This window comes from Kocuria coralli, assembly GCF_008831305.1.
Lineage (GTDB): Bacteria > Actinomycetota > Actinomycetes > Actinomycetales > Micrococcaceae > Kocuria > Kocuria coralli.
In genome coordinates, this window is sequence record NZ_ML708614.1 from 1 (window position 1) to 57252 (window position 57252).

General features: G+C 69.7%; 51 protein-coding genes and 1 pseudogene (1 of these 52 only partly in view). 20 read left to right on the plus strand and 32 right to left on the minus strand.

Features of this window, described 5'->3' with window-relative positions; genetic code table 11:
• Nucleotides 1-651: pseudogene (locus FCK90_RS05285) on the plus strand (cytochrome bc1 complex cytochrome b subunit); the annotation flags it as partial.
• Nucleotides 652-733: 82 nt separating this feature from the next.
• Here FCK90_RS05285 and FCK90_RS05290 read toward each other — a convergent pair.
• The 5 genes from FCK90_RS05290 to rsmI all read right to left on the minus strand — a co-directional run bounded on the left by FCK90_RS05290 (nt 734) and on the right by rsmI (nt 5839).
• Nucleotides 734-1810, minus strand: a complete 1077-nt coding sequence (locus tag FCK90_RS05290) for an acyltransferase family protein (RefSeq protein ID WP_181954202.1) — start codon at nt 1808-1810, stop codon at nt 734-736.
• A gap of 150 nt (nt 1811-1960) precedes the next feature.
• The gene (locus FCK90_RS05295; protein WP_158033267.1) at nt 1961-2926 is read right to left on the minus strand and encodes a GHMP family kinase ATP-binding protein; all 966 of its coding nucleotides are present in this window, start codon (nt 2924-2926) and stop codon (nt 1961-1963) included.
• Nucleotides 2923-3885, minus strand: a complete 963-nt coding sequence (gene rsmA, locus FCK90_RS05300; RefSeq protein ID WP_158033268.1) for a 16S rRNA (adenine(1518)-N(6)/adenine(1519)-N(6))-dimethyltransferase RsmA — start codon at nt 3883-3885, stop codon at nt 2923-2925. Before rsmA ends, FCK90_RS05295 begins: the two co-directional genes overlap by 4 nt.
• 75 nt (nt 3886-3960) lie before the next feature.
• Nucleotides 3961-4965, minus strand: coding sequence for a TatD family hydrolase (locus FCK90_RS05305; RefSeq protein WP_158033269.1), 1005 nt, complete (start codon nt 4963-4965; stop codon nt 3961-3963).
• A gap of 10 nt (nt 4966-4975) precedes the next feature.
• Nucleotides 4976-5839, minus strand: coding sequence for a 16S rRNA (cytidine(1402)-2'-O)-methyltransferase (gene rsmI / locus FCK90_RS05310; protein ID WP_246180012.1), 864 nt, complete (start codon nt 5837-5839; stop codon nt 4976-4978).
• A gap of 52 nt (nt 5840-5891) precedes the next feature.
• Between rsmI and FCK90_RS05315 the strand changes: the two genes are divergently transcribed.
• Nucleotides 5892-7559: a dolichyl-phosphate-mannose--protein mannosyltransferase gene (locus tag FCK90_RS05315; protein WP_181954203.1), complete on the plus strand. Its 1668-nt coding sequence runs from the start codon at nt 5892-5894 to the stop codon at nt 7557-7559.
• A 74-nt stretch (nt 7560-7633) separates the two neighbouring features.
• On the opposite strand, the gene FCK90_RS15695 is transcribed toward FCK90_RS05315, so the two are convergent.
• The 4 genes from FCK90_RS15695 to FCK90_RS15705 all read right to left on the minus strand — a co-directional run bounded on the left by FCK90_RS15695 (nt 7634) and on the right by FCK90_RS15705 (nt 10303).
• Nucleotides 7634-8674: a lipoprotein intramolecular transacylase Lit gene (locus tag FCK90_RS15695; protein WP_246180013.1), complete on the minus strand. Its 1041-nt coding sequence runs from the start codon at nt 8672-8674 to the stop codon at nt 7634-7636.
• Between the two features lie 68 nt (nt 8675-8742).
• Entirely contained in the window at nt 8743-9027 is a 285-nt protein-coding gene (locus tag FCK90_RS05325) for a hypothetical protein (RefSeq protein WP_158033272.1), read from the minus strand.
• Nucleotides 9028-9140: 113 nt separating this feature from the next.
• Nucleotides 9141-9752, minus strand: coding sequence for a DUF3499 family protein (locus FCK90_RS15860; protein WP_425481687.1), 612 nt, complete (start codon nt 9750-9752; stop codon nt 9141-9143).
• A gap of 86 nt (nt 9753-9838) precedes the next feature.
• Nucleotides 9839-10303 (minus strand): WhiB family transcriptional regulator, encoded by a 465-nt coding sequence (locus tag FCK90_RS15705; RefSeq protein WP_158033273.1) that lies wholly within the window; start codon nt 10301-10303, stop codon nt 9839-9841.
• Between the two features lie 346 nt (nt 10304-10649).
• Between FCK90_RS15705 and FCK90_RS05340 the strand changes: the two genes are divergently transcribed.
• A complete protein-coding gene (locus FCK90_RS05340; protein WP_158033274.1) occupies nt 10650-11528 on the plus strand; it encodes a TIGR03089 family protein in 879 nt (292 codons plus the stop codon).
• On the opposite strand, the gene FCK90_RS05345 is transcribed toward FCK90_RS05340, so the two are convergent.
• Nucleotides 11515-12192 (minus strand): GtrA family protein, encoded by a 678-nt coding sequence (locus FCK90_RS05345; RefSeq protein ID WP_158033275.1) that lies wholly within the window; start codon nt 12190-12192, stop codon nt 11515-11517. The genes FCK90_RS05340 and FCK90_RS05345 overlap by 14 nt on opposite strands.
• Nucleotides 12193-12392: 200 nt before the next feature.
• Here FCK90_RS05345 and FCK90_RS05350 point away from each other — a divergent pair, with 200 nt between their 5' ends.
• The 4 genes from FCK90_RS05350 (at nt 12393) to FCK90_RS05365 (ending at nt 17197) form a co-directional block, all read left to right on the plus strand.
• Nucleotides 12393-13550, plus strand: coding sequence for a 5-(carboxyamino)imidazole ribonucleotide synthase (locus tag FCK90_RS05350; RefSeq protein ID WP_158033418.1), 1158 nt, complete (start codon nt 12393-12395; stop codon nt 13548-13550).
• 145 nt (nt 13551-13695) lie between these two features.
• Entirely contained in the window at nt 13696-14214 is a 519-nt protein-coding gene (purE, locus tag FCK90_RS05355) for a 5-(carboxyamino)imidazole ribonucleotide mutase (protein WP_158033276.1), read from the plus strand.
• Between the two features lie 111 nt (nt 14215-14325).
• On the plus strand, nt 14326-16122 hold the full coding sequence (locus FCK90_RS05360) for an LCP family protein (RefSeq protein WP_246180014.1): 1797 nt from the start codon (nt 14326-14328) through the stop codon (nt 16120-16122).
• Nucleotides 16123-16180: 58 nt separating this feature from the next.
• A complete protein-coding gene (locus tag FCK90_RS05365; RefSeq protein WP_158033277.1) occupies nt 16181-17197 on the plus strand; it encodes a lipid II:glycine glycyltransferase FemX in 1017 nt (338 codons plus the stop codon).
• 1 nt (nt 17198) lies between these two features.
• On the opposite strand, the gene FCK90_RS05370 is transcribed toward FCK90_RS05365, so the two are convergent.
• On the minus strand, nt 17199-18551 hold the full coding sequence (locus FCK90_RS05370) for a hypothetical protein (RefSeq protein ID WP_158033278.1): 1353 nt from the start codon (nt 18549-18551) through the stop codon (nt 17199-17201).
• 230 nt (nt 18552-18781) lie between these two features.
• The gene (gene glpX, locus FCK90_RS05375; protein ID WP_158033420.1) at nt 18782-19729 is read right to left on the minus strand and encodes a class II fructose-bisphosphatase; all 948 of its coding nucleotides are present in this window, start codon (nt 19727-19729) and stop codon (nt 18782-18784) included.
• A 222-nt stretch (nt 19730-19951) separates the two neighbouring features.
• Here glpX and FCK90_RS05380 point away from each other — a divergent pair, with 222 nt between their 5' ends.
• The 4 genes from FCK90_RS05380 to FCK90_RS05395 all read left to right on the plus strand — a co-directional run bounded on the left by FCK90_RS05380 (nt 19952) and on the right by FCK90_RS05395 (nt 24910).
• Nucleotides 19952-20665, plus strand: coding sequence for a DUF4245 domain-containing protein (locus tag FCK90_RS05380; protein ID WP_158033279.1), 714 nt, complete (start codon nt 19952-19954; stop codon nt 20663-20665).
• Nucleotides 20666-20815: 150 nt separating this feature from the next.
• Nucleotides 20816-21403, plus strand: coding sequence for a carbonic anhydrase (locus FCK90_RS05385; protein ID WP_425481688.1), 588 nt, complete (start codon nt 20816-20818; stop codon nt 21401-21403).
• 90 nt (nt 21404-21493) lie between these two features.
• Nucleotides 21494-22906 (plus strand): class II fumarate hydratase, encoded by a 1413-nt coding sequence (locus FCK90_RS05390; protein ID WP_158033281.1) that lies wholly within the window; start codon nt 21494-21496, stop codon nt 22904-22906.
• A gap of 258 nt (nt 22907-23164) precedes the next feature.
• A complete protein-coding gene (locus FCK90_RS05395) occupies nt 23165-24910 on the plus strand; it encodes a pyruvate dehydrogenase (RefSeq protein ID WP_158033282.1) in 1746 nt (581 codons plus the stop codon).
• Between the two features lie 74 nt (nt 24911-24984).
• Here the strand turns inward: FCK90_RS05395 and rraA are convergent, their stop codons facing one another.
• From rraA to FCK90_RS05410, 3 genes are read right to left on the minus strand one after another with little or no spacing between them, the layout of a single operon-like run.
• On the minus strand, nt 24985-25503 hold the full coding sequence (rraA, locus tag FCK90_RS05400) for a ribonuclease E activity regulator RraA (RefSeq protein WP_246180015.1): 519 nt from the start codon (nt 25501-25503) through the stop codon (nt 24985-24987).
• A gap of 47 nt (nt 25504-25550) precedes the next feature.
• Nucleotides 25551-26036 (minus strand): NUDIX hydrolase, encoded by a 486-nt coding sequence (locus FCK90_RS05405; RefSeq protein ID WP_158033284.1) that lies wholly within the window; start codon nt 26034-26036, stop codon nt 25551-25553.
• A 12-nt stretch (nt 26037-26048) separates the two neighbouring features.
• A complete protein-coding gene (locus tag FCK90_RS05410) occupies nt 26049-26564 on the minus strand; it encodes a prepilin peptidase (RefSeq protein WP_158033285.1) in 516 nt (171 codons plus the stop codon).
• A gap of 158 nt (nt 26565-26722) precedes the next feature.
• Here FCK90_RS05410 and FCK90_RS05415 point away from each other — a divergent pair, with 158 nt between their 5' ends.
• The 3 genes from FCK90_RS05415 (at nt 26723) to FCK90_RS05425 (ending at nt 30313) form a co-directional block, all read left to right on the plus strand.
• The gene (locus tag FCK90_RS05415; RefSeq protein ID WP_158033286.1) at nt 26723-27550 is read left to right on the plus strand and encodes a hypothetical protein; all 828 of its coding nucleotides are present in this window, start codon (nt 26723-26725) and stop codon (nt 27548-27550) included.
• 186 nt (nt 27551-27736) lie between these two features.
• Nucleotides 27737-29119, plus strand: a complete 1383-nt coding sequence (locus FCK90_RS05420; RefSeq protein WP_158033287.1) for a glycosyltransferase 87 family protein — start codon at nt 27737-27739, stop codon at nt 29117-29119.
• Nucleotides 29120-29290: 171 nt separating this feature from the next.
• The gene (locus FCK90_RS05425; protein ID WP_158033288.1) at nt 29291-30313 is read left to right on the plus strand and encodes a chitinase; all 1023 of its coding nucleotides are present in this window, start codon (nt 29291-29293) and stop codon (nt 30311-30313) included.
• Nucleotides 30314-30373: 60 nt separating this feature from the next.
• On the opposite strand, the gene FCK90_RS05430 is transcribed toward FCK90_RS05425, so the two are convergent.
• The 3 genes from FCK90_RS05430 to FCK90_RS05440 form a co-directional block, all read right to left on the minus strand.
• Nucleotides 30374-32770: a bifunctional polysaccharide deacetylase/glycosyltransferase family 2 protein gene (locus FCK90_RS05430; protein WP_158033289.1), complete on the minus strand. Its 2397-nt coding sequence runs from the start codon at nt 32768-32770 to the stop codon at nt 30374-30376.
• A gap of 433 nt (nt 32771-33203) precedes the next feature.
• Nucleotides 33204-34631 carry an RNA 5'-3' helicase PhoH2 gene (gene phoH2, locus FCK90_RS05435; protein WP_158033290.1) on the minus strand — a complete coding sequence of 476 codons (1428 nt, stop codon included), beginning with the start codon at nt 34629-34631 and terminating at the stop codon, nt 33204-33206.
• A gap of 75 nt (nt 34632-34706) precedes the next feature.
• On the minus strand, nt 34707-35468 hold the full coding sequence (locus tag FCK90_RS05440; RefSeq protein ID WP_158033291.1) for an isoprenyl transferase: 762 nt from the start codon (nt 35466-35468) through the stop codon (nt 34707-34709).
• A gap of 212 nt (nt 35469-35680) precedes the next feature.
• On the opposite strand from FCK90_RS05440, the gene trhA reads away from it, so the two are divergent.
• Nucleotides 35681-36436 carry a PAQR family membrane homeostasis protein TrhA gene (gene trhA, locus FCK90_RS05445; protein ID WP_246180017.1) on the plus strand — a complete coding sequence of 252 codons (756 nt, stop codon included), beginning with the start codon at nt 35681-35683 and terminating at the stop codon, nt 36434-36436.
• 69 nt (nt 36437-36505) lie between these two features.
• Here trhA and FCK90_RS05450 read toward each other — a convergent pair whose 3' ends face one another.
• Together FCK90_RS05450 and mca are read right to left on the minus strand one after the other, a co-directional pair.
• Nucleotides 36506-36772 (minus strand): hypothetical protein, encoded by a 267-nt coding sequence (locus FCK90_RS05450; RefSeq protein ID WP_158033292.1) that lies wholly within the window; start codon nt 36770-36772, stop codon nt 36506-36508.
• A gap of 86 nt (nt 36773-36858) precedes the next feature.
• Nucleotides 36859-37806 carry a mycothiol conjugate amidase Mca gene (gene mca, locus FCK90_RS05455; protein WP_246180018.1) on the minus strand — a complete coding sequence of 316 codons (948 nt, stop codon included), beginning with the start codon at nt 37804-37806 and terminating at the stop codon, nt 36859-36861.
• Between the two features lie 141 nt (nt 37807-37947).
• Here mca and FCK90_RS05460 point away from each other — a divergent pair, with 141 nt between their 5' ends.
• Nucleotides 37948-38442 (plus strand): DUF4307 domain-containing protein, encoded by a 495-nt coding sequence (locus FCK90_RS05460; RefSeq protein ID WP_158033293.1) that lies wholly within the window; start codon nt 37948-37950, stop codon nt 38440-38442.
• 203 nt (nt 38443-38645) lie between these two features.
• The gene (gene greA / locus FCK90_RS05465; RefSeq protein ID WP_158033294.1) at nt 38646-39152 is read left to right on the plus strand and encodes a transcription elongation factor GreA; all 507 of its coding nucleotides are present in this window, start codon (nt 38646-38648) and stop codon (nt 39150-39152) included.
• A 150-nt stretch (nt 39153-39302) separates the two neighbouring features.
• On the opposite strand, the gene ilvA is transcribed toward greA, so the two are convergent.
• On the minus strand, nt 39303-40550 hold the full coding sequence (gene ilvA, locus FCK90_RS05470; protein ID WP_158033295.1) for a threonine ammonia-lyase: 1248 nt from the start codon (nt 40548-40550) through the stop codon (nt 39303-39305).
• A 56-nt stretch (nt 40551-40606) separates the two neighbouring features.
• Entirely contained in the window at nt 40607-42247 is a 1641-nt protein-coding gene (locus FCK90_RS05475; RefSeq protein ID WP_158033296.1) for an AI-2E family transporter, read from the minus strand.
• Nucleotides 42248-42333: 86 nt separating this feature from the next.
• On the opposite strand from FCK90_RS05475, the gene FCK90_RS05480 reads away from it, so the two are divergent.
• Nucleotides 42334-42936 carry a nitroreductase family protein gene (locus FCK90_RS05480; protein WP_158033297.1) on the plus strand — a complete coding sequence of 201 codons (603 nt, stop codon included), beginning with the start codon at nt 42334-42336 and terminating at the stop codon, nt 42934-42936.
• A gap of 123 nt (nt 42937-43059) precedes the next feature.
• Here the strand turns inward: FCK90_RS05480 and FCK90_RS05485 are convergent, their stop codons facing one another.
• A complete protein-coding gene (locus tag FCK90_RS05485) occupies nt 43060-43866 on the minus strand; it encodes a Bax inhibitor-1/YccA family protein (RefSeq protein ID WP_158033298.1) in 807 nt (268 codons plus the stop codon).
• 305 nt (nt 43867-44171) lie between these two features.
• Here FCK90_RS05485 and FCK90_RS05490 point away from each other — a divergent pair, with 305 nt between their 5' ends.
• A complete protein-coding gene (locus FCK90_RS05490; RefSeq protein WP_158033299.1) occupies nt 44172-44549 on the plus strand; it encodes a metal-sensitive transcriptional regulator in 378 nt (125 codons plus the stop codon).
• Nucleotides 44550-44555: 6 nt separating this feature from the next.
• Here FCK90_RS05490 and FCK90_RS05495 read toward each other — a convergent pair whose 3' ends face one another.
• From FCK90_RS05495 to FCK90_RS05530, 8 genes are all read right to left on the minus strand, one after another.
• Nucleotides 44556-45170, minus strand: a complete 615-nt coding sequence (locus FCK90_RS05495; RefSeq protein WP_181954206.1) for a TetR/AcrR family transcriptional regulator — start codon at nt 45168-45170, stop codon at nt 44556-44558.
• Nucleotides 45167-45922 carry an ABC transporter permease gene (locus tag FCK90_RS05500; RefSeq protein WP_158033301.1) on the minus strand — a complete coding sequence of 252 codons (756 nt, stop codon included), beginning with the start codon at nt 45920-45922 and terminating at the stop codon, nt 45167-45169. Before FCK90_RS05500 ends, FCK90_RS05495 begins: the two co-directional genes overlap by 4 nt.
• On the minus strand, nt 45919-46767 hold the full coding sequence (locus FCK90_RS05505) for an ABC transporter ATP-binding protein (protein ID WP_246180020.1): 849 nt from the start codon (nt 46765-46767) through the stop codon (nt 45919-45921). The genes FCK90_RS05500 and FCK90_RS05505 overlap by 4 nt, the downstream gene beginning before the upstream one ends.
• 109 nt (nt 46768-46876) lie before the next feature.
• Nucleotides 46877-49243, minus strand: coding sequence for an AAA family ATPase (locus tag FCK90_RS05510; protein WP_158033302.1), 2367 nt, complete (start codon nt 49241-49243; stop codon nt 46877-46879).
• Nucleotides 49236-49895 (minus strand): HAD-IA family hydrolase, encoded by a 660-nt coding sequence (locus tag FCK90_RS05515; protein ID WP_158033303.1) that lies wholly within the window; start codon nt 49893-49895, stop codon nt 49236-49238. Before FCK90_RS05515 ends, FCK90_RS05510 begins: the two co-directional genes overlap by 8 nt.
• Nucleotides 49896-49963: 68 nt before the next feature.
• Nucleotides 49964-52489 carry an excinuclease ABC subunit UvrA gene (locus tag FCK90_RS05520; RefSeq protein WP_181954207.1) on the minus strand — a complete coding sequence of 842 codons (2526 nt, stop codon included), beginning with the start codon at nt 52487-52489 and terminating at the stop codon, nt 49964-49966.
• On the minus strand, nt 52486-53994 hold the full coding sequence (gene cls / locus FCK90_RS05525) for a cardiolipin synthase (RefSeq protein WP_246180021.1): 1509 nt from the start codon (nt 53992-53994) through the stop codon (nt 52486-52488). Before cls ends, FCK90_RS05520 begins: the two co-directional genes overlap by 4 nt.
• A gap of 309 nt (nt 53995-54303) precedes the next feature.
• Nucleotides 54304-55179 carry a helix-turn-helix domain-containing protein gene (locus FCK90_RS05530; RefSeq protein WP_158033304.1) on the minus strand — a complete coding sequence of 292 codons (876 nt, stop codon included), beginning with the start codon at nt 55177-55179 and terminating at the stop codon, nt 54304-54306.
• Nucleotides 55180-55298: 119 nt separating this feature from the next.
• Between FCK90_RS05530 and FCK90_RS05535 the strand changes: the two genes are divergently transcribed.
• Nucleotides 55299-55841 carry a VOC family protein gene (locus FCK90_RS05535; protein ID WP_158033426.1) on the plus strand — a complete coding sequence of 181 codons (543 nt, stop codon included), beginning with the start codon at nt 55299-55301 and terminating at the stop codon, nt 55839-55841.
• Between the two features lie 45 nt (nt 55842-55886).
• Here the strand turns inward: FCK90_RS05535 and FCK90_RS05540 are convergent, their stop codons facing one another.
• A protein-coding gene (locus FCK90_RS05540) for a class I adenylate-forming enzyme family protein (protein WP_158033305.1) crosses the window boundary here: on the minus strand, nt 55887-57252 show its 3' portion. The gene runs 263 nt beyond the window's last position; the window shows 1366 of its 1629 coding nt (coding positions 264-1629); its start codon lies beyond the right edge, outside the window; its stop codon occupies nt 55887-55889.

Below are 57252 nucleotides of genomic sequence, written 5' to 3' on the forward strand. Positions count from 1 at the left end.
CAAGCCGGCTCCCAACCCGACTGGTACATCGGGTTCGCCGATGGGGCACTGCGCCTCATGCCGGGCAACTGGCCCTTCGGCTGGGAACTCGATGCGCTGGGCATGAGCCTCCCGTTCAGCCTGCTCCTGCCCATGGCCGGTCTGGGATTGTTCGTCCTGGGGGTACTGGTCTGGCCGTGGGTGGAGCGGTGGATCACCAAGGACAACCGGGTGCACAACATCCTCGACCGCCCCCGCAACGCCCCCACCCGCACCGGTGCCGGCGTGGCCGCGATCGTGTTCTACGGCGTGCTGATGATCGCCGCCACCGGTGACTTGATCGCGACGCACTTCCACCTGGCCGTCAACGACGTGATCTACATGCTGCGGTTCCTCTTCTTCTTCGGACCCGCCATCGCCTTCATCATCACCCGACGCATCTGCCTCTCCCTACAACGCAAAGACCGCGAGATCGTGCTGCACGGCCGCGAAACCGGCCGCGTCCAGCAACTACCCCACGGCGAATTCATCGAAGTCCACGAACCCCTCGACGAATACCACCGCTACACCCTGGTCTCCTTCGAAGACCGCGTCGCACCCGTCACCCCCACCGAACTCCACAACGCCCACCACCAACACCAACACGATGTGGACGAACTGGAATCGTCGTAGTCGGGGAGCGAACCCTCGCGGATGTCCCGGATCAGGCGGTGAAGCGGGACATCTGCGAGGGTTCGCGACGACGAGGCGGCGCTCAGGCCGACGGGGCTCGTTCGCGTGTCGGCCGGGGCGCCGGGAGGCTCCACAGATACGGCACTCCAGCGGTCAGGCGGTGGATCGCCAGGCAGAGCAGGATCGCGACCACTGTGAACACGGGTACGCCGGCCCAGTAGACCGGTGCGGCCAGTGCGCTTCCCGACGGGTCCACGACGACGAGCGCGACCAGTGCGATCAACGCCTGCATCAGGAGCGGGTGCAGCACGTAGACGGCCAGGCTCCGCGTGCCGACGGTGCGAGCCCACCGCAGCCCGGGCCTGCCATCCAGGCGCGAGAGCAGCCACAGGCCCGCGGGCAGGGCCAGGAGGGGCGGGAGCGCGGCACCGAAGTGCTGCAGCACGGGAACGTCGCGGGTGGGCATCCAGACCACGATCGCGCCTGCGAACGCAAGGCACCACAACACGCCCTGCCATGGGCGCACGCGGGAGACCCATGACCGGATGTTCTCGCTCCACCATGCGCCCACCAGGAAGAACAGCCAGTTGGTTCCCAGTTCGTTGACGCCCCAGGTGACGTCGTCCACGATCCCCGGGACGAAGATCAGGAACAGCAGAGATGCCAGCACGACGGCCCACCGACGCGGGTCGACGCCGAGCAGCCCCTGAACGGCGTAGTAGATCGCCAGGGCGAGCAGGAACCACAGATAGGAGTGGAACATCGCGGTATCCCGTGCGATCGAGGTGAACATCTCCCCCGCTGTCTTCCCGGGGTCCACCGCTCCGATGACCGGATAGGCAACCCAGTACACCGCGGTCCAGAACGCGAAGAGCCACAGCATGTTCAGGGGTCTCAGGCGCCAGAACCGGGATCCGTACTTGGTGATGGAGCGCGTGACGAAGAATCCCGCCACCAGCATGAAGACCGGCATGCGCCACTGGCCGATGACCACGTTGAGCTGCTGCCAGGTGTTCGCCACCTCCCAGCCGTCACCGGTCAGGATCTTGATGCTGTGCCCGAATACCACCAGGGCGATCGCCACGCCCTTGACGGTGTCTATCCACCGGTCGCGGGAAGGCGCCTCGCCCGTCGGGCTGATGTCGTGATTCTGGGCCACGGAAGGCCTTCCCCCTCTGATGCTCCTGCCGACTTTGATCAAAGGTAGCCCGCGGCAGCCCGCCGACAGTGCTGCGCGGCTATGAAGTTCCCCACGTCATAGCCCTCTGACAAGCAGCGATCTCGATCCCGCCCCGGCCGGCGCCCCCGGTCACCCCAGGAGAACCGGGACGGCGTGAGCACCCACCTGCTGCAGCTGACCGGCCAGATCCCGGGCGAACTCCTGGTGGGGGACCAGCGCGATGAGGGTCGGCCCCGAACCCGAGACCATGGGAACGGCCCCCGTAGAACGCAGTTCCTCGAGCCGCGGGGCCAGGTGGGGCGCCAGGTCCAGTGCCGGTGCCTGCAGGTCGTTGCGCAGCGCCCGCAAGGCCTCGACTCCGAAGACGCACTCCCCGGCCAGGGCATCCAGCAGCTCGTCGGGAACCATCAGTTCGTCCTCTCCGGGGGCGGGCAGCACCCCGTCTGCGCGGAGGGCGTCCAGTCGGGCGAAGACCGCGGGGGTGGCCAGGGCGCCGTCGTCGGCGATCAGGACCGCCGGCCAGGAGGCTCCCACCGGCACCGGGGAGAGATCAGCTCCGGTGCCCGTGCCGACGGCGGCCCCTCCGGTCATGGCGAAGGGGACGTCCGCGCCGAGCTCGCGGGCGATCTCGAGGGAGCGGCTGACCGTGGTCTCGCGACCGGTCACCGCGAAGATCAGGGCGGTCGTGGCCTGAAGGGCGGCGGCGGCGTCGGCGGACCCGCCGCCCATGCCGCCGGCGACGGGCACGGCCTTCTCGATGTGCAGCCGGACGCCACCGGGCAGGCCGCCGGCGCGGTCGACCGCCTTCCTGGCCGCCCGGACGGCCAGGTTGGAGTCGCCCATGGGCACCTGCGCCAGGTCGAAGCCGCCCCGGCGATGCTGTTGGTCCACCAGGGAACCCGGCACCACCTCGAGGGTGCACTCGATCTGCCCCGGGGGCAGCAGGGGGTCGAAGGTGGCGGTGACCGCCTCCGCTACGTCGACGGCGATGTAGAGGCTGGCCACCCCGTGGTATCCGTCGGGACGCCGGGGGCCCACGGCGAAGAACAGGTTGACCTTGCCCGGAGCCTCGACCCGGAAGGAATGCTGGCTCACGCGCGATACCGCCCTTCCGCGGGCACGATGCCCCGCCGTACTCCCGCTGCGGCGACGGCAGCGAACTGGGTGACGTCCAATTTCTCGCCGCGCTCGGTGGGAGCCACGCCGGCCGCCACCAGCACGGCCTCCGCTTCCGCACCGGACCCGGCCCAGGCGGAGAGGGCGGCCCGCAGCGTCTTCCGGCGCTGGGCGAATGCGGCGTCCACCACCGTGAACACGGCGTCCCGGTCGACCGCAGCCGCGCGGTCTCCGCCCAGCCCGAGCGCCTCGCCCGCGCCGATATCCGCGACCGGCTCCCGCCTCCGGACGAACCGGACCAGTCCGGAGCTGATCCGCGGTGCCGGCCAGAAGACCTGCGTGCCGATCACCCCGGCCTTGGTCACCTCCGCGAACCAGGAGGCCTTGACCGAGGGCACGCCGTAGACCTTCGACCCCGGCGTCGCGGCGAGCCGGTCGGCCACCTCGTCCTGGACCATGACCAGCCCGTGCCCGATGGAGGGGAAGGTCCCCAGAAGGTGCAGGAGCACGGGCACGGCCACGTTGTACGGAAGATTGGCCACCAGGGCGTCGGGGACGCGCGGGAGCTCCGTGACCGCCATGGCATCCGAGGAGACGACGTCGATCGCCTGCCCGCTGCCGGGACGGAACCGGTCGACCGTGCGCGGCAGCTGCTCGGCCAGCCGGGGGTCGATCTCCACCGCGACCACGTGCCCGGCGGCGTCCAGCAGCCCCAGCGTCAGGGAGCCCAGTCCCGGTCCGACCTCCAGGACGGTCTCCGCACCCGGGGACAACCGGGCGGCAGCCACGATCCGGCGGATCGTATTGGGGTCGATCACGAAGTTCTGCCCCAGGGTCTTGGTGGGGCGGATCCCCAGAGATTCCGCCAGCTCGCGGATCTCGGCGGGTCCCAGCAGCGCTGGCGGGCCGGGGTCTTGGGGTTCATTCACGCCGACCATGCTACCGAGCAACCGGCCCCTTCCCGACCGCGGCTCCCGCCGTCGTTCGCGGTGAGGAGGGTGAAGCGACGGTCCTCAATGCTCGCCGTAGACCTCGCGGACGGTGGCGTCGACCCTGCGGCAGAACTCGTCGAGCGGCCTGCCCAGGAAATCGGCGACCCATCGGGTGGTCTGGGCCACCAGGTACGGGGCGTTGGGCCGCCCGCGGTACGGGTGCGGCGTCAGGAAGGGTGCGTCGGTCTCGACCATGATCAGCTCGGGCCGCGCGACGGAGAGCGCTTCCTGGAGGTCGCGGGAGTTCTTGAACGTCACGGTTCCCGAGAAGGACATGTACCACCCGTTCTCGTTGCAGATGCGGGCCAGCTCGGCGTCGCCGGAGAAGCAGTGGAAGACGGTGCGGTCGGGCGCGCCCTCCTCCCCGAGGATCCGGACGATGTCGGCGTGGGCGTCGCGATCGTGGATCTGCATGGCTTTGCCCGCGGACTTGGCCAGCCGGATGTGCTCGCGGAAGGCGTCGTGCTGGTGATGGCGGCGGGACTTGCGGGTCCGGAAGTAGTCCAGGCCGGTCTCCCCCAGCGCCCGTACGCGGTCGTGGGCGGCGAGCCCGGCGATCACCGCGAGCGCGTCGTCGAGGTCACCGGCCTCCGCCAGACCGGGCACCTCGTTGGGGTGCAGCGCCACGGCGGCCAGGACCCGCCGGTCGGCCTGCGCGGCTTCCACCGCCCAGCGGGCGGACTCGACGTCGTAGCCCACCTGGACCACGCCGCGCACCCCCAGGTCCTCAGCGGTGTCGAGGATGTCGCGCAAGCCGATGCGCACCCGACCGTCCTGGGTGTCCATGTGCGTGTGGTTGTCCACGACCGGTACCGGCAACGGCTCGGGCGCGGGCGGAAAGGTCAGGTCGCGGGTATGGCCCGATTCCGACGACTCGTCGCGCCGATCGGTCCCCTCACCGCTGGGCGTCGACTCCGGAAGAAGGTAGTGCTCGGGCCGGTACGGCTCCGGCGTCTCACCCGGCACGGTCGCGGGGCGATCGGCCGGATCCGGCCACAACGTTGCGGTGGTTCGAGGGTGGGTCATCCGCACAAGCCTAGCTTTCGCGGGCGGCCAGCACCGACTCGTAGAGCTCGCGCTTGGAGACTCCGCGGGCTGCGGCGACCGTGCCCGAGGCGTCCTTGAGCCGCACGCCGTCGGCCACCAGCGCCTCGACCTCCTCCACCAGGTCCTCGGGCCTCTCCGGTTCGGCCTCCGGGGCGCCCTGGACGACGACGACGATCTCCCCTCTCACCCCGTCGGCCTCCGCCCTCTCGTGAAGGGACCCGAGGTCACCGCGCAGCACCTCCTCGTGCAGCTTGGTCAGCTCCCGGGCGACCACCGCCGGGCGGTCCGCCCCGAAGGCTCCGGCGAGCGCCTGGAGCATCGCGGCGACCCGGTGGGGGGCCTCGTAGAAGACCATGGTCCGGCGTTCGTCGGCCAGCTCGGCCAGCCGGGCCTCGCGCTGCGTGGCCTTCCGTGGGAGGAAACCCTCGAAGACGAAGCGGTCGCTGGGCAGTCCCGAGACGGCCAGGGCGGTCAGCACGGCGGAGGGACCCGGAAGCGCGGTGACGGTCAGCCCCTCGGCCGCCGCTGCGGCAGCCACCCGGTACCCGGGGTCGGAGATCGTGGGCATCCCCGCATCCGAGACCACCAGGACGGTGCGGCCCGCGCGGACCTCGGCCAAGAGGTCGGCGGCTGAGGCGGCCTCGTTGTGCTCGTGGTGGGAGACCAGCCGGCCCCTCAGCGGAACGTCCAGTCCGGCGGCCAGCTTCCGGGTCCGGCGGGTGTCCTCGGCGGCGATCACATCGGCGGACGCCAGGGCCTCCCGGAGCCGGTCGGTGGCGTCACCCAGATTGCCGATGGGGGTGCCGGCCAGCACCAGGGCGCCGGTGGAGAAGGAGTCTGCGCGGGAAGTCACGCAGACCACTCTAGGCCTGTTGGCCGGGAGTTCTCGGCCCGGGTCCCCTACCATGACGCCCGTGACCCCTTCCCCCCGAGACAGCCCGCCCCCCGCGACACGGGCCGCCCTCTCCAGGTCATGGCGCCCTCTGCACGCCGACCGCCTCCCGCGGTCCGAGCTGCGCGAACGGCTGCTGCCCGCCTGGGCGCCGGTGGCGCCGTGGATGTGGCTCCTCCCCCTCCTGCCCGTCGTCCTGGGCGGGGTCATGCGCTTCTGGCAGCTGGCCCGCCCCCAGGAGATCGCCTTCGACGAGACGTACTACGTCAAGGACAGCTGGGCCCTGGTGCTCTCCGGCTACGAGCAGTCATGGCCCGAGGAGGCGGATGCCGGCTTCTCCGCGGGCCATCCGCCGGATCCCACCGGGGACGCGTCCTTCGTGGTGCATCCCCCCGTGGGCAAATGGCTCATCGGCCTGGGCATGCTGCTCTTCGGCCCCGGGGACGCCTTCGGGTGGCGTTTCTTCCCCGCGGTCGCGGGCACGGTCATGATCGCTCTGGTGGTGCTCGCCGCGCTGCTGATGTTCCGGTCACCGGTCGTGGCCGCCGTCGCCGGGACCCTGCTGGCCGTCGACGGCCTGCACCTGACGCATTCGCGGCTGGCGCTGCTGGACATCTTCCTGGCCCTGTTCGTGCTGCTGGCCTTCGTATTCCTGCTGCTGGACCGCTTCGACGGACGACGACGGCTGATCGACCGCCTGCCGGACCCAGGCCGGCCCCATGGGGGTCCCACCCCCATGGGGCCCTGGCTGGGGGTGCGCTGGTGGCGCATCGCCGCCGGGGTCTCCTGCGGCCTCGCGGTGGGGGTCAAGTGGAATGCCCTGTACTTCGTAGCGGCGCTGGGCATCATCACGGTGCTGTGGGATCTGGGGGCGCGCCGGGCCGCGGGCGTCAGGCACTGGTTTCCCGCCGGGGTCCTCAAGGACGGCCTCTTCGCCTTCGTCTGCATGATCCCCGTGGCCCTGGTGACCTATGTCGCCACCTGGGCCGGATGGCTGAGGACCTCGGGTGGATACGACCGGCAATGGGCTGCGGAGCACCCCGGGGAGGGCGTCCAGTGGCTGCCCGGGGCCCTGCGGTCCCTGTGGGAGTACCACCGGGCCGCCTACGAGTTCCACGTGCAGCTGGACTCCGGGCACACCTACATGGCCGGCCCGGCGCAGTGGCCGATCCTCGGACGACCGACCTCCTACTTCTACGAGTCGCTGCAGCAGGGGCAGAACGGCTGCGAGGTCCCCAACTGCTCCCAGGCGATCCTGAACCTGGGCAACCCGGTGATCTGGTGGACGGCCATCCCCGTCATGATCGCGCTGCTGATCCTGGCCCTCACATGGCGGAGATGGCGCATGGACTGGGGGATCCTCTCCCCCCTGGCCCTGGTGGCCGTGGGCTGGCTGCCGTGGTTCGCCTACCCCGAGCGCACCCAGTTCTTCTTCTACGCCCTGCCCTACCTGCCCTTCATGGTCCTGCTCCTGGCCGCGGGGCTCTGCATGATCCTCCCGGGGCGGGAGTCGCCCGGCCAGGCGTCGTCGAAGGCCTACCGGATCGCCAGCTGGTCGGTGGTCGGCGTGTGGCTGGCCCTGGTCCTGGCGGTGGCCTGGTACTTCTGGCCCATCTGGACCGCCCAGGTCATCCCGTACGAGGCCTGGCACCGGCGCATGTGGTTCCCCAGCTGGATCTGAGCCGTCGGGGGTGACCGGGGGTCACGAGGGGCCCGCTGGGAACTCCTGGAGGGCGTGGTGGAACCACGGGCCGCTCAGCGCCCCTGCCGGGCGGCCCGGCGTCGTAGCGCCCTGCGCCCGCAGAGCAGGACCAGGACCGCACCGAGGATCGTGAGCACCCCCACGGTGGCGGCAGCATCGATCCAGAACTGGGTGGGGTACAGGCGGATCAGGGTGTCGGAGAGGCTGAAGGTCCAGGTGCCGCTGGCGAAGAACAGGGAGTGGAACGTCGCGAAGAACCACTGCCACGCGAGAGCCGCGACCACGGCCAGCACCACGATGAGGACGAGCGTGACCCAGGCCCCGCGCATCGCCGAGCGGATCAGCCCCTCGGCATCGGAGCCGCGGCGCGCGAACCAGATCGCCACGGCCAGCAGCGCCACGACGAGTCCCAGGCCCAGTCCGATCTGCATGACGTACTTGACGTCCGTCATGTGCGAGATCTCCTCCGGGGAGAACCACGGGGACCCGTCGGGGGCGCGGACGTTCTCCAGGAAGGCCGCCGGAGCCCAGTTGAGGATGTAGTCCACCCCGTGCGAGCCCAGGGTCATCCGTGCCCCCGCACCGAATCCGAAGGGGTCGGCGGGGAAACCGGGACGGTGGTACTCGATCCAGAGGAACACCGGCGTGGCCACCAGGCGCACGGAGGCGGCCAGCAGTCCCAGGGGGACCGCCAATCCCACGAGCAGCCGGGTGAGCAGGCGCGACGCGCTGCGGGGTGCCGTGCCGGGCCGGGCGCCCGGACCCGGCGGGACCTGCTGCGGCGCCCCCGTGTCCGGCGACGCTCCCGCGCTCGCACCATCCCCGAAGCCGGCCGGCCCGGCGCCGGGGCCCGGCCGGGTTCCGCTCGCCCAAGGAGTGGGGCCACCGGGATCTCCGGCCGTTGCCGGGACCGGCTGCGAATCCCGCGGCTCGGCAGCCCGGGTGGCGCCGGCGTCGGAGGTGGCCTCCCCCAGCAGGTCGGCCCGGTCAGGGCGGGGTACGGCGGGATCCAGACGCGTCCAGTCCTCCGGAGCGCGGCGCTCCCCGGGACCCCTGTCGCGGGGGCCGCCGGTGCGGTTCTGTCCGTTGCTCACGGGTCACGTCCTTCGATCGGCGTCGCTGGGGGTGTTCGCGGGCTCCGGCGCAGCACCGGGCCGGGGACTCACGGAGTCAGAGGCAGGAAGTTCGGGATGCCGTCGACCACCTCGAAGACGGGATGCACGCCCTCGTTGAAAGGGCGCTCGCTCATCATGTGGTGCTCGTCCACGATCACCAGCTTGGCACGGGTCATGGGGCATCGCAGGACGGCGAGCAGGGCCGGGGACAACGACGAGACCCCGTCGCCGCGGTTCAGCCGGGCGGCCGAAGGCGTCTGAGACTGGGGGCTCTGGTGTTGAGGTCCCTGGGACTGAGGAGTCTGACCGGATGATGGGGCGGTGGCGTTCATGATGGTCTCCGGGGAGGTGCGTCACCCTCGCGCCGGGTGCCGGGAAGCGGGCCGCGCAAGGCGGGGAACCGGTGCTCCGGCGGGGAGTCGGCGGGGTGGATGGGGGGGGGCTGCTATTGACGGCGGGGCCGACGGCGCAGGTGCGGGATACGCATGGCCCTGGGCTGGTCGGAGGTGGACGACACCGGCTCCTGGCTGGCGGATCCGAAGATTTCATCGATCAGGGAGTTCTCGTCGTCCTCCGGCTCGAAGGCTTCCCCGGGGTCCTCCGGCTCGCCCGGCTCAGTGGCCTCCTCCGCCTCGCCGGCATCCTCACCGGGGGCCGGGGGCGCTTCGACCTCGGGGGACCCGGCGGGTTCCTGGCCGGCAGCGGATGCTGCCGGCGGCGGGGCCAGCTCCAGGCGGCGCACTGCGGCCATTGGGGCGACCACGGGAGCGGTCTCGGAATCGGGCTCGTGATCGGGGCCGTGCCCTTCGTTCTCGCCGGAAGGGGCGCCGACGGCGGAACCGGCGGAGCCGATCCTCGAGAGCGACCCGTGGGCCGCTGCCGGCAGGTCGGCCGGTTCCGGGGCGGGTGCCTCGACTCGCAGGATCTCCCAGCCTCGCGGGGCCGTCAGGCGCTGGGCATGAGGTGCGCAGAGGTCGTAGGCGTGGGGTTCGTTGTGCACGGACAGCGGCCCGATGACGGCGGTGGAGTCCGAGTACACGTAGGTCAGGGTGGCCACGGCCTCACGCTTGCACCCCTGACGGGAGCACAACCGTGCCAGCGGGGCTTCTGGGATCGTCGCTGCCAACGCGGGGCCTTCCGCTGTCAGCGGCCCGCGCGGCGCAGACGACGCCGTTCACGTTCGGACAGACCGCCCCAGATACCGAACTTCTCGTCGTGGGCCATGGCGTAGTCCAGGCACTCGGAGCGCACGGGACAGGCCTCGCACACGCGCTTGGCGTCGCGGGTGGACCCGCCCTTCTCGGGGAAGAACGCCTCGGGGTCGGTCTGGGCACACAGCGCGTCGGTCTGCCAGGCCAGTTCGCCTTCGTCGGCCTCGATGCCGTAGGCGCCTGCCACCGCCTGCCAGATCGACCCGGGAACCGCCGCGGCATCCGGGGCGTAGTCCACGGTGTCGGTGGCCGTCGCGGGGCCGCCCGTGCCGTTCAATCGCTGCGCGGCGTCCGGATCCACCGGGTCCAGAAACCAGTCCTGCGGAACGGAACGGCTTCCCCGCCGCCGCCGTGCGGTCTGCGCAACCTCGGCGTTGTCGTAGGCGGGTTCTCCCATGGCGTTCCTTCCGTCAGTCGGCGAGATCTCAGCAGTGTATATACCCTGCAATGCATATCTCCGGGGGCCGGGTGGACGTCTCGCCGGTTTCTCCCGGAGACGCACTGCCCTAAACTCGCTCAGACAGTGCTCTGGGGGGCTCCGAGGACCGGCGTAGAACTGCAAGGCACCCTGCCACAAGCACTAATTACACGCTTGTAAGCACCGGAACGTCAAGCGCGGGCCACACATTGCCGCTGGTTCCGGCTGGTCCTTGACTTTACCCCCAAGGTTCCGTCATAGCCACATCGCCGCAGGTCACAGGCCCTGCCAGGCCAGCCGGCCACTACGCTCACGGAGGTTTTCCTTGCCGTCCATCAGCTCTCCGGACAACGCGCGCCCGCAGGACTTCACGCGCCTGCTCGACCAGATGGCAGCCCGGCCCACACCCGCCGTGGTGTTCTACGGTCACGACGGCGGCAGGGTGGAGTTATCAGGACGTGTGCTCGAGAACTGGGTGGCCAAGACCGCCAACCTGCTCGTGGACGATCTGGGACTCATGCCCGGAGACCATGTGCTGGTGGATGCGAGCCTGCACTGGCGCACCGCCGTGGTGATCGCCGCGGCCTGGCGGCTGGGCGCCGTCGTGGTCCTCTCGGGTGCCGCAGACGCCCCGTCCGGGGCGGGAAATGGGGCGGCGGCCTCCCCGAGGACCTCTCATCCCGTGGAGCTCGCCGTGATCCAGGACCCCGGGGAGGCCGCCGCGACCTCCTCGGCCGCTGAGAAGGCCGGCACCCTGCCGGGCGTGCAGTCGGCGGCCGAGGTCATGGCACTGGCCTATCCCGGGCTCGCCATGTCGCTGGAGCCCGAGCGGCTGCCCGCCGGGGCCATCGACTACTGCGCGGAGATCCGAGTCCACGGCGACCAGTGGTCCGGTGCCTCCCGTCCCGGCCCCGAGGACGTCTGCCTGCTGACCCCCGCCGAACGGCTGACCCACGCCCGCTTCTTCAGCGCCGCGGCAGCCCTCGGAGACCAGGTGCAGGCGGAGGCGATCGGGGCGGTTCACCTGGACGCTGACAGCTGGAGCGCCGTGAGCCTGGAGCGACTGGTCGCCACGTGGCTGGCGGGCAGTACGGCCGTTCTCACGGACCTTTCCGCGGAGCGCCCGCACGGGGGCTCCCACGAGGGCGCAGAAGGCATCGGCGCCATCCTGGCGGCCGAGCGGGTCGGCCTCAGCTGGAGCTAGGGCTCGACGGCGACGGGTCCTGCGAGGGGCCGCGCCCGGACTCGCGGTCGTCGGCGGAGGTGTGCTCCCCGCCGTGGCTCCCGTCCGGGATCTCCCGGTGGTCGGCGCCGGTCTCTCGCTCCGCGGCGGCTCCCGCCGTCTCCGTCGGGTGCACCTTGATCACCGGGATACGCCCGGTGATGGCCGCCATCTCCGAGGCGGTGGACGGCGCGAAACCGGGCTCCTCGTCGAGCTTGACCGCGTAGACCCAGAACCGGTACGCGAAGTAGCGGAAGATCGTGCCCAGGGCCGTCCCCACGATGGTTCCGGAGATGAACGATGCCGTGGGACTGGTCAGGCCCAGGACGTAGTAGCTCACGCCCACGCAGGCCAGCTCGATGGCCATGCCGATCCCGTTGGCGATCAGGAACTGGATCAGCTCCCGTTTGGTGTCCGACTGCCGCTTGTCCCGGAACGTCCAGTAGCGATTGGCCACCCACGAGAACAACGTGGCCACGATCGTCGCGATGGCCTTGGCCTTGACGTGACCGTCCTCCTGGAAGACGGTGTGCATCAGGAGCCAGACGACGCCGGCGTTGACCAGGAAGGCCAAGCCGCCCACGGTGCCGAACTTCATGAGTTCCGCAACGAACAAGTGCCAGGCGGCTTTGAAACGATTGATCATAGGGTCCAGGCTCCGGGTGCTTCAGCTGAACGCTCCAGGCGGCCGTCGCAGTCGGGCCGTTTAGCGAGCGCGTGGCCCATCATATGCGCACACTTGAGCATTAACCTGGTGCGGTGACTCATGCGCCTCAGCCTTCCCAGGACCCCCGCACCTGCTCCCCGGCACCCGGCGGCAATCGCCGGATCCCCTCTCCGACGCCCGTGACAGGCCCCGTGGTGGGCGTGGTCGGTGGCGGGCAGCTCGCCCGGATGATGGGCCCGGCAGCCACCGAAATGGGGCTAGAACTACGCGTGTTGGCCGAGGAACCGGGCAGTTGCGCGATTCCGGCGGCAGCCGGCCACCAGGTGGGCGACTATCACGACCTCGAGACCCTGCTCGCCTTCGCGGAGGGCCTGGACGCGCTGACCTTCGATCATGAGCACGTGCCCAACGAGCATCTCCGGGCGCTCCTCTCGGCGGGAATCGCGGTGGAGCCCCGCCCGGAGGCCCTGGTGCACGCGCAGGACAAGATCGTGATGCGCCGCGCCGTGGAGCGCCTGGGGCTGCCCAACCCGCGCTGGGCCGAGGTGGCCAGCGCCGACGAGCTGATCGGCTTCGCCGACGGCCGGTGGCCCGTCGTGCTCAAGACCCCGCGCGGCGGCTACGACGGCAAGGGCGTGCTGCTGGTCCGTTCCGAGGAGGAGGCCCGGACGGGCACTGCCGCGGACTGGTTCGGCCAGGGCCGTTTCCCGGCGCTGCTGGCCGAGGAAGCCGTGCCGTTCAGCCGCGAGCTCTCCGCCCTCGTGGCCCGGACGCCGTCGGGAGAGGTCCGCTCGTGGCCCGTGGTGGAGTCCATCCAGGTCGACGGCGTGTGCGACGAGGTGCTCGCCCCGGCCCCCGGGCTGCCCGACGAGATCGCCGAGGCAGCGGCGGAGGCCGCGCGCACCCTCGCGACGGAGCTCGGGGTGACCGGGGTGATGGCCGCCGAGCTCTTCGAGGTCCCCGGCCGCGGGTTCCTGGTCAACGAACTGGCCATGCGACCCCACAACTCGGGGCACTGGACCATGGACGGATCGGTCACCGGGCAGTTCGAGCAGCATCTGCGGGCGGTGCTCGACCTGCCCCTCGGCGACACCGGGTTCATCGGCGGGGCCACCGTCATGAAGAACATCCTGGGCGGAAGCGCCGACGACCTCTTCGCGGACCTCACGAGCGCCATGAGCGCCGTACCGGCTGCCAAGGTGCACCTGTACGGCAAGGGGGTACGGGCCGGCCGCAAAGTCGGGCACATCAATGTCACCGGCCGGGACGCCGGGGAGATCCCCGAGATGCGGAACCGCGCTGCGACCGCAGCGGCGATCATCCGCGACGGCGCCTGAGCGCGAGGAGAGGCGGAAAAAGATCGTCCCGACCGGCGGAGACGGGCCCGTGCCACGCGAAGGGCCCGCCTACCGGCGGACTACCAGCCGGTGCGAGTACCGTGAGCTTGATTCACGTCCCCGGCCTGATCAGAAGGAGATTTCGATGGATGAGACCCAGCCCGTGGTCGGCGTCGTGATGGGCTCCGACTCCGACTGGCCCGTCATGGAAGACGCCGTGGAGATCCTGGGGGAACTCGGGGTCTCCTGCGAGGTGGACGTCGTCTCCGCGCACCGGATGCCGCACGAGATGGTGGACTACGGAACCTCCGCCGTCGAGCGCGGGCTGCGTGTCATCATCGCCGGGGCCGGAGGGGCGGCGCACCTGCCCGGCATGCTGGCCTCCACCACGGTCCTCCCGGTGATCGGGGTGCCCGTCGCCCTGAAGACCCTGGACGGCCTGGACTCGCTGCTGTCCATCGTGCAGATGCCGGCGGGAGTACCCGTAGCCACCGTGTCCATCGGCGGGGCCCGGAACGCCGGGCTGCTGGCCGCCCGGATCCTGGCGGCGGGCACCGACGAGGACGCCGCCGAGCTGCGTGCGTCCCTGCAGCGTTTCTCCGCCGAGCTCAACCAGATCGCCCACGCCAAGGGCGCCGCGCTGCGCGAGCGCCTGGCCGACTAGGGCCTCCGGTATCCGCGAGGTCATCCGCCCAGCACGACGAACCGGCCCGGAGGCTGGTCCCCCGTCGTCGACGGCACCTTCTTACTTCCCCGAGCAACAGGCGCGATTTACGTGACAGGACCCCAGGACCCCCCCTCCCGCAGGCGCGATCGCCGCTCCCGCGACGAAGCACACCGTGACTACGAGCTGTGGGTCGATCAGACCGGGCAGCATGCGGCGCAGCCCGGTGACACCTACGACGCCCCCCACCACGACGCGTACGCCGAGTCCGTGCGCGCGGATCCGTCCCCGTACGGGCCGGGGCCCGAGGAGCGGGACGACGACGTCGTGGGAGAGATTCCCGCCGAGAGCTCGATCCGTTCCCGCAACCGGGTCTCCTCGTGGGCCGAGGCGCTGTTCAATCCGCGGTTCGTCTCCGCTCAGGCGCGCAACAAGCGCGCCGCCCTGCTGCTGGGGGGCACCCTGCTGGTCCCCGGCTCCGCCCAGATCAGCGCGGGGAACCGGCGGATCGGGCGCATCGCGCTGTCGGTGACCATGGTGTGCTGGATCCTGCTGGCTCTCGCGATCCTCTCGGCCGTCTTCTGGCGCACCCCGTTGATCTTCCTGCTCACCAACGGGCTGACCACCCCCGTCATCTCGGTCGCCCTGGTGGCCCTGGCCATCGGATGGGGCGTGCTGTTCCTCGACGCCCTGCGGCTGGTACGTCCCGGGCTGCTGAGCACCAGGGCGCGCACCGTGGCGATCGTGGCGACGATCGTGGCCATGGTCGTCACCTCCGGAGGGCTGGGGTACACGGCCCATCTGATCAACGTCACGCGCTCCACGGTGGGGCAGATCTTCGGCGGCGGCCTGCCGTTCAGGCCCGTGGACGGCAGGTACAACATCCTGCTCATGGGCGCCGATGCCGGCGCCGACCGGGTCGGCCTCCGGCCGGACTCGATGACCGTGATCAGCATCGATGCCGACTCCGGCCAGACCGTCACCATCTCCCTGCCGCGGAACCTTCAGAACGCGCCCTTCCCGGCCGACTCCCCCATGCACGAGGTCTACCCGGAGGGCTACGACTGCGGCGACGAGTGCCTGCTCAACGCCGTCTACACCGATGTCACGGAGAACCATCCGGACGTCTACGGCGACGTCGACGACCCCGGTGCGGAGGCGATGATGGACGCGGCCTCCGGCGTGCTGGGCATCGACGTCCAGGGGTACGCCATGATCGACATGGCGGGGTTCGAGCAGCTCGTGGACGCCATGGGCGGGATCACCATCGATGTCGGCGGCGAGGTGCCGATCGGCGGCGGGACGAACGAGATCACCGGGCTCCCGAACCCGATCGACGGGTACATCGAACCCGGTGTGCAGCATCTGGACGGCTTCCACGCCCTCTGGTACGCCCGCTCCCGGGAAGGGGCCTCCGACTACGACCGGCAGGCCCGCCAGCGATGCGTCCAGACGGCCATGCTCAAGCAGCTGAACCCGGTCAACGTGGTCTCCAAGTTCGAGGAGATGGCTGCGGCCGGCACCCAGGTGGTCGTGACGGACATCCCGCAGTCCTCGATCGGGTCCTTCGTGGATCTCGCGCTGGAGGCCAAGAACTACGATCTGGTCGGCTACGCCGCAGGACCGCCGTACTACGACGCCATGTTCCCCACCTATCCGGACTACGACCAGCTGCACGCCGACGTGGCCGACCTGCTGGCCAGCGCCGACGGTTCGGGAGACGTTCAGCCCACGACGGCGGCCGCATCGTCCGGCCCTGCCTCCTCCGAATCCGCCGGCGCCGTCCTGGCCCAGGGCGCGGGCACCGGGGCGAGGTCGCTGACGATGCTCCCCGCCGAGACCCTCGACGGCGCCACCGAGCCGGGCCAGACCGAGCTGTCGGCCAACGGGACCTGCTCGGTCCCCTGATCCGGCGCGCGCCCCGGCGCAGGTGGAGCGCAGCGGCGACGCCGGTACAGTGGCGACCGTGACCAACATTCTGCAGAGCAAAGCATGGGCGGATTTCCAGGCCGAACTGGGCCACACGGTCGTCGACGACGAGGGGCCCGGGTTCTCCTGGCAGGCCACCGTCGAGGGCGGTTCGACGGGACGGTACCTGTACTGCCCCTACGGACCGCTGGCTGATTCCCCCCAGGCCTTCGACGCCGCTCTGGAGTCCCTGAAAACCGCGGCCAGGAACCACCGCTGCTGGTTCGTGCGGATCGAGCCGGCGTTCGCGAGGATCCAGGACGGGCTAGAGACCCCCGAGGCGGCACTGCGCCGGCGCGGGCTCAAGCGGGCTCCCCGCCAGGTCCAGCCCGGTCATACGCAGCTGATCGACCTCGCTCAGGACGAGGAGGCGATCCTCAAGGACATGAAGTCCACCAATCGCAACCTCCACCGCAACATCCACAAGAAGGGCGTGACCTTCACGGCGACGACGGATCCCGCGGCCATCTCGATCCTGCTGAAGTACCTGGCGCAGACGGCGCAGCGGAAGAACTTCAACCGTCAGCACGACGACTACCTGCAGACCGCGGCCGAGGTCCTCATGCCGCGCGGCGCGGCCGTTCTCTACGTGGCCCGCCTGGACGACGAGCCGATCGGGGCCTCGCTGGTCTACGACTCGGACGACACCCGCACCTACGCGCACGCCTCCATGGATGTGGAGCATCGCAAGCTCTCGGCCGGCATCCCCCTGGTGGTCCGGATGATCCTGGACGCCAAGGAGAAGGGCCTGAGCACCTTCGACCTCTTCGGGACGGCACCGGACGGCGCCGGACCGGAGCACGAGTGGTACGGGTTCACGAAGTTCAAGAAATCCTTCGGCGGGACCCCCGCCGAGTACCCGGGCACGTGGGACCTGCCGGTCTCCCCGGCCAAGTACACCGCGTACACCGGGATCCGGGCCGCACGCGAGATGGCCGGCTCGGCCAGGAAAGCAGCCGGGGAGAAGGCGCCCGGCGTGATCTCGGCCCTCAGGAGCAAGGTCTCCCGAGGGTGACTCAGCGGCCCGCGGCGTCCCTGAACGCCCTCATCCCCTCGGCGTAAAGACGCTTGACGGAGGAGATGGGACGGCCCGCTCTCGGCGGTCGTTCCTGCGGTGACGCTGTCCCGGTGTCGCCGTTCTTCTTCCGGGGCTCGCGCTGGTGTTCCGAGGACGCCCGGGGTGCGGCGTCTCCCCGGGACTCCCCCGGCGTGGCCGCGGCATCCCGCGCCGGCTCGATCTCCCGCTGGGCGGGCGTGACGCCCGTCATCTCGATCCCGAGATCCTGGCTGACCTGCCGCCGCACCTGGTCCACGCGCTGCGGCTCCGCCGCCGCGTCGGCCCCCTGGTGTGCCTGCGGCTCGACGCCCGGATCGTCCTTCCTCCGCCCGCGGACACGGCGCTTCCTGCCTCCGCCCGTACCGGCGGAGGGCTTCGCGCCGGTGGCTTCGACGAGGTCCTTGCGCCAGGTCCCGAGAACGGCCCGCTCCCGATCGGCGAGCTCGCGCACGACGGTGGGGACGTGCTTGTCCTTCGCATCTCCGCCGTCCATGCGCTGGACGCCGCGTTTCTGCAGCTCCACGACCCCGGTGAGCAGCAGGGCGTCGTCGATGCCCAGTTCCCGGGCCTTTCGGGTGAAGCCGATGCGGTAGAGCATGGCCAGGCCAACGGTGTGGACGAACCACAGATAGCCCAGTGCCTCCGGCTGCTCCCCGGGTCGCTCCTGGGTCGCCACGAGCAGCAGCGAGTCCTGCCCCAGGTCCTTCAGGAGATGATTGATCTGCCCGGTCTTCAGGCCGACCGCGCGCACCCCTCCGGAATCGGCGGTGATCTCCCGTACGGTGACATCCGATACGCGCAGCCCCGCCCGGCACCGGTCCAGGGTCTCGGCGGACAACCGGGCCGAGAGCGCCTTCTCGGTCTCGCCCAGCGGGACCCGCAGCCTGAGCGGGCCGGCCTCGGCCTCCCCCACCGGATCCAGCGGCGTCCAGCTCCGCTGGTCCAGGGCCTCCCTGAGATGCACCGCGCCGGGGACGTCGACCGTCAGGGTGATCCGCTCGGCACGGTAGCGGTCCGCCGCGTAGCGGGCCAGGGCGTCCATGAACGCCGGGACCGTGGCGGGCCTGTTCACGTGGACCTGCTGGCCTTCGGCCAGGATCCGGCCGTGGTGGGGGCGGATCTGAAGCTGCGCATAACCCACCATGCGTTCCTCGGAGTCCCGGACCAGCACCCGATCCACCGTGAGGTCCTCGCCCTCCGCGGCCTGCTGTACCGCCCCGATCCCCCACAGCTGGTCGGGGTGACCACCGGTCACGCGAACGGTCGCGTCCCAGGTCTTCTGGTTCAGACTGGAACTTACGGACAGAGCCACGGCAGGCGGATTCCTTTGTGCGCTGGGGGCGGTGCTCCCGGCTGGGGGCGCGGGGAGACCGTGGACGTACGGGGGTCGGGCATATTCTATGCGCCGCAGCGGGCGGAGACGTTCGTGGTCCGGGTGCGAGCGCACCCGGACCACGAACCTCATCCTCGCAGAGCCGCTCAGACAGACGCACGCCGCACCGGGCAGCAGCCTCGCTCAGGCGACGGAGGTGCAACCGGACGTCAGTGCCGGGCGTACTTCTCCCACTTGGAGGCGACATGCTCGGCCTCGACCACGCGGACGGTGCCCGACCGCGAGCGCATGACCAGCGACTGCGTGACGATCCGCTGACCGTGGTAGCGCACCCCGCGCAAGAGGTCGCCGTCGGTGATGCCGGAGGCCGCGAAGAAGCAGTTGTCGGAGGTGACCAGGTCGTTGGTGGTCAGCACCTGATCGACGTCGAGACCGGCCGCAGCCGCCTTCTCCTGTTCCGCCTCGTCCGTGGGCGCCAGGCGGCCCTGGATCACGCCACCGGTGGCCTTCACCGCGCACGCGGTCACGATGCCCTCGGGGGTGCCGCCCGTCCCCATCATCACGTCCACTCCGGTGCCTTCGCGGCACGCCGCGATCGAGCCGGCGACATCGCCGTCGAGGATCATGCGGGTGCGGGCCCCGGTCTTGCGGATCTCCTCGACCAGGTCGGCATGGCGGGGGCGGTCCAGGACGCAGACCGTCAGCTGGTTGACCGGCACCCCTTTGGCGCGGGCCACCAGATGCAGGTTCTGCTTGACCGGCAGGCGCAGATCCACGAAATCGGCGGCTTCCGGTCCCACCACGAGCTTCTCCATGTAGAACACGGCGGAGGGGTCGAACATGGAGCCGCCGTCGGCCACCGCGATCACGGACAGGGCGTTGTTCATGCCCAGGGCCGTGAGGCGGGTCCCGTCGATCGGATCGACGGCGATATCCGAGGCCGCTCCCGACCCCTCACCGACCTGCTCACCGTTGAACAGCATGGGGGCCTCGTCCTTCTCGCCCTCGCCGATCACCACGGTGCCGTTGAAGTCCACGGTGGACAGGAACGAGCGCATGGCGTCCACGGCCGCGCCGTCGGCACTGTTCTTGTCACCTGCACCCACCCAATGGCCTGCCGCAATCGCTGCGGCCTCGGTCACGCGGACCAGTTCCATCGCCAGGTTGCGATCGGGTGCGTTGGGGGGCCTTGTCTGCTCTACCACAGCGTTTCCTCACCTTCGGGTGCATGGGTGCCGACGTCGGCGTCGACCTCACCCCCAGGATAGTCAGGTCCGGCCGCTCGTGGACGGAACCACGGGCCGGAGACTTCCCGGAATCGTCGTCGATGAGGGACTCCCGGGGACGCCGGTCACCGCCACCTGCCGGTTGCAGGCACAATGGAGTCCGTGAGTCAGCAGCATCCCCAGGTCCATCACGACCGGCACGAGCCGGCGGCGCCCCGCGACGCCGAGGACGAACCGCAGGTCACCCCGCAGATCACGAGCAAGCAGGCCAAGCGGATCAACGCCCCCGCCCGGGGGATGATCATCTCCATGGCCGTCCTGGTCCTGCTCGCCCTGCCGTTCTTCCTGCTGCAACCGCGCCCCGACGGGCAGACCTACCGCCCGGACGTCGACGTGGCGCAGGAGGCCGGCTACGCCGCCGATGTCGCCGGCTTCGAGCCCCTGGCCCCCGAGCTCGGCGACGGCTACAGCCCCAACTACGCCCGGTGGCAGGGCAATACGGCCGATGGCGTGGACCGCTGGGAAGCCGGTTGGGTCACGCCGTCCTCCCGGTTCATCGGACTGGTGCAGACGGACCAGGCCAACCCCACCTGGCTGGTCGAACAGCTCGACCAGGCCCCCCAGACCGGAACCAGAGAGGCTCACGGGGTGGAATGGCGCACCTACCAGGCCGAGGACGACCAGGGGCGGCCCGCCCGCTCCTGGGTCGGGGAATCCGGCGGCAGCACCATCGTGCTGACGGGCACCGCGACCGACGAGGAATTCGACCATGTCGCGGCCGCCGTCGTGTCCGCGGCGTCCTCCTCCCCGGCCGCCGACGACGGCGCATCCGCCGCTCCCTCCGCCGCGTCGCCGTCGGGAAGCTGAGCCCGGCGCGAGAACCGCGGCCCCACGAGCCCCGTCCGTCCTCGGACGTTCCGTCCAGAATCCAACGGCGAGTGCCAGGAGAAACCCATGAATGCAGAGATCCGCCCCTCCGAGCCCCAGAACCTGAGCCCGCAGGAGGCCTGGGAGAAGCTGCGCGAGGGCAACGCCCGGTTCGTGCAGAACGGGGCCGAGCACCCCAACCAGGACGCCAGCCGCAGGCAGGCCCTGGCCGCAGCCCAGCATCCCTTCACCACGATCTTCGGTTGCTCGGACTCCCGGCTGGCCGCGGAGATCATCTTCGACCTCGGGCTGGGCGACGCCTTCGTGGTGCGCACCGCCGGGCAGGTCGTGGCCGACGCCGTGCTGGGCACCCTCGAGTACTCCGTCGAGGCCCTGAACGTCCCGCTCATCGTGATCCTCGGCCACGACTCATGCGGCGCGGTCACCGCCACCAAGGGAGCCGTCGAGAGCGGCAAGCTGCCCCGCGGCTTCCAGCGCTCGCTGGTCGAACGCATCACCCCGGCCGTGCTGGAGGGGCAGCGCACGGGCAGCACGACGGTCAACGACATGGTCGTCGAGAACGTCCGCCTGGTCGCCGAGCGCATCCTGGATCAGTCGCAGTGCATCGCCGCCGCCGTGGAACGGGGGGAGCTGGCCATCGTCGGGCTCTTCTACAACCTCTCCGACGGCAAGGCCGAGCTCATCTACCAGCACGGCGACGCCCTCGCCCAGGGCTGAGCACAGGACGTTCCCGGCTGCCTCGGGCCGGAGCACGACCGGCCCGGGGCGCCGTCGTCACGAATGTGGCACCGGCCATAGACTGAGGCCATGGCAGAAAACACCGCTGAATTCCGTATCGAACACGACACCATGGGCGAGGTGAAGGTCCCGGTCGACGCGCTGTACCGTGCCCAGACGCAGCGCGCCGTGGAGAACTTCCCGATCTCCGGCAAGACGCTGGAGCGCCAGCACATCAAGGCCCTGGCGCAGGTCAAGAAGGCCGCTGCACAGGCCAACCTGGAGCTGGAGGTGCTCGACGGCGAGCGCTCGCAGGCCATCCAGGACGCGGCCGACCTGGTGGCCTCCGGCGAATACGACGAGCACTTCCCGATCGACGTCTTCCAGACCGGTTCCGGGACCTCCTCGAACATGAACACCAACGAGGTGCTGGCCACCCTGGCGACCCGGGCTCTCGAGGGCTCGGGGACCGAGGTCCACCCCAACGACCACGTCAACGCCTCGCAGTCCTCCAACGACGTCTTCCCCACCTCCGTGCACGTCGCCGTGACCGCCGCCCTGTCCTTCGAGCTGATCCCCGCCATGGAGACGCTGGCCGGCTCCCTGGAGAAGAAGGCGGCGGAGTTCAAGGACGTGGTGAAGTCCGGCCGCACGCACCTGATGGACGCGACCCCCGTGACCCTGGGCCAGGAGTTCGGCGGCTACGCGGCACAGGTGCGCTACGGCATCGAGCGGATCAAGGCCTCCCTGCCCCGCGTCGCGGAGGTCCCCCTGGGCGGCACCGCCGTGGGCACCGGCATCAACACCCCCGCGGGCTTCTCCGCCCGCGTCATCGAGCTGCTGGCGGCGGAGACGGACCTGCCCATCACGGAGGCGCGCAACCACTTCGAGGCCCAGGCCAACCGCGACGGCCTGGTCGAGGCCTCCGGCCAGCTGCGCAACATCGCCTACTCCTACATGAAGATCAACAACGATCTCCGCTGGATGGGCTCCGGCCCCAACACCGGGCTCGGGGAGATCTCCATCCCGGACCTGCAGCCCGGCTCCTCGATCATGCCCGGCAAGGTCAACCCGGTGATCTGCGAGGCCGCCATCCAGGTGGCCGCCCAGGTGATCGGCAACGACACCACGGTGGCGCTGTCCTCGACCAACGGCGCTTTCGAGCTCAACGTGGGCATCCCCGTCATGGCGGCCAACCTCCTGGAGTCCATCCGCCTGCTGGCCAACACCTCCACAGTCATGGCGGAGAAGATGATCGACGGCCTGACGGCCAACGAGGAGCGCTGCCGGTTCCTCGCGGAGGCCTCGCCCTCGATCGTGACCCCCCTGAACAAGGCCATCGGCTACGAGGCCGCGGCCAAGATCGCCAAGCACGCCGTGGCCAACAAGGTCACCGTGCGCGAGGCCACCGTGGAGCTGGGTTACGTGGACGGCGAGAAGCTCACCGAGCAGCAGCTCGACGCGGCGCTGGACGTGACCACCATGACGGGGCCGAACACCTGAGCCGCGCCTCGGGCAGCCGGCTCTGAGCCGCACTCACCGGACCGCCACCCGACCATCGCACCTGCGCCGTGGTCGGGTGGCGGTTCTCACGTTCAGCGGCCGGAGAACGGCCGCGGGCCGCGTCTCCATGCCGAACGGACCCCGCCGGGCGCAGATCACACCGGCACTGGGGTAACAGCGCTGGACAGCAGGCATACGATCGACAGTGACATGCGGCCGGATCCGGCCGGCTGCGCTTCGAACGTCGATGGAGGACTCATGAAACTCGCCGAACAGATCGTCGCCCAGCTGCAGCAGGCCGGAGTGAAGCGCATCTACGGGATCGTGGGCGACAGCCTCAATCCCGTGGTGGACGCCGTCCGGCAGACCGGTGGAGCGGCCAAGGGCGGCATCGACTGGATCCACGTGCGGCACGAGGAGGCCGCCGCCTTCGCTGCAGCGGCCGAAGCCCAGCTGACCGGTGAGCTGGCCGTGTGCGCGGGTTCCTGCGGCCCCGGCAACCTGCACCTGATCAACGGCCTCTACGACGCCCAGCGTTCCGGCGCGCCCGTGCTGGCCATCGCCTCCCACATCCCGTCCGCCCAGATCGGCCAGTCGTTCTTCCAGGAGACCCACCCGGACCGGCTGTTCAACGAGTGCTCGGTCTACAGCGAGCTGATCTCGACGACCACGCAGTCCCCGCGCGTGCTCCGCTCCGCGATCCAGCACGCCACGAGCCTCAACGGTGTCGCCGTCGTGACCCTGCCCGGCGATGTCGCCGATCTCGAGGCCACGGAGCCCACCCCGGGGTGGACCCCGGTCATGGCCGCCTCCACGGTGCCGGATCCCGAATGCGTCCAGGAGATCGCCCGGGTGCTCAACGAGGCGAAGAAGGTCGCGATCTTCGCGGGCGACGGCGTGCGCGGAGCCCACGCCGAGGTGATCCAGCTGGCTGAGACGCTGGGGGCGCCCGTCGGACACTCCTTGCGCGGCAAGGACGCCATCCAGTTCGATAACCCCTACGACGTCGGCATGACCGGCCTGCTCGGCTACGGCGCGGCGGCGGAGGGGCTCAAGGACGCCGACGTGATGCTGATGCTCGGCACCGACTTCCCCTACGACCAGTTCCTGCCCGAGACCACCACCATCCAGGTGGACCGCAACCCGGCCGTCCTGGGCCGGCGCACGGAAGTCCAGTACCCGGTCCAGGGCGATGTGCTGCCGACCGTGCAGGCGCTGCTGCCCCTGCTCACGGCCAAGAAGGACACCAGCTTCCTCAAGAAGACCCTCAAGCGCCACGACAAGATCATGAACCATGCCGTGGGGGCCTACACCCGCAACGTCAAGCGCCTGAGCCCCATCCACCCCGAGTACGTGGCCGATGTCCTGGACCAGGTCGCCGCTGAGGACGCGATCTTCACCGCCGACACCGGGATGTGCAACGTCTGGTCGGCCCGGTACCTCCGCCCGCTGGGCACCCGCAGGATCATCGGCTCCTACCTGCACGGCTCCATGGCCAATGCCCTGCCCCACGCGATCGGCTCCCAGGTGGCCTACCCGGACCGCCAGGTGGTCGCCATGTCCGGCGACGGCGGCCTGTCCATGCTGATGGGCGAGCTGGTGACCGCGGCGATGTACCAGCTGCCGCTGACCGTCGTCGTGTTCAACAACTCCACCCTGGGCATGGTCAAGCTGGAGATGCTGGTCGACGGCCTCCCGGACTTCGGCGTGGACGTCCCGGACACCAACTACGCCAAGGTCGCCGAGGCCGTGGGTTTCCAGGCCCAGCGGGTGGTCAAGGCCAAGGACGTCGAAGGCGCCCTGAAATCGGCGCTGGCCCACCAGGGCCCGTCGCTGGTGGAGGTCATCACCGACCCCAACGCGCTGTCCATGCCGCCGGAGATCAAGGGCGGGCAGGTCTTCGGCTTCGCGACGGCCATCAGCAAGGTCGTGCTCAACCGTGGCGCCGGCGAGGCGGTCTCGATGGCCCGCTCGAACCTGCGCAACGCCAACGCCCTGCGCTGACCGCCGCTTGAGATGTGAGTTGAGCCGCCCATCGAAGCTGATGGGCGGCTCAACTCACATCTCAAGCGGAAAAGTCAGCGTTCGACCAGGATCCCGTCCTCGTCGCAGAAGACCATGGCGCCCGGCCGGAAGACCACGCCGTCGATGGTGACGACGGCGTCCACCTCGCCGGCGCCTTCCTTCGCGCTCTTCTTTGGGTTGCTGCCCAGCGCCTTGATGCCCAGGGGCAGCCGGGCCATCTCCGACCGGTCCCGGATCGCGCCGTGGACGATCACCCCCGCCCAGCCGTTGTCGGCAGCCGCCTGGGCGATGTTCCCGCCCATGAGCGCGGTCCGCAGCGAGCCTTCGCCGTCGATCACCAGCACCGCTCCGTCGCCGGGTTCCGCGGTGACGGCCTTGACCAGGGCGTTGTCCTCCACCGAGTGGATGGTGCGGACCGGGCCGTGGAAGCGGGTACGGCCGCCCACCGACTGGAACTGCACCGAGACGGACTGCAGCTGCTCTCCGCGTTCGTCGTAGAGGTCCGCGGTCAGGATCTCAGCGGTGCCGGCCGCATCTGCTGCGGGGCCGGCGTTGATGGCTTGCTCGGACATGGAGGTTCTCTCTTTCGGCGACGACGGGTTCACTGCTGACGACGTGCTCATCCGGCGGAGTCCTGACTCGCCACGAAACGGGTCCGTCCGTCGAAGTCGACGGCCATCCTGATCCGCAGCAGCAGTTCCTCCGCGATGGGAGGCAGATCGTCCAGGGGGAACCAGCCGACCTCGCTGGACTCGTCGTCGTTGACCACCGGTTCGCCGCTGACCCAGCGGCAGCGGAAGGTGTGATCCAGGAAGGTGCAGCGGTCCCCGTTCGGGAAGGCCTTCTCGGCACCGGCCTTGACCCAGGCCAGGCCCTCGACGGCGCAGATCACCCCGGTCTCCTCCTGGCACTCCCGGATGGCGGTGACGGCCGGCTCCTCGCCGGGGTCCACGATGCCCGTGATCGGGGTCCAGCGCCCGTTGTCGGCACGTCTGACCAGGAGCACCTGCTCATCGCGGAGCACGACGGCGGTCGCCCCGGCGAGCCACAGGCTGTCCTGACCGATCTTCTGACGCAGTTCGACGATGAAATCCGGCGTGGGCATGCCCCGATCCTTTCACACGAGCACGAGGGACAGCGCGGTCCCCGCGAGCATCGCTGGGCCGAAGGGGACCCTGTCGGCGGCACCCGCGCGCCGGGAGATCAGGAGGAACACCGCATACAGTCCGCCGACCACGAAACCGAGGACCGTAGCCCACAGCACGTGCCACGGGGAGGCGAATCCCAGGACGGTGCCGAGCATTCCCGCCAGGCGCACGTCTCCACGCCCCAGGGCACCACGGGACACCCGGCGCAGCAGGTAGTACAGCAGCCACAGGACCACCGCCCCGCCGGCCATGCCCAGCAGACGTGACGGCTCGCCGGACAGCACGGCCGCGGAGCCGAACAGCACGGCCGACGCCGCCCAGGCCGGGCGGACGACCGTACCGGGCAGCTTGTGCTCGCGGACATCCTTGAATGCCAGCCAGGTGGAGATCAGGGCCAGCCCGGTCAAGGCGAGCAGCACGAAGAAGGTCGCCGTCAGGCTCCCCAGGTCCCCCGCCGAGGCGTGGCGGGTCAAGTACTCACCCATGTACACCACGGTAGTCACTCATGCCTGGTCGTGACGTCGTGGAGCATGACCTGTGAATTAGCTGTTGATCTGTCAACAAATACTCATCGATAATCCTCCGCAGCCCTCTCGCCCCTCCCGCGGCATGGGCTGCAAGGGCCCGACCCTAGACTGGGAACATGTCGCCCAGCACGCCGTACGGCCGCCCCACCGCAGCCCCGGGAACGGATCCCGAGGAGTTCGCCGCGCTGTGCAGGTCCTCACCGTGGCGCTGGGACACCGTGCGTTTCACGATCGAGTGGCTCCTGCCGCAGCGGGCAGCCGATCCCAGCGGTCCGGCCGTTCGCGACGCCAGCATGGGGGCCCCCGAGGACACCGCCCCCGCGCCGGTCCGGGCCTGGATCCGCCGGCCCAAGGACCTTCGCGTGGAGACGCTGGACGGACGACCGGTCTATACGACGACGACCCTCGGGAAATCCCTGGAGGACTTCTACGTGGCCTCCCGCCCAGACTCCTGGCTGCTCCAGCCGTCGCTGGTCGCGCCGGTGTACCGCCGCTCGGGGCTGGTCGAACGCCGGCCCGAGGCGGCCTACGGCGACCCCGTCTTCGGGGGCGGGCGCTGGCAGGCCGTGCTGGACCCGTTCGAGATCGCGGGCGCCCATCCCGCTCCCCTGTACCTCTCGGCCCAGCAGCCCGCGGCCATCTCCGATGTGCGCCTCGACCGTGACAACGGGCGCCGCGTCCGCCGGGCCGTCGTCAGCCCTCGCATCAGCTACCGGCCACTGGAACCGGGGCACCCCCTGGTCCCGGCCCCGACGCTGGTCACCATCGACGAGCAGACGGGCATCTGCGTCGCCACCTCCGTGCTGCGCGGCCCGCTCACCGGGGCCGGGCACCGGCTCCGGATCGAGGCCGTGGACGACTATCTCCTGGACGACCTCTTCACCCCGGTGTCCTTCGACCTGACCGACGTCTCTCAGCACGTGCCGTGGACGGTCGGGGGCTGACTCCCGGCTGTGTGACCCCGAGCCGGCTGAACATGACCCAGGATCCGGGAAATGAACCCCCGGATGGACGCTAGGCAATAGGCTTGGTCCGGCTGTGGACCCTTCGAGGAAGCTGCCCGTGCGCCCGGTCCTCGCGCCACGTCCCCTGCCCCGCCAAGCGTCAGCTGCCCCGTCCCAGAAGGTCCCATGCCCTCCATACTCCGCGGCCTCCCCGTAGCGATTCCCCGTCCTCCCGCTCCGTCCGCCCCCGTTCCGGCCCGCTCCAGGGCCATCATGCTGGCGGGCTACGTGGCGATGACAGTCGCATTCGTGTTCTACGTGGTCGCCACCCGCCCCAACACGGGGCTGGACATGGAGGTCTACTGGCGCGCAGCCCAGGTACTGCACGGCGTCAACCCCACCGCCACGGAGCTCTACGACCCCGGTCTGGTCAACATCGGCTCGGCTCTGCTGCCGTTCACCTACCCGCCGATCTCGGCGCTGATCTTCTCTCCCCTGGGCGGTCTCACCCTGGAGGAGGCATGGCAGGTGGTGGCTCCGGTCGAGGCCGTCCTGATCGGCGTCTTCGCCTGGCTCGTACTGCGCCTCGCGCCCTTCGCCAGGGGCTGGTTCGGGGTGCAGGTCGTCCCCAGCCTGATCGCCTACGCCGTGGTCCTCGGGCTGCTGTGGAACCTCTTCCCCTTGCGTTTCACCGTCGCGCTCGGGCAGATCAACACTCTCCTGGCCATCCTGATCATGGCGGATCTGGCGCGACGACCCTCCCGCCGCTGGGGCAGCGGGATCCTGACCGGTTTCGCCGCGGGGCTGAAGGTCACCCCCGCCGCCATGGGGCTGGTCCCCCTGGCTCAGGGACGCTGGCGCACGATCGTGGGCATGGGAATCGGGCTGGCGACGACGATCGCGATCTCCGCCCTCTTCCTGCCCCGGGAGGTCTGGTCCTACTTCGGCACCCAGCTCTGGGAGACCGGCCGGGTCGGCCAGGAGGACCGGATCTCCAACATGTCCCTCAACGGGATGCTGCACCTGCTGGGATTCCCGGACGGGGTGATCTCCCCCTTGCGCATGGTGCTGATCCTGCTGGTGATCGTAGGCGGCGCGCTCGCCATCCGGCGGATCTCTCGCGCGGGCGACCTCTACAGCGCCACCCTGATCGGCGCGCTCGTCATGCTGCTGATCTCCCCCATCTCCTGGGAGCACCATTGGGTGTGGGTGGCCCCGCTGATCCTGGCGGTGCTCCCGGCCGAACCCAGGAACGCACCGGTCTGGGAGTGGGCCGTGGTCGCCCTGCTCATCGGGCTCCTGCTGTGGAGCTTCACCGACTCTCCGTACAACTTCGCCGCGCAGGTGCTCGGCCCCGAGTACACGCCGCGGGGACAGACCCTGCACGGACCGCCCGAGCTGGAGCGGACTTCCACGATCCCGGTCATGGTGGCCATGGCGGCAGGCGTGTGGCTGGCCGTGCGGCCCTATCCGCGACCGGATGCCCACGCCAGGGCGGCCGAGGAGGCCGCCGACGTGGAGGCGGCTCACGAGATGTCCGGCGAGGAGCGGGCGGAGCTCACGGCCTGAGCACGTTCCACCGCGGCGCACGGCCCCTCCGTTCCGCCGTAGACTCGGAAGGGTACGCACCGGCCGGGGACCGTGCGGACGGGCAGCCGCGCGCACGACCTCGATCGCGGTACTCGGCGACCTCGGCTCGTCCCCTCCCGCTGCGCCCCAACGAAAGCGACCAGTCCTCCGATGCGACCACTTACCCGTCTCTGCGCCTCCGTCGCCGTGCTCACCGCCACCGCGCTCACCGTGAGCGCCTGCGGGCAGGGGGCCAGGCCCCCGTGGTTCGGCAGCTACGTCAACGCGACGGCGTACCCCTACTACGAGTTCCGTGATCACGGCCCGGAGATGGGGCGCACGGTGCTCGGCTTCGTCGTGGCCGATCCCGACTCCGACTGCTCCCCCTCGTGGGGCGGATACTTCGACCTGGACGAGGCCGCGGACCGGCTGTCCATGGACGACCAGGTCCGCGCCGTGCAGGACTCGGGCGGCGACGTGGCGATCTCCTTCGGCGGCGCGGCGGGTGCCGAGCTGGCGACCGCGTGCACGGATACGACGGAGCTCTACGAGGCGTACAGCTCCGTGATCGATCGTTATGGCGTGACGACCCTCGACTTCGACGTCGAGATGGACGACCTGACCGATTCCGACGCCGCGGTCCGGCGGGCGGAGGCGCTGGCGAGGCTTCAGAGCGAGTACGACGACCTGGAGATCTGGGTGACGCTCCCCGCCTCTCCGTACGGCTTGAACGAGGACTCCCAGGCCGTGGTGAACCAGATCCTCGAGGCCGAGGTGGAGCTGGCCGGGGTCAACATCATGACGATGAACTACTCCGAGTCCAAGCCCGCGGACCAGTCCATGGCCGCCGCATCCGAGGACACCGCTCGAGCGGTGCACGGCCAGTTGCAGGAGATCTACGCCCAGCACGGCCAGGAGCTCTCCGAGGAGGAGGTCTGGGGCAGGATCGGGCTGACCCCGATGATCGGGCAGAACGACGTGGAGGACGAGGTCCTCGATCTCGACGGCGCCGCCGAGCTCAACCGCTTCGCCCAGGAACACGGTGTCGGGCGGATGACCTACTGGTCTGCGAACCGGGACCGGGCGTGCACCCCTGAAAACGGGGATCCGGCGGAGGCCAATGACTTCTGCAGCGGCGTGGACCAGGAGACCGGCGACTTCGCCGCCGCGCTGCGGGAGGGTTTCGACACCTGAGCACCGAAGGATGATGCCCGTGCCGCAGGGTGGGGATCCCTGCGGCACGGGGGCGGCTTTTTACACGGTGGCGGGCACGGGAGCCGTGCGGGCCTCGGGAATCTCGGCGACGCTGTTCATGCGTTCGGGCTTGTACCAGCCCACGACCTTGCCCTTGAGCGCCTTGATCAGGGAGGCGTAGAGCAGGTAGGCCCTCAGGGGCTCGTAGATGACCCGGTAGAAGGGGACCATGAGCAGGTGGCGGGGGCTCTCCTTGACCATCCAGATCGCGATCACGCAGATCACGCCGTGGATGAGCATCACGAAGCCCGCGAACAACGCGATGGGGTGCCAGTTGCCGCCCGCGAAGTTGATCCCCGCCATCACGACGGTCAGGGGCAGGAACACCAGCGGGATCAGGGTCGAGAGCATCGCATACGGCAGGGCGATCATGCCCAGGGCGCCGTACTTGGGGCGGAAGATCATCCCCGCGTGCTTCCACAGCGCCTGGATGTTCCCGTAGGTCCAGCGCAGCCGCTGCTTGGCCAGGCCCTTGACGGTCACGGGCGCCTCGGTCCAGGCCACGGCCTGGTTCTCCTGCACCACCGCGTAGCCCAGTCCCTGCAGGGTCATCGTCAGGTCGGCGTCCTCGGCGAGGGTGTCGTGGGAGTAGCCGCCCACAGCCACGAGCACATCCCGGCGCCAGGCCGCGCAGGCGCCCGGGACGATCGAGATGGCGCCCACGGTGCCCTCGGCCATACGCGTGACGCAGATACCGGAGATGTACTCCAGTGACTGCCACATGCTCAGCACGCCCTTGCGGTTGCCGACCTTGACGTGCCCGGCCACGGCGCCGACGGGGCGCTTGCCGTTGCTGTCGTAGAAGTGGCGGGCGAGCATGCGGATCGTCTGCGACTCGAAGAGCGTGTCCCCGTCCAGGGTCACGACGATCTCACCGCGGGCCTGCTCGATGCCGTGGTTGCTGGCCACGGACTTGCCGCCGTTGGCCTGCGTGATCACCCTCAGCCGAGGCCAGGTCCGGGCGAAGTCCTGCATGATCTCGAGCGTCCGGTCGGTCGAGCCGTCGTCGATGGCCAGCACCTCGAAGTTCGGGTAGTCGCTGCGCTGCAGCGCCTCGAGGGTACGGCGGACCACCGGCTCCTCGTTGAAGACGGGCAGGACCACCGACACGAGCGGCAGCTCCTCCTCCGGGATCTCCCGCCACACCCGCCGGCGCTGACGCCGGTGGCCCACGAGGGCCAGCGTCACGTACAGCACCGACATGATGGTCAGCGATCCCAGGCCGAACCAGAACAGCCAGGTGATGGTGACGTCGGGCCATACCAGCAGGCCGGTCAGCGCGAATGCGGTGGCCTCATCGGCCAGGACCGGCTTCTCGTCGGTGATGGGCTCGTATCCGGCCGGCAGCACGGGGGCCAGGGTGCTGAAGGTGTACCCATCGGCCTTGGCCTCGGCGATCAGGCCCTTGAGGGCCTCGACGGACGCCGTGCGATCGCCGCCGCCGTCGTGCATGAGCACGATCTGGCCGCTGCCGTCGAGCTCGGGGACCTCGATACGGTCGCCCGGGCTGTAGGTCCAGTCCTCGGTGTCCAGGGTGAAGTCCACGTGCAGGTAACCCAGCTGCTGGGCCTGCATGATGGGGAAGGCCTTGTTGTCCGGGTCGCCCGTGGGGAGCCGGAAGAGCGGCGTGGCGTAGTCCGCAGTGGAGCGCATCACGCGGTCCGTGGCGATCAGTTCCTCGCGGTTGCGGACGTTGCTGTCCCACGAGGTCACGTGCGTCATCGTGTGGTTGCCGACCATGTGACCCTCGCGGATCATGCGCTGGAAGACATCGGGGTGCTCCACCACGTTGGAGCCGATGTTGAAGAAGGTCGCGGGCACGCCCTCGGAGGAGAGCACGTCGAGCATCTCGGGTGTGTAGGTGACATCGGGACCGTCGTCGAAGGTCAGGTAGAGATGCTTCTCCTGCAGCTGCCCGAACCGCTCCATCACGTAGGGATGGTCGCCGACGGTCTGCTCCTCCTCCGGGTCAAGGGCGCGGATGTGCTCGCCCGTGAACGGCTCCGTGAGCATGGTGCGGCCGTCGATGTGCTCGACCAGCAGCACCCTCGAGAAGGGGTTGGACTGCTCCCCGAGCAGCGGGGTGTCCTCGACGTCCGCCGTGGCCAGCAGCTCGCTCGCGTAGTTGGGATCCTGGTTGAGCGTCCGGTCCCAGGTCTGGGACATGGCCTGCGGAACGATCCACAGCATGCTGCCCACGGCGATGATCGCCGCGAGAACCAGGATCCCGATCAGGCGGAACCATCGTTTGCCAGACCGGTCGTAGAAGACCGGGACCGTGGAGCCGTTGCGGGCTCGCCGTCCCCATCTTCCGCCGGAGCTCGTCCGCACTTTCAGCGCTTTTCGCGCGATTTTCCGCGGCAGGCGGACTTCTCCCCCGATAGCCGATTCAGCCATGGATTTCTTCTTCCCCCAAGAAACGACCCATCCCCTGATAGGCCGTAAAAATGCGGCCCATCAGTCCAATGGGCCGCGCGAGATATCCCCCGATACGTCGCTGACAGGACTATGCCGGACCGACCGCGGAAAGTCATCCCGCGATCCCGGCCGCATCAGCCCCGATCTACATGTATTCGCAACTTATTTGGCCTCACCGAGATCTTTCCGTTATCGAACGAGCCACCCGAAGCGCCAGCCCAGCGTTACATCCGGAAATCAATGAAAGTGCAAGGTATACATCGGTATTCATGCGCACGTCCGCCAAAGGGCATCATCTTGCCCAGTACCTACCCAGATTATTCTCAGTACTTTTTGAGGAATTTGACGCTACATGACGTCCCCGCCGCCGCACCTCATCGTCGGCGAGGCGGCGGGATCCGCCTCGCCGATGTCAGATCTCGGCGCGTTCGAGCACCTCGGTGACCAGGGCCGCGATCGGCGAGCGCTCGGACCGGGTCAGGGTGACGTGACCGAAGAGGGCGTGGCCCTTGAGGGCTTCGACCACCGCCACCACGCCGTCGTGACGGCCCACGTGCAGGTTGTCCCGCTGGGCGACATCGTGGGTGAGCACGACCTTGGAGTTCTGCCCGATACGCGAGAGCACGGTCAGCAGCACGTTCTTCTCCAGGGACTGCGCCTCGTCCACGATCACCCAGGCGTCATGCAGGGACCGGCCCCGGATATGGGTCAGCGGGAGAACGTCGATCAACCCCCGGGAGGTCACTTCGGTCATGACGTTCTCGGAGACCACCGCGCCCAGGGTGTCGTAGACGGCCTGACCCCAGGGATTCATCTTCTCGTCCTCGGTGCCCGGCAGATAGCCCAGCTCCTGACCGCCCACGGCGTAGAGCGGACGGAAGACGATGATGCGACGGTGCTCCTGACGCTCCAGGACGGCCTCCAGGCCGGCGCACAGGGCCAGCGCGGACTTGCCGGTGCCTGCCCTTCCGCCCAGGGAGACGATGCCCACCTCGGGGTCCGTGAGCAGGTCGATCGCCAGGCGCTGCTCGGCCGACCGGCCGCTGAGGCCGAACACCTCACGATCGCCGCGCACCACCTTCGAGGTGCCATCGGAACGCAGCCGGGCCAGGGCGTTCCCGCGCACCGAATGCAGGATCAGCCCGGTGTTCGTCACCAGCCCTTCCGTGCCGGGCACGACGACGGACTCATCCGCGTAGAGGCGGCCCACCACCTCGTCGTCGACGTCCAGCTCCTCCGTGCCCGTGAACTCGCCCTCGGAACCGGTGACCCACTCCGCGCGGTACTCGTCCGCGTCCAGTCCCAGGGCCGAGGCCTTGACCCGCATCGGCAGGTCCTTCGAGACCACGCAGACGTCGTGGCCCTCATCGGCCAGGTTCTTGGCCACAGCGAGGATGAGGGAGTCGTTGTCCTTGAGGCGGAAGCTGTGCGGCAGCACCGTGTCCGAGACGTGGTTGAGCTCCACGACCAGGCGGCCGCCGTCCTCACCCAGCGGCAGGGGCTTGTTCAGGTTGCCGTGCTCGAGCCGCAGCTGGTCCAGCAGGCGCAGTGCCTTGCGTGCGAAGTACCCGAGTTCCGGATCGTGCCGCTTGCCCTCGAGCTCGGTGATCACGATGACCGGCAGCACCACGTCGTGCTCCGCGAAACGGAGGATCGCCCGGGGGTCCGAGAGCAGCACCGACGTGTCCACGACGTAGGAGCGCACTCCCGGTCGGGCTGGTACGGCCTCGTCCGAGCTATGCCCAGCGTTCCGGTCCGGGCTGATGGTCGTCATCGCGGTGTCCTTCCGGTTGTGACGACCGGCGTCGGTTACCGGCCGCCTGATGCCACGGTGGCACATCCGACGCGATGCACCGGCCGTGGACACGTGAACGGCATGTGAATGACAGCTGTGTGACTTGACTCACGGTGAGACTCAGCCGCCGAACCGTCGCTTCCGGGACGCGTAGTCCCGCAGCGCCCGCAGGAAGTCGACGTGCCGGAAATCCGGCCACAGCGCCTCGCAGAAGTAGTACTCCGAGTAGGCCGACTGCCACATGAGGAACCCGGAGAGCCGCTGCTCCCCCGAGGTCCTGATCAGAAGGTCCGGGTCCGGCTGACCGCGGGTGTAGAGGTGCTCGGAGATGTGATCGGCCGAGAGGCTCTCCACCAGCTCGCGCATGTCCTCGCCGCGGTCCAGGGCTCCGGTGAAGATCTCCTTGACCGCGTCGACGATCTCCTGGCGCCCGCCGTAGCCCACCGCGATGTTCAGATGCGGCCCGGGGTTGTCCTGCGTGATCGTGCGCAGTCTCTCCAGGCGGTCCCTCAGGGACTCCGGGAGCAGGTCCAGGGTGCCGACCGGCTGGACCTGGCAGATCCGTTCCTCCTGCAGCCGGCGGGTCAGACCGGTGATGATCTCCAGGAGCGGCTCGAGTTCCGCGGCGGGTCGCTTGAGGTTCTCGGTCGAGAGCACGTACAGGGTGACCACCGGGATCTCCAGATCCCGGCACCAGCCGAGGAACTCGATGATCTTCTCCGCACCGGCCCGGTGACCGTCCTCGGTCGATCCCCCGAACTGCTTGGCCCACCTCCGGTTGCCGTCCACCAGCACGCCGATGTGATGGGGCAGCCTCTCGACGTCGAGATCGGCGGTCAGGCGCTGCTCGTAGAGCCGGTAGATCGGCCCGATCTTGGCCATGCCGCTTCCTCTCCCTCTTAGGTACCCGCGAACCGGCCCAGGGCGCCGAGCACGACGATCCACCCGGCCGGGTCTCGTCATCGCGATCTCAGTCTCCTATGGCTTGGCCCAATCTATCGTGTGGCTCACGAAGGCGTTCACCGGCCCGGCGGGGGAACTAGAATTGTTCCCAGTTCCGGAGGTATCACATACTTTCGCCCGAGGAGGCACCCGTGACGCAGCCGCCCCAGCAGAAGAGACGCTCGGTCCCGGTCATCCCGGATGTCATGGAGACCGTGGCGCATTCACCGTTATTGCACAAACTGGGCTCCACGCTGGCCCACCCGCCGGTGCCCCGCAAACCGTCCTGGCGCGGTTGGATCCATGCGGCGTTCACCCCCGTCGCCTTCGTGATGGTGCTCGTCGCCGTGATCCTGGCGCCCACCTTCGAGCTGCGCGTCGGATGCGCGATCTTCGGCATCACCGGCCTCCTGCTCTTCGGCGTCTCGGGGATCTACCACCGCAGCTACTGGTCACCGCGGGTCACCGCGATGCTGCGCCGGATGGACCATTGCAACATCGCACTCCTGATCGCCGGGACGTACACCCCCACGGCCATCGCCCTGCTGGAGAATCCGGTGCCGCTGCTCAGCATCGTCTGGGGCTGCGCGCTCGGGCTGGTGATCTTCCGGCTGATGTGGATGTCCGCCCCGCGGTGGCTGTACACGCCCCTGTACGTGATCATGGGCTGCATCGCCGTGGGCTACCTGCCGCAGTTCTGGCCCGTGCAGCCGGTCGCAACCGTCATGCTGGCGGTCGGCGGGCTCGCCTACATCGCCGGTGCGATCACCTACGCCCTGAAATGGCCGATTCTCACGCCCCGCACCTTCGGCTTCCACGAGGTCTTCCACGCCTGGACCGTGGTGGGGTTCATCTGCCACTACATCGCGATCATGTTCGCCATGCTCGGTTCCGGCCCCGCCGCCTGAGCCCGGCCGTCGCCGTCGGCCGTCGGCACGCGCCAGGCCTGATCCGGTGCCCACGGGGCCGCCGGAGTCTCAGGAACGGCCGGGGTCCTCGCCCTTCTCCCGCTTCTCCTGCGCCTCGCGAGCCTCCTGCGCCTCCCGCTCGCGGGCGTAGTCCATGCGGTAGCGCAACCTGCGCTGGCGGCGCACGAAGTCCACGATCAGCAGTGCCAGTGCGACCACCACGAAGAACGTGGCCAGGAAGCCGATCACACCCGGGCTGACCTGCTCGGCCTCCAGCCCCGGCATGAGCTCGTTGGGATCGGCGGAGGGCGTGGCCTCCAGGAACAGCGTCAGCATGCGGGGAACAACTCGGCTTTCGAAGAGTACGGGGCTACGGATACAGACAGGTCGGGTCAGGCGCGGACCAGGGGTGGAGGCACGGGCTAGATCTGCCAGTCCGGCTGGGGCGCGTAGTCCGGCTCGGGACGGACCTCGTCCACGATTCCGGCGAACAGGCAGGTCTCCGGGGTCGGCGCATCCACTCGCGAACCGGCCAGGACGTAGTCCTCCCACGGCCAGGCGGCCGCCTGGAACTCCGGGGAGACCGCGAAGAACATGGAGTCCGGCGCCACCTGGGTCTCATGGCAGCGCAGGGCGTCCTCGCGGACCTCGAAGGACTCCGGGCAGAAGATCTTGGTCGTGGTGGGGTGCTTCCCCAGAGCCGCCTTGTTGCCCTCGGCGTCCTGGGATTCGAGCAGGTGCGCGATCCGTTCGGCGAACGGGGACTCGAGGCCGCGTTCGGTCAGCGCCTCGTGCAGGGCGATGAAACGCTCGGTGTTGAAGGCCTTGTCGTAGTAGATCTTCAGGGGCTGCCACGGCTCGCCCAGCCCGGGGTAGGCCTCGGGGTCGCCCGCGGTCTCCCAGGCGTGCATGGCCACGTTGTGGGTCTGGATATGGTCCGGGTGCGGATAGCCGCCGTTCTCGTCGTAGGTGAGGATCACGTGCGGACGGAACTCACGGACCAGCTGGACCAGGGGCGCCGCCGCGCGCTCGACGGGCTGGAGGGCGAAGCATCCCCAGGGCAGCGGGGGCAACGGGTCGCCTTCGGGCAGTCCCGAGTCCACGAACCCGATCCACCGGTGCTGGATGTCCAGGGCACGGGCGGCCCCGCTCATCTCGGACCGCCGGTACCCGGCGAGGTCGCGTTCGGCGTGCGGCACGCCCTCCATGGCCTTGTTCAGGATGTCGCCGCGCTCGCCCCCAGTGTTGGTGGCCACCATGACCTCCACGCCCATGGAGCGGTAGTGCGCCATGGTTCCGGCACCCTTGGACGATTCGTCGTCGGGGTGGGCGTGGACCGCCAGCAGGCGCAGGTCGGAGTACGAAGGCACGGACAGGCTCCTTCGGCATCGGCGCGAGGCCGATATCGGTTCGGGTGATGGTGCGGGCCGGGTGCCACCCGCGTGCTGCGGATTCCGGGCAGCCCGCCCCATACTACGCGCACTCGCCACCGCGCCCTTAGACTGGGAGGCATGCCCGACGTCGACTCCTCCAGCCCGCAGCATCCCGCAGCATCGTCGTCGTCAGCCAGCGCCGTCCCCCCCCGTCACGAGGCCGAGGCCGCTGCGCGCCTGCGCCAGCGCTACTCCCGCCGCCCCGCGCGCAGCTTCTCCAGGAGGCAGCTGACCGTGGGGGCGGTCGTGGTGGCGGTTCTCGTCTGCGCTTTCGTCATCTGGCTGGTGGTGACGGAGGCGGCCCGTCCAACGACCAAGGACGTGGGCTTCGAGCTGATCTCGTCCTCCCGGATCACCGCCGACTTCGAGGTCACCAAGGACCCCGACGACGTCGTCCGGTGCGGCGTCGAGGCCCTCAACGAGAACTACGCCGTGGTGGGCTACGCCGAGACCACGATCGCCGAGGTCGCACCCGAGCGGGTCGTGGGCCGGACGAGCGCGCATCGGGTGGAGATCCGCACCACCAATCAGGCCAACTCGGCGCAGGTCGTGAAGTGCTGGGTCGTCGACTGACCGGGGCCCGGATGGCCGAACGTGACGGCAACCGCCGGGCCGAGAAGCTCAGAGTGCTGGTGATCACGCCCCATCCGTTAAACTGGGGTGCCTGATCACACGGCCCCCGGGCTCGAGGCATCTGCGCGGAACACCTGCGGAGCCCCCCGTTGCGGCCGTGTTCGATCGGCCGAGGACCATCATCAGATAGAGAGAAGACGACTGTGCCCGAGACCCCCGAGAACCAGGGTGCCTGGCTGACCCAGGAGGCCTACGACCGCCTCAAGAAGGAGCTCGACTACATCTCCGGTCCGTATCGGCAGGAGATCGTCGACCGCATCGAGGCCGCCCGCGAAGAGGGCGACCTCAAGGAGAACGGCGGCTACCATGCGGCGCGCGAGGAGCAGGGCAAGAACGAGGGCCGTATCATCCAGCTGACCGCTCTGCTGGACACCGCCGTGGTGGGCGAGAAGGCCGCCGACGACGGCGTGGCCGAGTCCGGCATGGTGGTCACCGCCAAGGTCGCAGGCAACGAGATGACCTTCCTGCTGGGATCGCGCGAAGTGGCCGAGGACCTGGTGGGCGACTCCGACATGGAGGTGTTCTCCGATCACTCCCCCATCGGGGCCGCGATCAAGGGCCACAAGGCCGGCGAGAACGTGTCCTACCAGGCTCCCAACGGCAAGGAGATCGCCGTCGAGATCCTCGAGGTCAAGCCCTTCCACGGCTGAGACCATCGGCTGAGCCCTCTGCACGGCGGGCCAGGTGAACGACGACTGCTGAACGACGACTGCGGGGCCCGGCGTACGCCGGGCCCCGCAGTCGTCTCCTGTCCCCGTGGTCATCGGCCTGAGCCTGCTGCACGGACCGGCTCCGCCCGTCTAGTGGACGACGACGGGGCGGTAGCCTTCCGCCTCCAGCGCCTCCAGGACCTGCCGGGAGTGGGCGTGGCCCTTGGTCTCCATGTCGATCGTGATGGAGACGTCGCCCATCGCCAGGGAGCCGCCGATCCTGGTGTGGTCCACGCCGGTCACGTTGGCGTCCAGCCGGGAGATCACGCTGGAGATATGGGTCAGCTCACCGGGCCGGTCCACGAGCATCATCTTGATCGTCATGTACCGTCCCGCCGCGGCCAGGCCGCGCTGGATCACCTTGAGCATGAGCATGGGGTCGATATTGCCGCCGGAGAGCACCACGACCGTGGTGCCCAGATCCCCGTAGGTCTGCTGCAGCTTGCCGTCCAGCAGGGCGGCCACCCCCACGACGCCGGCCGGCTCGACCACCAGCTTGTTGCGCTCGAGCATGAAGATCAGCGACTCCGCCAGCCGGTCCTCGGAGACCGTGACGACGTCGTCGGCCAGTTCCTTGATGATCTGGAAGGGCAGCTGTCCCGGCTGGCCCACGGCGATGCCGTCCGCGATCGTGGACACCTTCTCGAGGGACACCAGGGCGTCACCGGCCAGCGAGGGAGGGTAGGCGGCGGCGTTCTCGGCCTGTACGCCGATCACCCGCACGGGGCGGCCTCCCTGCGCCTCACGCGCCTTCATGGCCACGGCCAGCCCGGCCAGCAGCCCTCCGCCGCCGACGCCGGTGAGGACGGTGTCGACGTTCGGCACCTGCTCCAGGACCTCGAGCCCCAGGGTGCCCTGGCCCGCGATGATATCCGCATGGTCGAAGGGGTGGACGAAGACCTTCCCGGTCTCCTCCGCGGCGATCCGGGCCGCGGCAAGAGCCTCGTCCACGTTGGCCCCGTGCAGTACGACCTCCGCGCCGTGGTCCTGGGTGGCCGCGACCTTGGGAAGAGCCGCACCGCGGGGCATGTAGATCGTGGCCTGGATCCCCAGCCTGCGCGCCGCCAGGGCCACGCCCTGAGCGTGGTTGCCAGCGGATGCGGCGACCACTCCCCGGGACTTGGCCTCCTCGGAGAGCTGGGCCATGCGGTTGTATGCGCCGCGCACCTTGAAGGAGCCGCTGCGCTGAAGGTTCTCCGCCTTGACCCACACCTCGGAGCCGATCATCCGGGACAGCGCCCGGGAGTGCGCGACGGGGGTCTTCTCCGTCACGCCTTCCAGGAGGGCTGCTGCGCGTTCGATGTCGGACAGCTGAACGGGGAGTTCTTCCAGGGTCATCTTCCTGCTTTCGGCACTCGCGTCGGACGAGAGCGCTGACACCTCGTGATCGAGCATCACGGACGCCCGTCGTCGTCGGACCTCGGCCCGTTGTCCGCCCCGTCCTCGCCCCCACGGCGCCCGGTCTCGGAGCCGGGACGCTCCTGGGGGAAGTCCTGGGGATCGATGTTGGGGTTGCCCACGATGCGCTCGTCGCTCTCCCGCCCGAGGTCCCGGCCCAGGCCGGTCGGCAGCCGGGCAGCCTCGGAGGTCTCCGCGCCCGTCGGCGGATGGGTCTGAGCGGAGCGCTCAGACTCCCGGAGATCGTCGACCTGCTCCTGGAGCAGTTCCTCCCGGCGCGGGTCGGAGTCCTGGATCGTCTCCGCGGCGGCGACGGCCAGCTCCTTCTCATGCTCTGCGGTGGCCTTCTCGACCTCCTTGTTGTGCTCGCTGGCCTCCTCGTTGTGCCGCGAACGGGAGAACCGCCGGAACTGCTGCAGCACCTGCTCGCGGGTGAGCTCCTGCTTCGAGGCCAGCTTCCGGATCTCCCACGGGAAGTAGTAGGGCTGCCAGGCGATGTCGGGGTCGTTGCGCCAGCCCTGGCCCGCCAGGTAGCGCACCACGGAATTGATGACGGCCAGCAGCGGGACGGAGAACAGCGCGCCCAGGATGCCCGCGGTCACCGAACCCGTGGCCACGGCCAGGAACACGGCCAAGGGATGCAGGGAGACCGCCTTGCCCATGATCAGCGGCTGGAGCACGTTGGACTCCACCTGCTGGACCAGCAGGACGACGCCCAGCATGGCCAGGGCGATCCACGGGCCGTTCGCGACGAGTGCGACCAGAACGGCGATCGCACCGGTCACGATCGCACCCACCAGCGGGATGAACGAACCCAGGAACACCAGGATGCCCAGCGGCACCGCCAGGGGCACGCCCAGGATGGCCGCACCCAGGCCGATGCCGATGGCGTCGATCATGGCCACGAAGCCCTGGATGCGCACGTACTGCACGAGCGAGAGCCATCCGCGGCGTCCGGCGCCGTTGATGGCGGGCTGAGAGGGGCGCGGGAAGAGCCTGACCAGGAAGAGCCAGATCTTCTCCCCGTCGGCCAGGAAGAAGAGCAGCGTGAACAGCATGATCACCATGCCGGTCACGATCGTCCCCGCGGTGGAACCGAAGGAGATCGCACCGGAGACGATGGTGGAGGAGTTGTTCTGCAGCGCGGCGAAGGCCTGGTCGACCCAGTCGTTGAGGGTGTCCGTCGAGATGTCGAACGGCAGATCCTCCAGCATGCCCACCAGCGTGTTGATGCCGCGCATCGCGGAGTCGCTGAGCTGGCTGAAGCCGAGGATGATCTGCTGGCCGGCCAGTGTCAGCAGGCCGAGGACCACCGCGATCAGCCCGAGTTCCACCACGGCGGCCGCCAGGAACGAGGGGAAGTGCTTGCTCCGCAGCCACTTGACCGCGGGAGACACCAGGCCGGCGAGCAGCGCCGCCAGCAGGACGGGGATCCAGACGGAGGTGAAGTAGCTCAGCAGCCACCCCGCCACGACGACCCCGGCGAGGATCGCGATCAGCCGCCAGGACCACGCCGCCGCGACGCGGACGGACACGGAGACGCCGCCTGCATCGGATTCAGAGCCGGCCGGCAATCCCGGTCCGGCGGTGAGCACTGGTTCCGGGCCGGCCTCCGGCCGAAGGTTCGTTGAGGACATGATGACCATTTTCGCATTGATTGATTCGGATGACGGACATCGTGTATGCCATCACGCACGAGTCGTCGAGGTGCCATGATGGATATATGTCCATCCACTTCTTGCGTATTCTCGCCCAGCGCCGCCGCGCCTCTGCCATAACGTCCGAGGCGCCTGCACGTGAGGAACTCGAGAAGATCGTAGCCGCAGCGGCCGGCCCCCAGGATACTGAGGAGCCCCTGACCTGGCGACTCGTCGGCACGTATCGTTCCGAGGCCGCCGAGCTGGCTGCCGCGTTGTCGGGCATGAAGAACACGCCCGATCCCAGTGAAAGCACTCCCCGGCTGAAGGGCAAGCACATGCGCCGGGTGGCGGCTTTCCGCGGATCGCTGGCGTTCGCCTCCAACGGCGGGATGGCCCTCGCGCTGATCTTCCAGCCGCAGCAGGACTTCGACCAGCCCAAGCGGGTCCAGCGGGGCCAGGCCTTCGCGGCGCGGACGCTCCTGGAGGCCGCCTTCTTCGCGAGCGGCTGGGGTACGCAGTGGTCGCCCCGCAAGAGCCCGGACGAAGAGCTCATCGCCGACTTCTACGGTCTCTCGGAGGACGAAGAGGTGCTCGGCTGGCTGTTCGTGGGGCGTCCCGACCACGAGCATCTCGATCGGCACACCGCAACGCTGCCCCCTGCCCCGGTGCCCCTGGAACTGCGCTGACTCTCCACGCCCTCCGGACCGGGCGCGGAAGGACGAAGACCCCCATCCGTGACGGATGGGGGTCTTCGTCCTAGCCGGCCGTCACGATACCGGGATCGTCACGGCACCGGCCGGAATCTCTCGTCAGTCCTGCTGGAGCAGGGACAGGATGCGCAGGATCTCGAGGTAGAGCCAGATCAGGGTCACGGTCAGGCCGAAGGCGGCCGACCAGGCGTACTTGCGGGCGATCCGGCCGATGCCGTGCTCGATGTTCTCGAAGTCCATGACCAGCGAGTAGGCGGCCAGCAGGATCGCGATACCGCCGATGACCACGCCCAGCGGCAGGCCGAAGATCTCGACATCGGAGCGGACGTTGAAGCCCGCGAACATGGACAGGCCCAGGTTGACCAGGCCGAAGACCAGGTATCCGATCATGGCCGCGACCACGATCTTGGTCAGGCGGGGGCTGGTGCGCAGGATGCGGAGCCGGTAGAGCACCAGCACGACGGCGAACACCCCGATGGTGCCGATCACGGCCTGCACCACGATGCCGGGGTAGATGCTCTGGAAGATCCCGGAGATACCGCCCACGAACAGGCCCTGCGCCACGGCGTAGGCCATGATCAGGACCGGGGAGGGCTCGCGCTTGAAGGCGTTGACCAGCCCGAGGACCAGGCCCACGATCATGGCGGGGAAAGCGAGCATGGGCACGGCCCAGCCGATGACGGCGAAGACGATCACCGTGCCCAGCGTGAGGCTGGTGCGCATGACGACGTCGTCGAGGGTCATCCGGCCGGTCTGCTCGGCGGAGGCCGCGGGGGCCTCGTACCAGCCCTGCATCTGCTCGGCGGAAGGAGCCTGTCCGTACTGCCCGCCCTGCTGACCGTACTGCGGGGCGGCGGGAGGCGTAGTGTGCTTGGAATTGAAGTCGCGGAGCAACGGGTTGCTCATGGGGGTGTCGTCCTTTCGGGCTGCTCCCACTGGAGCCCATATGTACATGGGTGGATCGCTGGAAGCAGGGCGGTGGGCGTACGGAAATTCCTGGACAACGCTACCAGGTGAACCCCCGCTGTCCCCCGGGCTATCCTGCAGGCGAACGGGGCTTCATCGTTTTGTCACCCGAAACCCTGATCCCCCTCTTGAAAGTTATACCCCGTACGGGTATATGTGATGACAGTAGTACGGGCATCGGACCTTTCGCCCGCACATGACCTGCCCAGGGTCTATCCAGGACCCGCCCAGAAACCCGCCCAGACATGAGGAGCACACCAGTGACTGACACCGTGGCGCCGGCTCAGGACACGCCGGCCTCGAGTTCGGGCTCCGACGAGGCAGCCCACGATCCGGCCGCCCATCACGGCTACCTCGGCGACAAGGCCAGGTATCTCGCCCGCCTCAAGCGCATTGAGGGCCAGGCCCGCGGGATCCACCGGATGGTCGACGAGGACAAGTACTGCATCGACATCCTCACCCAGATCTCAGCCCTCACCAGCGCCCTGGAGAACGTGGCCCTGGGGCTCCTGGACGACCACCTCAAGCACTGCGTGGTGGAAGCCGCGCAGCAGGGCGGGCCGGAGGCGGACGAGAAGATCGCCGAGGCCTCGGCGGCCATCGCGCGCCTCGTGAAGTCCTGACGCCCGTCAGTCCCTCCCGGCCCCCGGCCCCGGCTCCGGGGTATCCACCTCGGGGGTGGCCACGTCGCCCGTGAGGTAGCGCTGGACGGTCGGACCGACGAGCGCCGCGACCTCCTCGGCCGGCATCGACCGGATCGGCTCGACCCCCACGAGCTTGCGCGCCACCAGCAGCCCGGCCATCTGGGTGACCACCAGCGCGACACGGCGCCTGGTGTGACCGTAGCGGTCGATCCGCCCGGGCAGCTCCCGCAGGATCACCCCGAACAGGAGGTCCTGCACCACGGGCGCCCCCTCCGGGGAGGCGATGACGGTGCGAGCCGTCGAGATCAGCGCGTCGGAGACCTCCGAGTCCCACATCCGCACGGCGGCGGACACCAGGCCCTCCCCCAGCTGGTCGTCGGGAAGTCGCAGCACCCGCCCGACGGCCGCACCGAGCTCGGCGGGCAGCTCGGTGGCGGCGAGGAACAGCTCCTGCTTGGTTCCGAAGTACCGGTGCACCAGGGCCTGGTCCACGCCTGCCGCCACGGCGATCGAACGCACGGAGGCGCCGTCGTAGCCGCGTTCGGCGAAGGCCTGGCGGGCCGCCGACAGGATCCGGTCGCGCGTCCTCTGCGCCTTCACCGAGTGCTCCGCGGCATGGTCAGGGCCGCCAGGGCCAGTGCTCCGGCGGCGAAAGCCGCCAGTGCCACCACGTCCCAGGTGAAGTCCGAGCCCATGGCGGCATTCTCGCGGACGTGGGACAGGGCGTCCACGGCGTAGGTCAGCGGCAGGACGTCGGCCACCCATTGCAGCGCCCTGGGCATCAGGTCGGTGTCCACCAGCAGGCCGCACAGGAAGATCTGGGGGCCGATGAACAGCGGCATGAACTGCACCGCCTGGAACTCGGTGCGTGCGAAGGCGCTGGCCAGCAGTCCGCATGCGATCCCCACGGTGGAGGACAGGGCCGCCACCAGGATCACCCAGCCGGCCGCTCCCGCCGTCGTCACCCCGAGGAACCAGTAGGTGACGGCGCACAGGACCAGCGACTGGAGCACGGCCGTCCCGGCGAACGCCGTGGCGTAGCCCGCGATCAGGTCCACGCGGTGAAGCGGGGTGGTCCAGAGCCTCTCGAGGGTGCCCGTGGTGCGTTCGCGCAGCATGGCCACGGAGGTCACGGCGAACATCAGCAGCATCGGCAGGATCCCCAGCATCGTCACCGCGATTCGCGGGAAGGGCCCTTCCACGCCGGGTGGCACCGGGACATCCCGGAAAACGTAGTAGAGCAGGGTCAGAAGCAGCGCGGGCACCGCCAGGATGAGGGCCAGCGTGCGATGGTCGGCCAGGAGCTGCTGCACGATCCGCACCGTGCTGGCGGCGTAGGTCTGCGGGTTCATGCCGCCTCCCCGTGGGCGATGACGGCCAGGAAGGCCTGGTCGTAGGTTGCGGAACCGGTGGTCTCGAGCAGCGCTGCGGGAGTGGTCCTGCTCAGGATGGTGCCGTCGCGCATGAGCACCAGCCGGTCGCAGTGCCCGGCTTCGTCCATGACGTGACTGGAGACCATGATCGCGGTTCCCCCGCCGGCGATGGCCCGGAAATGACCCCACAGCTCCTCGCGGGTCACGGGATCCAGGCCGACGGTCGGCTCGTCGAGGATGAGCAGTTTCGGGCGGGCCACGAGCGCGCAGGCGAGGGAGGCGCGTGAGGCCTGACCGCCCGACATCGAGGAGACCTTCTGCCGGGCCTGCCCGGTCAGGCCGACGGTGCGGATGGTCTCCTGCACCTGATCGTCGCTCGCGCCGTAGAGCCGGGCGAAGTACCGCACGTTCTGCAGCAGGGTGAGGTCCTTGTAGACGGCGGCCGCCTGGGTCACGTACCCCACGTCGGACCGCAGCTCGCGGGAGCCCGGTCTGGCGCCGAGGACCACGACCCGCCCGCCGTGCGTCTTCTGCACCCCCACGATCGAACGCATCAGCGTGGTCTTCCCACACCCCGAGGGCCCGAAGAGCCCGGTGATGCTCCCGGCCGGGAGCCGGAGGTCGACGCCGCGCAGTATCTCCCGCCCGGCCTTGCGCACCACGAGACCCTCGATGGCCACGACGGCATCCGCCCCGCCCGTCGTTCCGCTTGCCGGCGTACCGGCTCCGGTATCGATGCCGGTATCGACGTCGGTATCGACGTCGGCGCGATGCCTGGGCCTGCGCTGCGGCGTCGCGAAGTCATCAGCTGATGATGTCATCATGTGATGACACTACGTCCGCGGAGGTCCGGGAGCAAGAGAAAGGCCCCGATCCGAAGGAGAGCTCGCCGAACCCTCGCTGATGTCCCGCTTCACCATCTGAAGCGGGACATCAGCGAGGGTTCGGCACCTGCCTGACGACGACGGAGGGCACCTGCGGCTGCGCCGTCGTCCGCATGTCCGGCGGGTTCCCTCTCTCCGCCCAGGCGAGGAACTCGTCGGCGGTGAACACGGGTTTGGCGAACCTCACGGCGTTCTGGGCCTTACGGGACTGGGAACCGGCCTCGGCGCAGATCAGGGCGTCGCAGCGCGTCTTGGTCACGGTGGCCACCGGGACCAGTCCCCGGGAGACGGCCAATTCCTCCATGTCGAGCCGGTCGAGAACGCGCCCCGCGGGGTCGATCGCCGTGCCCGTGAAGCACACCCGTGCCCCCGGGTGCAGGACGGTGCCGATGTCCTGGCTCTCCGCCTCCGCGGAGGATTCGTCGAGGATGGGCCGGCCCAGGCGGTGCTCGAGCACCCGCACGACCGCCTGCGCGACGGCGTCCAGGCGCGATCGACGCGAGGCCGCTCCCAGCATGCCGGCGAGCGCCTCCTCCGCCTCCCCGGCTGAACCTCCGCCCGACGGGCCTATCACTTGGAAGACCACTTCGCTCCCGGACCCGGCCCTGCGCGGCATCAGGTAGCCCGCCCTGCCCGCCGGCCCGGAGAACGCCTCGGCCCGGTGCCCATGACCTTCCGCGGATCGGGCGATCTCGCGCACGGTTCGCGCGCGTTCGAGCGCGGTCCGGGCGGCGAGCCCGCGGCGCTGGGCCGGGGTCGCGGAGGCCAGTGGGAGGTCGTGACCCAGGGGCATCGTGACCACGGACCCCATGCGCTTGAGCTCGTGGTCCAGCCAGCCGAGGTCGCGGTCGATCTGCGGGCCCACCGGCGTGCGGCCCTCCAGGTGCGGCTCCAGGGCGGCCCATGCCTCGGTCAGCAGCGGGGCCAGCTGGACGTCGGCCGCGGTGATGCCGTGCTCCCGGCGGGCCTCGCCCATGTCGCGGGTGGGGTTGACCAGGGTGGTGAGCTCGGTTCCGTCGTCGGTGACCAGCGCAATCTCCGCGGGACGGGGGCGCCACCGCTGGCCGACGTCCCCCACCGTGCACATCCCGATGTAGACCTCGCCCCGGGACGTCGCGTCCGCTCGACCCGCTGAGAGGAACCGCCGGACGCGCTGGTCGACCTTCAGGTCCTTGGCCAGTACATCCCGGCGCAGCACCAGCCCGTCCATGGAGGTGCAGCGGCTCAGCGCCACGTAGAGCTGACCGTCGGCGAAGGTCCCGCCGGTCAGGTCCACCACCACCCGGTCCAGGGTCTGGCCCTGGCTCTTGTGGATGGTGACCGCCCACGCCAACCGGAACGGCAGCTGGGTGTAGGTACCGACCAGATCGTGGTGCAGCACGCCGTCGTGGACCGCGGGGCGCGTGACCTCCCAGGTATGGGGGCGGACCTCGCCGTGCGAGCCGTCGGGCAGCTCCACCACGACCACCTGTTCGCCGTGCTCGCGGTAGTGGTCCACGATGCGCGCGATGGTCCCGTTGACCCATCGATCCCACGGGTCGTTGGTCAGCATCATGACCTGCGCCCCCGTCTTGAAGGTCAGCCGGTCCTCCGTGGGACGCTCGAAGCCGTCCAGGTCCCCGGTCTGCTCCGCGGGATACGTGCACTCGGGATCGGGCAGCTGCCCCAGCATGGCCCGGTTCCGGGAGGCGGCCATGCGGTTGGTCGTGGTCAGCGTCAGCCAGAACTCGTGCAGGGGCGGGACGAACTCCCGGTCGGTCCGCGTGTTGAGCACCTCGCGCGCCTCCTGCAGCAGCGCTCCCTCCCGCACCGCGTTGAGGATCTCCACCAGCCGGGGGTCCCCGACCTGCCGGAACACCCGGCTGAGCTCCACCATGGGGAAGGCGCCGAGGGCGTAGTGCTTGGCGGCGAAGAAATACGGGGAGGCGTAGACGGACTCGAAGTAGCCCCGTTCCCCCTCCGAGACGACCGGCGGGAGCTGGTACAGGTCACCCACCAGCACCATCTGCACTCCCCCGAACGGCTCGCCGGGCCTGGGCCCGAACCGTTCGAGGGCGATGGCCAGGCAGTCGAACAGATCGGCGCGCACCATCGACGCCTCGTCGATGATGAGCGTGTCCAGGTCCTTGAGGGTCGCCGCGAAGCGCCCGGGATAGTAGCCGTTACCGCGCACCGTCTCGGGGCTCATGGAGGCGGGGAACGAGAACAGCCGGTGGATGGTGTACCCGCCCACGTTCAGCGCGGCGATCCCCGTGGGAGCGGCGACGACGACATTGCGATCCGTGCCGCCTATGAACCGCCTGATCAACGTGGACTTTCCGGTACCGGCCTTTCCCGTGAGGAACAGGTTCTCCCCGCGTCTGAGGCGCGCGAGGGCATCCTCGAACTCGTCCGTGAGGACGAAACCTCTAGCCAACCGGAGCCTCGGCCACCGCGACGGTCAATCCCGCGTCCCCGGCCGTCACGGAGACGGCGGTCAGGTCGGCCACGACGGCGTCCGCGTCGGTCAGCTCTACGGCGTCGTGCGATGTGGCCACCGCCAGCACCCGCGCCCCGGAGGCGCGCCCGGCCTTCAGGCCCGCGGGAGCATCCTCGACGACCAGGCACCGGGCGGGGTCGACGCCCAGTATCTCCGCCGCCTTGCGATAGCCCTCCGGATCAGGTTTCCCGACGACGACGTCCTCCGCCGTCACCAGGGTCTCCGGGACCGGGATCCCGGCTGCGGCCAGACGTGCCTGCATCAGCCCGCGCGGACCGGAGGTCACCGCGGCCCAGCGAGACGGGGGAAGGGAAGCCAGGAGCTCGCCCGCCCGGGGAAGCGCGACCACGGAATCCAGCTCGGCCATCTCGAGGGCGTACACCTCCGCCGCAGCCTCCGCGACCTCGCCCTCCGGCAGCAGGTCCGACAGCGTATCGGTCGAGCGACGCCCGTGGCACACGGCCAGGACGGCATCGGCGTCGAATCCCCTGCTCTTGGCCCAGGTGGTCCAGGAGCGGTTGACGGCGGGCGTCGAATCGATCAGGGTCCCGTCGATGTCGAACAGGATCGCGTCCACTTCAAAGCGCATGGGCACCACGGTACGCGGTCGTCGGCACCGCGATGCCGACGACCGCGGCCGCGACGGCGACGGTGGACTCACTTCCCCGCCAGATGCTCCCCCAGGTAACGCCCCGTGATGCTGTGTTCGTCGGCCGCGACCTGCGCCGGAGTGCCGGCCGCCACGATGCGCCCGCCGTCCGCGCCGCCCGAGGGACCCATGTCGATGACGTGGTCGGCATTGGCGATCATGTCCAGGTCGTGCTCGATGACCACGACGGTGCCGCCCTGGTCGAGGAGCCGCTGCAGCACCGTGATCAGCACCCGCACGTCCAGGGGATGCAGCCCGACGGTGGGCTCGTCGAAGACGAACACCGCCCGCCCTTGCCCGCGATCGAGCTCGGAGACGAGCTTCAGCCGCTGCGCCTCGCCACCGGACAACGCCGGCGTGGCCTCCCCCAGCGTCAGGTAGCCGAGCCCGACGTCGCGCAGGGCCTCCAGCCGCGTGCGCACCTTCTTGAGGTCCGCCACGTGCTCGATCGCCTCGGCCGCCGTCAGCCGCAGCAGCGACGGAAGCGACCAGGCGCCGTCCCCCGTGGCCGAGGGCCGGAGGTGAGCGTCAGTCTCGGGCGCGTACCTGCCGCCGTCGCATTCGGGGCAGACGATGTCCACGTCGGGCAGGAACTGCACGTCCAGGGAGATCTCCCCCGTGCCCTGGCAGCGCGGGCAGCGCAGCGAGCCGGTGTTGTAGGAGAAGTCGCCCGCCGTGAGCCCCGCGGCTCGTGCGGAGGGCAACCTGGCGTACGCGCGGCGCAGTTCGTCGAGCACGCCGGAGTAGGTCCCGACGGTGGAGCGCACGTTGATCCCGATCGGCGTGGCGTCGACCACGTTCACCCGCTCGATGCCGCCGGCGTCGAGCTCGGCGACATGGGCCGGTCCCTTTTCGCCGGGAGCGGCCTTCAGCGCGGGGACCAGGCTGTCGAGCACGAGCGTGGTCTTGCCCGAGCCGGAGACCCCCGTCACCACGGTCAGTCTGCCGCGCGGGATCCGCACATCGAGCGCGTGCACGGTATGGACGGGGGCGGTGCGCATCCGGATCGTTCCCTCGGCGAAGGTCCTCTCCGCCGGGGCGGGTTCGCGGACCACGACCTCTTCGCGGCCCGTGAGGAAGCCGCCGACGAGGGAGCCCGGGTCCCGGCCTACCTCGGCAACGGTACCGGTGGCGACGATCGTGCCGCCTTCGTGTCCCGAGCCGGGCCCGATCTCGACGAGGTGGTCCGCCGCCCGCAGCACCTGCGGGTCGTGGTCGACCATCACGACGGAGTTCCCCTCGGCCAGCAGGTCCTCGATCACGCCGTGGAGCCCGCGGAGGTTGGCGGGATGCAGGCCGATGGAGGGTTCGTCCAGGACGTACAGCACGCCGGTGGTCTCGTTGCGCACGGCCCGGGCCAGTTGTACGCGCTGCCTCTCCCCGGTCGAGAGGGTCGCGCCCGGGCGGTCCAGGGCGAGATAGCCCAGTCCCAGGTCGAGCAGCCGCCTGCACATGCCGAGGAGGGCGGCGACCAGGCTGTCGCACATCGGCTGCATCTGCCCGGGGAGGGTGTCCGGGACGGCGCCCGCCCATCCGGTGATCGCCTCGAGCGTCAGGGCCGTCACCTCGGAGAGGTTCCTCCCTCCGATCGTGGGCGCCAGCGCTGCCGTCGACAGCCGTGTGCCGTGGCAGGCCGGGCAGGTGCGTTCGGTCAGGAAACGGCTGACCCTGGCCAGGCGCCGTTCGTCGGTGGCGCGCTTGAGCTCCTCCGTGACCGTCAGGCGGGCGTTGCGGAAGGTGAAGTCGAGTTCGTGGACGCCCTTCTTCGAGGTCACCGCGATGTGCTTCTTCTCCTCGGGGCCGCCGAGGACGATCTCCTTCTCCCATGCCGTCAGCTCGCGCCACGGCACGTCGGTCCGCACCCCGAACTCGCGGGCGATCTGCGGCTGGACGTTGAACCCGAACATCTGCCAGGGGATCACCGCGCCGTCGTCGATCGTCATGACCTCGTCGCGGATGAGCGCGGCGTCGTCGACCTCGCGCACCGTGCCCGTTCCCGCGCAGGAGGGGCAGGCCCCGGCCGAGTTGAAGGCGAGCGCCTCGGCCCCTGGGGCCTCGAAGGAGGCGCCGCACACCGGGCAGACGATCGGCACCTCCGCGGCGACCGCCAGGGTGGGCTCCTGACGGTGCCCGTTGGGGCAGACGTGCCGGGCCAGGCGGGAGAACATCAGCCGGATCACGTTGAGCAGCTCGGTCGAGGTGCCGAAGGTCGAGCGGACACCGGGCACGCCGGGCCGCTGACGCAGCGCCAGCGCGGCGGGCACGTGGGAGACACGGTCGACGTCGGCGCGCGCGGCCTGGCCCATCCTCCTGCGGGTGTAGGTCGACAGCGCCTCGATGTAGCGTCGCGACCCTTCCGCGTACAGCACGCCCATCGCGAGCGATGACTTGCCCGATCCCGAGACGCCGGCGATCCCCACGAGGGCTCCCAGGGGGATGTCGACGTCGATGTCCTTGAGGTTGTGCACGCGGGCGCCGCGCACCTCGATCACGGAGCTGCCGGGGTGCCGCCCGCCGGAGGGAGGGCCGCTCACTGCAGCGCCGAGGTGAGCCGCATGACGGATTCCGTGTAGCGCCTGACCACGGAGCGCTGAGCCCACCGGTCGGCGTCCAGGACCGAGCTGCGTGCCGCGTAGTCGGAGATGACCTGCTGAAGCTGCTGGACGATGTCGCCGCCGTAGGCGAGCAGGCTGATCTCGTAGTTGAGGCCGAAGGAGCGCATGTCCATGTTCGAGGACCCCATCACGGCGCAGACGTCGTCGACGATGAAGCCCTTGGTGTGCAGGACCTCGGGGGCGGGGTAGAGGTAGATCCGCACTCCCGCGTCGAGGAGGGCCTGGTAGTAGGAGGACTGGGCCCGGTCGACCATGAACTGATCGGCCTCCTCGCTCACGTAGAGCTCCACGTGCACACCGCGATGCGCGGCTGTGGTGACGGCGGCCAGAAGGGACTCGTCGGGAACGAAGTACGGGCTGACGATGGCCAGCCGCTCCCTGGCCATGTACATCAGGGAGGTGAAGGCGCGCAGATTGGGGTCGGTCCGGAATCCGGGACCGGAAGGGATCAGCTGCACGGCGTTGTCCGCGCCCCCCACCTCCGGGAGCCTGCCGTGCCGCGCGGGCAGCACATGGTCCTCGAGGCTCTCCTCGTCCCGGACGTGCCGGTAGGCGTGGATGTCGATCACCTCGCCGGTCTCGCTGTACCAGTCCACGGCGAACACGGCTTCGAGGGAGGAGACGATCTCGCCGGTCAGCTTGATCGTGATGTCGTTCCACCGCCTGCCGAGCTCGGCGTTCTTCTTCGATCCGTACGTCGCCTCGATGAGGTTCTGGGAGCCCATCACCGCGACACGACCGTCGACCGTGAGCAGCTTGCGGTGGTTGCGCAGGTCGATCCGGCGCATCTTGCCTCTCAGGGGCTGGAAGGGGAGCATGAGCTGCCACTCGATCCCGGCCTCCGTCATCCCCTTGAGGAAATCGCGGAAGCCCGGGTACTTCCTCGAGCCGATGTGGTCCAGCAGCACCCTGACTTTCACCCCGCGGACGACGGCGTCCTCGAGCGCCTGGAAGAAACCCTCCGTCGCCGGGTCCCTGGCCATGATGTAGATCTCGACGTTCACCGACTCCCGGGCCTCCTCCACGAGCCGGGTCATCCTGTCGATGCTCTCCTCGTAGTTCGACAGCACGCCGTGATTGGTGCCGGTCACCATCGGCAGTGCTGTCAGGGACCGGGACAGCCCCACGATGCCGCGCAGGTCGGGTGGGACGGTCACCGACTCGGGGATCGTGGGCAGGTCTGCCGCGCCTTTCTCCAGGAGCTCGTTCGCCTCCTTCTGGATCCGAGCGCGCCGTCTGTTGATGAAGGGGCTGCCCAGGAGCAGGAAGAGGGGCACGCCAACGACCGGCAGGAAGAGGATCAGCAGCAGCCATGCGGTCGAGGACGAGGGCCGTCGGTTCTCCGGGACCACCCCGATGGCGATGATCTTGATGATGTACTCCAGGGCCACGAACACCCCGGCGACCACTCCCCCGCTCAGCACGCCGGCACCCCGGGACGACTCCGCCGGTGTGCTGCTATATCACCTGCGGTACCAGCGGTGGCGCGCACCGGACTCACCGGGCCGCCCTGCAGCCGGTCGCACCCCTGCTGGACCCTGCCGTTCTCCTCGGATGGCTCGCGGTGGCGTGGTCGGTCATGGCGGCTCCTCGGTGGCTGGCGAAGGCTACGGCTCGGCGCACGGAATTCGTGGCACCGCATAACCGTATGCGCTGCGCTTCCTTTCGTCACCGGTGCGTCCGCCGATGACCGTCGGAACATGTCACCGGCCCGGAGAGGGCGGGCGCCGTCTTCACGAGTGCCCGGATGCGCTGCGGTAGGCATGCGGGGCGATGCCGAGGACACGCCGGAAGTCGGCGCTCAGGTGCGCGTGATCGGCGTAGCCGAGGTCGGCGGCCACCTGCGCGATGGTCAGGGAGGGATCCTCGCGCAGCCGCTGGGCGGCTTCCTGGAGCCGGTACCGGCGGATGACGGCCAGCGGTGTGAGGCCGACGTACCGCCGCGCGAGGCGCTGCACGCCGCGGACGGAGATACCGAGGCTGTCGGCCACCTGGTCGATGCGCACGATGGTGCGATCGCCGGCGATCAGATCCTCCATCGCGTTGGCCAGCGCCCCGCCTTCATCCGGCGGGGCAAGATGACGAGCCGCCCACTCCGAGTAGGCCCTGATGGCGCGGTCCCCGGTCTTCTCTGCATCAGGGCCGGTGCCAGAGTCCCCGTGCTCGTCATCGCCGTCGTCGCCGCGGCCTTCGCCGTTGTCCGCACGGCGCATCGCGGCGGTGACGGTCCGGTGCAACTCGGGCGCCTCGAACGGCGTCTCGGCGTCCCGGAGGGCGCCGGGGTCGCGCAGCAGCGAAGCGATCCCCGCCGGACGCAGAAGGGCGCCCAGCACCCAGCCGCTGCCCCGGAGATCACGATGCGACGCCCGGGTCGTGGGGCCGGACAGTGAGACCCCGTCCGGCCCGACGACGAGGTTGGACGCCGGGAACGGCAGCACCTCCTGCCGGGAGACCCGGCCCGGTGCGAGGTTCCAGCTGGGCAGCCAGAACCAGCGCACGAGCCCGGCCAGCTCGGCGGGCGCCTGCTCCCTGTGGAACGAGGGCAGCCTGGCGGGGTACAGCACCCCGCGTCCGTCGCTGGGACCGGCGGGACCGGCGGGACCGGCCATCGTGTCCTCCCCTCGCGGGCTCCTCACAGCCGTTGGACGGCCGTTCTCCGGCCCCGTCGCGAATCTTCAAGCCGCCGCAGGCGGGCCGTGCCTAGGCTCGGCCCATGAACGAGAACACCATGAACAACGCCACGAACGACAAGACGAATAACAACACCGCATCCCGTCGCGGGGTCTCGGGAGAGCACACCACCGACGGCGTCCCGCACGGGTCGACCAGCCTCACCCCGTTCCTCGCCGTGCGGGGTGCGGCGGATGCCATCGAATTCTACCGGTCGGTGTTCGGCGCCCGCCTGGTCGATGCCACGGAGATGGGCGGCGTCGTCGTCCACGCCGAGCTGGACTTCGGCCACGGCAGGCTGCAGATCGGCGAACCGAGCCCCGCGTTCGGGCTGGTGCCCGCACCGGAGGGCGACAGCGATTGCTATTCGATCGGGCTCTACTGCCCCGACGTCGACGCGACCGTGGAACGAGCCGAACGGGCGGGGGCGACGATCCGTGAGCCGCTGAGCGATTTCGTGTCCGGGGACCGTTTCGCCTCCATCCGGGACCCGTTCGGGGTGCGCTGGTCGATCATGTCCCGTATCGAAGATCTTTCCGAAGCCGAGAGCGCTCGCCGGGTCGCCGACTGGGCGGCCGCGCAGGAGGCCGGGGAGAGCTGAGCCGGGCTGCTGCCGGCCGGCGCTTCCTCCCCGGCCACCTGACGATCACGCCGTCCGCGACACCGCCGCTCCGAGGTCCCGGGGCAGGCGGTGCTTCGCGATCCGCTGGCTCGGGGTGAGCGGCATCTCGTCCACCACCCGGGCGTACCGGGGGACCTGGAACCTCGCGAGCCGGCTCTCCCCCCACGCCAGGATCGCCCGGGGATCGAGCTGCCTCCCCTCGGCGGCGGTGAGCACCAGGAGCATCTCCTGCTCGCCCACCTGCGCCTCGACGCCCACGACGGCGCAACGGTCGACGTCGGGGTGCAGGCCGAACACGCTCTCGATCTGCCAGGCGGAGACGTTCTCCCCGCGCACGCGGATGCTGTCGCTGCCCCGGCCGGCGAAGTGGAGCCTGCCCTGCCGGTCCAGGTAGCCGAGGTCGCCGGTGCGGAACCATTCGCCGTCCCGGGCCTTCTCGCTGGCGTCCGGATTGCCCAGATATCCCGCCGTCAAGAGGCCCGGCACCCTGCCTCGAACCCGTACCTCGCCGTTCACGGAGTCATTCTCCGCGCCGTCCCCGGCGGAGGACGCTCCGCCCGATGAGCCCGATGAGCCCGGGGATGCGCCGCTCTCCGCGGGGTCGGTGGCGATCTCCACCCAGGGCAAGGGCCGGCCGACTCCGCCGTCCACCTCGTTGCGGTTGACGGTGACGATGCTCGAGGTCTCGGTCATGCCGTAGCACTCGTGAAGCGCGAAGTCGTAGCGCTCGTGACAGGCGGCGCGCACCTCGGGGGTCGCTCCGGCTCCCCAGGCGATCCTGACCCGGTTGTCCAGCTCCTCCGCGGTCACCGGCAGTTGCAGCAGGATCTGCAGGACACCGCCGAGATAGTGGATATGGGTCACGCCGAAGTCGGCCACGTCCTGCCAGAACCGCGAGGCGCTGAACTTCGGCGCGAGCGCGAGCGTGACCTGCCTGAACAGCGGCAGGAACACCACCTGGGCACCGCCGATGTGGAACAGCGGCTCCCAGACGTAGAACACGTCCCCGGGCCGGGGAGTCGTGACCTCGATCGCGCCCAGCACCGCGGCCCGGAGCATCGTCTCGCTGACCAGGGCTCCTTTGGGCGGCCCGGTGGTACCGGAGGTGTACATGAGCAGGCAGGCGTCCTTGCGGTCGCCTGCCGGCTGCACCCTCGGGCTGTCGTCCCCTCTGGCGTCGTCCTCGCCGGTGAGCGAGAAGACCACCGGCACCTCACCGAGCTCTCCGGGCAGCGCCGGGCCGGCCACCGCATCGGCCCCGAGCTGCTCCGCGAGAGACCCGGAGGCCTCCGTCACGACGGCCGTGGCTCCGGAATCGCGCAGCTGGTGCCGCAGCGGCTCGCCGATGAGCTGCGGATTCAGCGGTATCCACAGGGCACCGAGCCGCAGG

Bases quoted from the DNA above. Each gene is read 5' to 3' on its own strand.
- rsmA (WP_158033268.1), bottom strand. From the start codon at position 3,885: ATGGTCGGCGTGAATGAACCCCAAGACCCCGGCCCGCCAGCGCTGCTG.
- FCK90_RS05305 (WP_158033269.1), bottom strand. From the start codon at position 4,965: ATGACCCACCCTCGAACCACCGCAACGTTGTGGCCGGATCCGGCCGAT.
- FCK90_RS05315 (WP_181954203.1), top strand. From the start codon at position 5,892: ATGACGCCCGTGACCCCTTCCCCCCGAGACAGCCCGCCCCCCGCGACA.
- FCK90_RS05325 (WP_158033272.1), bottom strand. From the start codon at position 9,027: ATGAACGCCACCGCCCCATCATCCGGTCAGACTCCTCAGTCCCAGGGA.
- FCK90_RS15705 (WP_158033273.1), bottom strand. From the start codon at position 10,303: ATGGGAGAACCCGCCTACGACAACGCCGAGGTTGCGCAGACCGCACGG.
- FCK90_RS05345 (WP_158033275.1), bottom strand. From the start codon at position 12,192: ATGATCAATCGTTTCAAAGCCGCCTGGCACTTGTTCGTTGCGGAACTC.
- purE (WP_158033276.1), top strand. From the start codon at position 13,696: ATGGATGAGACCCAGCCCGTGGTCGGCGTCGTGATGGGCTCCGACTCC.
- glpX (WP_158033420.1), bottom strand. From the start codon at position 19,729: ATGGAACTGGTCCGCGTGACCGAGGCCGCAGCGATTGCGGCAGGCCAT.
- FCK90_RS05380 (WP_158033279.1), top strand. From the start codon at position 19,952: ATGGAGTCCGTGAGTCAGCAGCATCCCCAGGTCCATCACGACCGGCAC.
- FCK90_RS05390 (WP_158033281.1), top strand. From the start codon at position 21,494: ATGGCAGAAAACACCGCTGAATTCCGTATCGAACACGACACCATGGGC.
- FCK90_RS05395 (WP_158033282.1), top strand. From the start codon at position 23,165: ATGAAACTCGCCGAACAGATCGTCGCCCAGCTGCAGCAGGCCGGAGTG.
- rraA (WP_246180015.1), bottom strand. From the start codon at position 25,503: ATGTCCGAGCAAGCCATCAACGCCGGCCCCGCAGCAGATGCGGCCGGC.
- FCK90_RS05405 (WP_158033284.1), bottom strand. From the start codon at position 26,036: ATGCCCACGCCGGATTTCATCGTCGAACTGCGTCAGAAGATCGGTCAG.
- FCK90_RS05410 (WP_158033285.1), bottom strand. From the start codon at position 26,564: ATGGGTGAGTACTTGACCCGCCACGCCTCGGCGGGGGACCTGGGGAGC.
- FCK90_RS05415 (WP_158033286.1), top strand. From the start codon at position 26,723: ATGTCGCCCAGCACGCCGTACGGCCGCCCCACCGCAGCCCCGGGAACG.
- FCK90_RS05420 (WP_158033287.1), top strand. From the start codon at position 27,737: ATGCCCTCCATACTCCGCGGCCTCCCCGTAGCGATTCCCCGTCCTCCC.
- FCK90_RS05425 (WP_158033288.1), top strand. From the start codon at position 29,291: ATGCGACCACTTACCCGTCTCTGCGCCTCCGTCGCCGTGCTCACCGCC.
- FCK90_RS05430 (WP_158033289.1), bottom strand. From the start codon at position 32,770: ATGGCTGAATCGGCTATCGGGGGAGAAGTCCGCCTGCCGCGGAAAATC.
- phoH2 (WP_158033290.1), bottom strand. From the start codon at position 34,631: ATGTGCCACCGTGGCATCAGGCGGCCGGTAACCGACGCCGGTCGTCAC.
- FCK90_RS05440 (WP_158033291.1), bottom strand. From the start codon at position 35,468: ATGGCCAAGATCGGGCCGATCTACCGGCTCTACGAGCAGCGCCTGACC.
- FCK90_RS05450 (WP_158033292.1), bottom strand. From the start codon at position 36,772: ATGCTGACGCTGTTCCTGGAGGCCACGCCCTCCGCCGATCCCAACGAG.
- FCK90_RS05460 (WP_158033293.1), top strand. From the start codon at position 37,948: ATGCCCGACGTCGACTCCTCCAGCCCGCAGCATCCCGCAGCATCGTCG.
- ilvA (WP_158033295.1), bottom strand. From the start codon at position 40,550: ATGACCCTGGAAGAACTCCCCGTTCAGCTGTCCGACATCGAACGCGCA.
- FCK90_RS05475 (WP_158033296.1), bottom strand. From the start codon at position 42,247: ATGTCCTCAACGAACCTTCGGCCGGAGGCCGGCCCGGAACCAGTGCTC.
- FCK90_RS05480 (WP_158033297.1), top strand. From the start codon at position 42,334: ATGTCCATCCACTTCTTGCGTATTCTCGCCCAGCGCCGCCGCGCCTCT.
- FCK90_RS05485 (WP_158033298.1), bottom strand. From the start codon at position 43,866: ATGAGCAACCCGTTGCTCCGCGACTTCAATTCCAAGCACACTACGCCT.
- FCK90_RS05490 (WP_158033299.1), top strand. From the start codon at position 44,172: ATGAGGAGCACACCAGTGACTGACACCGTGGCGCCGGCTCAGGACACG.
- FCK90_RS05500 (WP_158033301.1), bottom strand. From the start codon at position 45,922: ATGAACCCGCAGACCTACGCCGCCAGCACGGTGCGGATCGTGCAGCAG.
- FCK90_RS05505 (WP_246180020.1), bottom strand. From the start codon at position 46,767: ATGATGACATCATCAGCTGATGACTTCGCGACGCCGCAGCGCAGGCCC.
- FCK90_RS05515 (WP_158033303.1), bottom strand. From the start codon at position 49,895: ATGCGCTTTGAAGTGGACGCGATCCTGTTCGACATCGACGGGACCCTG.
- FCK90_RS05530 (WP_158033304.1), bottom strand. From the start codon at position 55,179: ATGGCCGGTCCCGCCGGTCCCGCCGGTCCCAGCGACGGACGCGGGGTG.
- FCK90_RS05535 (WP_158033426.1), top strand. From the start codon at position 55,299: ATGAACAACGCCACGAACGACAAGACGAATAACAACACCGCATCCCGT.